This window comes from Microvirga sp. Mcv34 (assembly GCF_024519725.1).
In the GTDB taxonomy this organism is placed as follows: Bacteria; Pseudomonadota; Alphaproteobacteria; order Rhizobiales; family Beijerinckiaceae; genus Microvirga.
Map to the genome: position 1 here is coordinate 1 of NZ_JALJRK010000004.1, position 41,467 is coordinate 41,467.

Sequence of the window (41,467 nt, forward strand, 5' to 3'; positions counted from 1 at the left end):
CAGGGGCAAACTTCCAGGCCCGGACCTCATTGTCGAGAAGAGCGCTCATCGCCATATGGGGTGAGTAGGCCTGAAGAGGAATGACCCATGCGTTTCATGGTGGCCGTTGCCATCGTCTCGAGCCTTTCCCTGCCTCTGGCCATGCCGGTCGGGGCGCAGACCCGCCTGCCGCGCACGAGCCCGGCGGAGCAAAGCACGGACCAGATCAACCGACGGATCCAGCAGGATCAGCAGATCCTCGGGGTCGAGCAGGACGTTCAGAGCAAAAGCAACCAGATCCGGCAGAATATCGACCGGGACCGTCTTTTCACGCCCCGGTACGTTCCGCCGATGCCGCGCACCGGCTGCGGGCCCGGCAGAGGCTGCTAATGGCGCGTGCCGGACGCCGATAGGGCGTCTTGGAACTCGGCCTTGTGCGGGATGCCGATGATGCGGCCCAGGGCCTGAGGCCGCGAGAGCCGGGCATGCGTCGTCTTCATGACCGCGAGATTGGCCAGGACATCGTCCGGGAAGGGGCAGACCTTCCGTGTTTCCATGTCCACATGGAGTGACAGGCCTTCCATGGTGGCTGCAACCCAGCCCTCGTTGGCATGGCGGATTTCCAGGTAGTAGTGGATCCGCTTCTCGTCGAAATCGACGAGCTGGAGCGTGACGCGGACCCGGTCGCGCATCGTCAGCTCGCGCTTGTAGATGGTGTGAACCTCGGCCGCGAAGAAGGACGCCTTGCGCTTCTCCATGTAATCGTGACCCAGGCCAACTAGGCTGAAGCCTTCCTCCACGGCCCGGTCGAAGAGCACATGGTAATAGGCCATGTTCATGTGGCCGTTATAGTCGATCCATGCGGGCTCGACCCGCATCGTGGAGGACACGAAGGGTGCGAAGAAAAAGACGGGCGTCCGCTTCTCCATGGTCAGGCTCGTCCCTCAATGCCGCTCAGATGACTGTCCCTTCCTCGGAAAGGAATAAATGTTAGCACGTTCGTTTCGTTTGTGCAGCAGGGGGGCGGCATCTTTCTCATCCGGAGTGTTGCCTTTGCAACGGTTCTGGTAGCTATGGGTGGAACGAGCATCACAACCGGATCTGAAGCCTCCATGAATGCCCCCCACGCGAATGCCCGCCTGAAAACGACGGATGCCTCCATTGCCGCCCTGACGAACGAGCTCTCGCAGCGGTTCGGCGACCGGGTCGCGACCTCGGCTGCCGTGCGTGAGCAGCATGGGCATACCCTGACCTGGGTGAAGAACCAGCCGCCGGACATCGTGGTCTATCCGCGGACCACGGAAGAGGTGTCGGAGATCGTCAAACTCTGCGCCACCCATGGGGTTCCGGTCATTCCCTATGGAACCGGCACATCGCTGGAAGGACATGTCAACGCGCCGTATGGCGGGGCTACCATCGATCTTAGCCTGATGAAGCGCATCATCGCCGTCCATGACGAGGATCTGGACTGCGTGGTCGAGGCCGGGGTGACCCGCAAGGAGCTGAATGAGTATCTGCGGGACAAGGGCCTGTTCTTCCCCATCGATCCGGGTGCGGACGCCTCCCTCGGCGGCATGGTCGCGACCCGAGCCTCCGGCACCAATGCGGTGCGCTACGGGACCATGAAGGACGTTGTCCTGGCACTGACCGTCGTGCTGCCCGATGGCGAGATCGTGAAGACGGCGAGCCGGGCCAAGAAGAGTTCGGCGGGTTACGACCTGACCCGGCTGATGATCGGCTCGGAGGGAACTCTCGGCATCGTCACGGAGATCACCTTGAAACTTCACGGTATCCCGGAGGCGATCTCCGCCGGCATCTGCCCGTTCCCCTCCGTGAAGGCCGCCTGCGACGCGGTGATCATGACGATCCAGACCGGCATCCCGGTCGCGCGTATCGAGCTGCTTGACGAGGTCCAGGTGCGGGCGGTCAACCTTCACTCCAAGCTGACCCTGCCTGAGAGCCCCTTGCTGCTGCTGGAATTCCACGGTTCCGAGGGCGGCGTACATGAGCAGGCAGAGCGCTTCGGCGAGATTGCGACCGAGTTCGGCGGCGGACCGTTCGAGTGGGCGACGAAGCCTGAGGACCGCTCGCGCCTCTGGCAGGCCCGTCACGACGCCTATTGGGCCGCCAAGGGCCTGCGGCCGGGCGCCCAGTCGGTGGCCACGGACGTGTGCGTGCCGATCTCCCGCCTAGCCGAATGCGTCGACGCGACCAAGCAGGACATCCTGGAGAGCGGCCTCGTGGCGCCTATCGTGGGCCATGTGGGCGACGGCAATTTCCACGTCCAGCTGCTGGTGAACGCGGATGATCCGGCGGAAGTCGAGGCTTGCGAGGCCTTCGTCGACCGGCTGGTGCGCCGGGCGGTTGCCATGGAGGGGACCTGTACGGGCGAACACGGCGTAGGCCAGAAGAAGATGAAGTACCTGGAAGTCGAGCATGGTCCGGCCGCACTCGCCCTCATGCGCGTCTTGAAACAGGCCATCGATCCCCACAACATCATGAACCCGGGCAAGATCGTCGCTCTGTGACGGCGGAACACTTTGCCGGTGGAACATCTGGATGGGCGCTCCCGGTTCTCGCCATCATGGGATAAGGACGTGTCACTGTAACGGAGAGAAGGCGGCCTTTTGCGCGATATCCTGACGATCATCGCCTCCATCGTGATCCTGATCCTGGCGGTCGCCGTGGCGGCGCCTCCCTTTGTGCATTGGGAGGCCCACCGCGACACGATCGACGGGATGATCTCGCGCGCTTCCGGTACGGAGGCCAGGACCGAGGGCGATATCGGCATCCGCCTCCTGCCTTCGCCGAAGGTCACTCTCGGACGCCTGAGGCTCGGCGGCAAGACGCCGGATTCGCCGGTCCTGACAGCTGATGGCGTCCGTGCCGAGGTGGCCCTGACGCCGCTTCTGAAAGGCGATGTGCGCTTCACGGAAGCGCGGGTCGCCCGGGCCGATATCCGCATCCCTGTCGCCGGCGACGGCGAGTGGCGGCTGCCGCCGGACCTGGTGTCGGGCAGCGGCCGGGCCCGTGAATGGGCCATCGAGAATCTCAGCGTGGCCCAGCTCCTCGTCACGACCCAGAGCGCGAGCACGGGTCGCACGAACCAGGCCTTCGCCGAGAATGTCTCCATCGAAGGGCAGAAGCTGATCGGCCCCTGGCGGGTCGAAGGTACGACCTCCGGCGTTCCATTCCGCTTGGTCACGGGAGAGATCGCCGAGGACAAGAGCGTCCAGGTCAAGCTTTCGGGCGGGGGCGATATCTATCCCCGCTTCGATCTCGATGCCCGGCTTGGGCTTGCGGAGGGAACCGGCGAGGCCACGACACCCCAGGTTTCGGGCAAGGCCAAGGTCCTGTTCGGTCCGCCGGCGCAGATCGCGGCGGCCGGCATCCCGATCCCCATCGCGGTCGAAACCGAGTTCAAGACGGTGCCGGGCGCCGTGGAACTCGGCCCAGTGAGCCTTGAGGCCGGGGAGGGCGGGGCGAGCCTGCGCATGACCGGCGAGGGCCGGGTCGGGCTCGACGATCCGCGCATCTCCCTGAAGCTCGAAGGCCGCCGGCTCGATGCGGACAGCTTCATCCTGTCCGGAAACGGGCAGGATTTTAAGAGCCGGCTCGCTCAATGGTCGCTCCCCCTGGTCCGGGTGCCGATCGACCTCGACCTCAAGATCGACAGTATCGGCCTCGGTCAGGAGGACCTGTCGAATGCCGCCCTGCGCCTGTCGCTCAGCACCGGGCGGGCCGTTCTCGACCGGATCGAGTTCAACGCCCCGGGCGAAACCCGGGTCGCCCTCGAGGGGGAGCTCGGGCTGACTGCCCAAGGCGGCATCAACGGCAAGGTGGCTCTGGCTTCCAACGCGTCGGATCGGCTGGCGCGCTATCTCGACCGTATCGGCATCAAGTCGCCCCTGCTCAGGGCTCTCGACGGGCGCCCGCTCGAGGCGTCGTCGGAAGTCGCCTTCTCGAACCCGGTGCTCTCCTTCAATCGCCTGCGGCTCAAGACGGGCAACTCGACCCTGACCGGAAACGCCCGCTACACCGCCCCCGAGGCCAACGAGCGCGGCAAGCTGGAGGCCCAGGTGGCGATCCAGAGCCTGAACCTCGACGACCTGCCGCAGGTGTCCAGCGTCTTCCAGGCCACGGAGAACCTCGATATCGGCTTCATTCTCGATGCACGCGGCGTCAGCGCCGGGAAGAGCGCTCCCACTGGCCGCATCTCGGCGCGGATCCTGTCCGACGGGCCGGCGCTTCTCGTGGAGACCCTCGATATCGTCGATCTCGCCGGAGCCAATGCCCGGGTGCGGGGCCGCATCGCGCCGGACGGCTCGGGTCAGATCACCGGCAAGGTCACCGCTCCCCGCGCCAGTCCTCTGGTCGACCTGTTGGGAAGCGTGTGGATCGGCGGGATCTCCAAGCTCGTGCCCACCTTCGTGCGGGAAGGCGCGCTCGATCTCGACGTCACGTCGGAGCGGGTCGTGCCGCCACCGGGCTCGACCGAGCTGCGGCTGCGCACGACCGCCAAGGGACGCGTGGCCGGCGGGCCGTTCGAAGGCCAGGTGGAATCCGTCGACGGGCGGACCCAGAGTCTCACCATGGCCCTGTCCGCCGACAATACGGGTCGATGGGTCAACCGGGCGAACATGGCGGGCCTCAACCGGCCGTCCAGGGTTGATCTGCGCGGGGTCCGCGTCGGGTCGGGCCTGTTCAACGTCACGCTTGCGGGCGACATCGCCGGCGCCAGAGTGGCGACCACGCGCCCCTTCGCCCTGAGCGAGGCGGACGATGTGGTGGACAGCGGTGAGGTCGAGGTTTCGACGCCCGATTTCACCCCCTTCCTGCTCCTCTTAGGGGACGGCGCGGGCGTCGCCCCGCCGGTCCCGGTGACCGGACGGGTTACCCTCGGCCGTGAGCGCGGCGCGACCCTGCTCGACGTCAATGCCAAGGTCTCGAACGACAACGTGCAGGCGCGCCTCGTGATGGCGTCCCGGACCGATATCAGCGGCGAGGTGTCTCTCGGGCGGTTGTCCCTGCCGTGGCTCGTGGCGGCTTTGTCGCTGAACGTGCCGGGCGACGCCAATGCTACGACCATCTGGTCCACGGCCCGGTTCGGCCAGAGCGGGCGCCTCGTCACGGGCGGGCAGGTTAATTTCCGGGTCGGAACGCTCGACCTCGGGCGCGGTCTCCAGGCCAGCCGCGCATCCTTCATGGTCGGTGCGCAGGCGGACGGCATCTCGATCCGCAATCTCGATGCCGTTATCGGCTCCGGCCGGATCTCGGGCTCGGCCACCGTCACCCGGCAGGAGGGGACGGCAACCATCGTGGGCGACGGCGCCCTGGAGAAGGTACCCCTGTGGGCACTCACGGGGGCCTCCCCCTTCGAGGCGGTTCTGTCCGGCCCGCTCCGGTTCGGGGCCGCGGGCACGAGCCTGTCCGAACTCGTGGCCAATCTCGGCGGCGCGGGTGAGTGGCAGGTCACGAATCTGCGCCTTCCGGCGGCCGACCCGACCGTCTTCGACCGGGCGCTCAAGCGGGCGCTGGCCGAGAGCGATCCCCTGGCCGAGGGCAAGGCCGAGACGATCTTCGGGATTGAGCTCGGACGAGGACCGCTCAACGCCGCCCCGATCAAGACCTCGGCGGCGCTCGTCGGCGGCCTGCTGCGTCTCTCGCCCTTCGTGGCCGAGACCGGATCGGCCAGCTGGCAGGGCGCCGTTACCTATGACCTGAAGACCCTGCAGCTCGACGCGCGTGGCGTCCTCGTGGCCAAGGCCTCGCCGCCCGAATGGGTCGGCGCGCCACCCTCGGTCGGCCTCAACTGGCAGGGCTCCCTGTCGGCGCCCGTCCGACAGATCGACGCCGGTCCGTTCCGCAACGGCCTCGCGGCCATCGTGCTCAAGCGCGAGCTGGAGAAGATTGAGGCCTTCGAGCGCGCCGCCGCCGAGCGTCAGCGCCAGCTCAATGCGCAGCGGGAGGCCGAGAGGCAGAGGGCCAAGGCGGCCGAAGAGGAGGCGCTGCGCCAGGCGCGGGCCAAGGCAGAAGCCGAACGCGCCCGCCGGGATGCGGAACGCTTGCAATCCGAGCAGCAGAACCAGCCGGAGGAGACCGCGCCGGCCCCGTCGTCGACCTCCGCGCCGCCTCTGACTCCACCAGTCCAAATCGGGCCGCCACCCTCGGTCTATGGGGCTCCGCCGGTACGGTGAAAGGCGCGAGTTCATCCCCGGATGCCGGAGGCCGGGAATGACAGCTCGCACGTCGTCAGCGGGCTTGTGCCGGTGATCTCGAGTGAAGAGGCGCGGAGCTTTTCAGCATCGGAATGGCGGAACCAAGCCGTCCATGACGGGGAGAATTTCGTTCCATTAGGGCCTATTCAGGCGGCCGACCTAGTCCGATGCAGTGCTGTCCGGAACGGGTGTGCCCACCCTTCGGCGCAGATCGGTCAGGACGAAGACGCGGATCGCGGAGGAGAGGTTCTGGTCGCCGCGCTCCGCGTCGATGCGTCCGATCAGCGCCTGGACGGACACCCTGTCCCGCTCGGCGATTTCCCGCAGCGATGTCCAGAAGGGCTCCTCGAGGGAGATGCTCGTCCGGTGACCGGCGATAGAGACGGAGCGCTTGACGATGGCGAAGCCCATTCAAGGCTTCTCGTTGTCGTCGCGCTTGTGCTGGTCCAGGCGGCTTTGCGCCAGATCCCGCTCGGCCCGGCTCAGGTTCTTCTCGGCCTTGGTGCGGCCGAACGCGATGCGGTTTTCTTGGGCGCGGACCTCTTTCTCGGCCCGCGCCTTGTGCTTGCGCGCCTGGCGCAGATTGATGATCTCAGCCATGGCGCTCGTTATAGCTTATTCGCCAGGCTGAAGCATCGTCTCGGGGCGAACGACGGCGTGGAAATGATCTTCCGCGACGCCCGCCTTGAGGGCCTCTTCCTTCAGGGTCGTGCCGTTCTTGTGAGCCGACTTGGCGATGGCGGCCGCCTTGTCGTAGCCGATGGACGGGGCCAGCGCGGTTACGAGCATCAGCGAGCGCTGCATCAGCTCGCTGAGGCGTTCGCGGTTCGGCTCGATGCCGACGACGCAGTTGTCGGTGAAGCTGATCGCGCCGTCCGCCAGCAGGCGGATCGACTGCAGCACCGCGTTGACGATCACCGGCTTGAACACGTTGAGCTCGAAATGGCCCTGGCTACCCGCGAAGGTCACGGTGGTCTGGTTGCCGGCCACCTGGCAGCACAGCATCGTCATGGCCTCGGCCTGGGTCGGGTTGACCTTGCCGGGCATGATCGACGAGCCGGGCTCGTTCTCAGGCAGCGAAATCTCGCCGATGCCCGAACGCGGGCCCGAGCCCATCAGGCGGATGTCGTTGGCGATCTTGAACAGGCCGGCCGCCAAGCTCGCCAGCGCGCCGTGCGTGTAGACGAGGGCGTCGTTGGAGGCGAGAGCCTCGAACTTGTTGTTCGCCGAGGTGAAGGGCAGGGCGGTCAGCTCCACCACCTTCGACGCGAAGCGGTCCGCGAATTCCGGATGGGCGTTGAGGCCCGTGCCGACGGCGGTGCCTCCCTGGGCGAGCGCATAGATGCCGGGGAGCGTCTGCTCGATGCGGGCGATGCCGAGCTGCACCTGGGCGGCGTAGCCGGAGAATTCCTGGCCGAGGGTGACCGGGGTTGCGTCCTGCAGGTGCGTGCGTCCGATCTTCACGATGTCCTTGTAGGCCTCCGCTTTCTCGTTCAGCGCCTTGTGCAGGTGCTTGAGGGCGGGGACCAGCCGGTCGTGGATCTCGCGGGCGACCGCGATGTGCATGGCGGTGGGGAACGAGTCGTTCGACGACTGGCCCATGTTCACGTGGTCGTTCGGGTGAACCGGCTTCTTGCTGCCGCGCTCGCCGCCGAGGCGCTCGATGGCGAGGTTCGATAGAACCTCGTTCATGTTCATGTTGGACTGGGTGCCCGAGCCGGTCTGATAGACCACGAGCGGGAATTCGTCGTCGTACTTGCCCTGCACCACGTCGGCGGCGGCACTCGCGATCGCATCAGCGAGGCGCGGCTCCAGCTTGCCCAGATCCTTGTTCACCAGGGCGGCAGCCTGCTTCACGATGGCCAGTGCATGAACGAGCGGAAGCGGCATCCGGTCCGTCCCGATGCGGAAGTTCTGAAGCGAACGCTGCGTCTGAGCGCCCCAGAGCTTGTCGGCGGGAACGTCGATGGGGCCGAAGGTATCTGTTTCGATGCGGGTTGAGGGCGACATCCTGACCTCTTTCGATGGAGTTGCGTGTTCTTATCTCAAATGGTGGCGCTCGCAACTGCGAACGCGCACGGAGGCCTTGTAAAATCGCATGAGCGACACCCTGGAAGCCCCCTCGTTCCGACCGCCGCACCCGAAGCCCCGCACCGAGCCGCTCGGCACGCTGGCGTTCCTGCGCGCGGTGCGCGAGAACCCCCTGAACACCTGGATGGAGGCTCATTTCGAGGAGCCCATCATCACGGGCGACGGAGCGCTCGGCCGCATGACCGTGGTGAGCGATCCCGCGGCCATCCGCCATATCCTGGTGGACAACGCCGCCAACTACCGAAAGGACGATCTTCAGCTCCGGATCCTGGCGCCCGGTCTGGGGCGCGGTCTCGTCACCGCCGAGGGCGACGAATGGCGGCTCCAGCGCCGTACCATCGCGCCGCTCTTCACCCCGCGCCATGTGGGCAGCTTCTTCCCGGCCATGGTCGAGGCGGCGGAGCGCCTCACGCGGCGCTGGCAGCGCCGCCCGGCCGGCCGGGTGGTCGATGCCTCGCTCGAAATGACCCGGGTGACCCTCGACGTGCTGGAGCGGACGATCTTCACGCAAGGGGTGCCGAAGGATCCCGATGCCCTCGGCCGCGCCATCACCCGCTACTTCAACAGCCTGGGGAGGGTCGATCCGCTCGACATCTTCGGCTTTCCCGATTGGATCCCGAGAATCGGGCGCCTGCGCGCTAGGCCGTCGATCCGGTTCTTCGAGGAGACGGTCAACGAACTGATCGATGCCCGCAAGCAATTGCTCGCCCGGGGCGAGCCCGCGCCCCGCGACCTGCTGACTCTTCTGCTGGAAGCCGCCGATCCCGAGACCGGCAAGGGGCTGAGCGACATCGATGTCCGCACCAACATCGTCACCTTCATCGGGGCCGGACACGAGACCACGGCCAATGCGCTGTCCTGGTCGCTCTACCTTCTGTCCCAGGATGAGCGGGCCCGCGCCGAGGTGGAGCGGGAGGTGGACGAGGTGTGGGGCGAGGGGCCGCTCGAGCCGCATCACCTGGAACGGCTCGTCTATACCCGCGCGGTGATCGACGAGGCGATCCGGCTCTATCCGCCGGCGCCCTATATGAGCCGAGCGGCGATCGGCGACGATCGGATTGGGGATCTGGAGATTCCGGCGGGCTCCATGGTGGCGATCGTGCCCTACCTGCTTCACCGGCACCGCAGGCTTTGGGACGAGCCGGACGCTTTCCGACCGGAGCGCTTCATGCCCGAGAACCGCGGCCGGATCGACCGCTTCGCCTATCTGCCGTTCGGTGCCGGGCCGCGGGTCTGCATCGGGGCGAGCTTCTCCCTGCAGGAGGCCGTGATCGTCCTGGCGACCGTCGCCCGGTCCGTGCGGCTCGATCTCGTGGAAGGGCACACGGTCACGCCCGTGCAGCGGATCACGCTGCGGCCGCAGGGCGGACTGCCCATGCGGCTGACGCAGCGCATCAGGAGAGAGGGTGCGGGAGCCGCCTAGTTCTTCTTGCGGAAGGCGTCGAGGCTGACGACCTCGGCGCTGCCGGCGCCGCCCTCAGCCGCATCGGCCTTGTCCTCCTCCGCCGGCTCCTCGGTCTCGGCCTTGGCCGCAGGGGCCTTCTCGGGAGCGGGCTTCCGCTCCGGGGCTGGCTGGGGCTTGCGGGGCTGCTTCAGCTCGACGGGCTCAGAGGCATTGCCGCGGATCGGCTGAGGCGCGGCAGGAGCTTCCTCGTCCTCATCCTCATCACCCTCGTCCTGGCTGTCGAACTTGAGACCGAACTGGACGGAGGGATCGAAGAAGCCGGTCAGCGCGTCGAAGGGGATGAGCAGCCGCTCCGGGATCCCGGAGAAGGACAGGCCCACCTCGAAGGTATGCTCGGTGACGTTGAGATCCCAGAACTGGTGCTGGAGAACGATGGTCATCTCCTGGGGATACTTTTCGCGCAGGCGGTTCGACAGGCGAACGCCGGGAAAGTCCGTCTGGAAGGAGATGTAGAAATGGTGCTCGCCCGGTAGCCCGTCCTTGCAATCGATCAGCACCTTGCGCACGACGCCCTTGAGCGCATCCTGCACCAGAAGATCGTAACGGATCAGGTCTTTACCACCGGCCATAAGCGAGCCCTTGCAGAAACAAAAGTGGAGGCTTCTGTTGCCAGGTGCCTCCGGACCCCGCCTTACGGTGCTACCCGCAAGGGCTTTGATTCGGCTTTAGGGACCGCTTACGCAGCCACTGCAACCGGAGCATAGTTGTCGTTGGCAACTATAGATTCGGCCCGATAACGGCGGAACCATGCCGAGCGAAAGTCCACCCTTTACGCCCTCGTCGATCCTATTTCGCCCCCGCCGAAACTCAAGCGTAGCCTGGGTTTTGGTGGAGGCGCCGGGTACCGCCCCCGGGTCCGATGGGTTTATTCCGATAGCCGTTTATCGCCATAGTCGATCTCGCGACCGACATGGCCAATATAGGTGGCGCGAATGGATTTTGGAAGGGTGGCAGCCAGCCGGATTCCGACGAAAATGCCCCGGCCTCCGGCTTGCCGCCCTGTTTCGATGTCACTTTTGGGCGGTTAACCGATTCACAGGAATGGGTCAGCGACGACTCGGCTCGCCGCGCCGGCTGCCCTATGATGAGGGCAGGAGCACCGCATGCAAGCTTACCTCGATCTGATCCGCCGCATCATGGATGAGGGCGTCCGCAAGGACGACCGGACGGGAACCGGGACGATCTCCGTCTTCGGCCACCAGATGCGCTTCGATCTCAGCCAGGGCTTCCCGATCGTCACCACGAAGAAGCTGCACCTGCGCTCCATCGTGCACGAGCTTCTGTGGTTCCTGAAGGGCGACACCAATATCCGCTATCTCAAGGAGAACGGCGTCTCGATCTGGGACGAGTGGGCCGACGAGAACGGCGATCTCGGCCCCGTCTACGGCAAGCAGTGGCGGTCCTGGGACAAGCCCGACGGCGGCACCGTGGACCAGATCCACTGGGTGCTCGATGAGATCCGCCGCAACCCCGACAGCCGCCGCCTGATCGTCTCCGCCTGGAACCCGGCCGACCTCGACAAGATGGCGCTCGCGCCCTGTCACTGCCTGTTCCAGTTCTACGTGGCGGAGGGGCGGCTCTCCTGCCAGCTCTACCAGCGCTCGGCGGACGTTTTTCTCGGTGTCCCGTTCAACATCGCGTCCTATGCGCTGCTCACCCACATGATGGCGCAGGCGACCGGGCTGCAGCCGGGCGATTTCGTCCATTCCTTCGGTGATGCGCATCTCTACCTCAACCACCTGGAGCAGGCGCGCCTTCAACTGTCGCGCGAGCCGCGTTCGTTGCCGAAGCTGCGGCTCAATCCGGCCGTGCGCTCGCTGTTCGACTTCACCTATGACGACATCGCCATCGAGGATTATGATCCACATCCGGCCATCAAGGCGCCCGTCGCGGTCTGACGTGAGATGAACCGGCGCGAAGCCATCGAAAGTGCCGTCCGCGTTCTGGCGCCGCGCATTCCGAGGCACGAATTCGAGGCGGTGACCGACCATGCCCTGGGCAGCCGGGGCTTGCACGCAGCCTCGCCCGAGACGGCCGCGTGGCTGTCCCTCACGGCCTATATCCGGCACCGGCTGACCGATTACGACGATCTGCTCAATGACGGTTACGACATGGAGAGCGCCCGTTTCTTCGTCCTTGACGACATGAACGGGATTCTCGAGGGCTGGGGCTCGCCGCGACGGGTCCTAGCCGAGGACGAGCCTGAATAGCCTCCACAGCGAAGTTGGCGTCCGACACAACGGACCCATGTGCCTCCGAATGGGATCGAAGTGCCTGCCGTGCACAGCCACGTGCTTACCGACGAGCCGCACCTGTTCTTCATGCACTTCTAGGCCAACGACAACATCTAGGCCAACGACAACACCGCGAAGATTGCCGAGGGAATTCGTGTCGCGCGCGGCCCTGACCGGTCATAGGCTCGTAAAGCGCGCGACCGTCAAAGTTTTCAAGCGGGCAGACTCCACCTCCAATTCAGGGCTTGCTCCAATTCAGCGCTTGGCCAAAACGTCGCTGGCGGGATGGGTTGCCGTAGGGAGATAGATTGCACCAACCGTTGGATGCTCTCTGCGCCGGCTCGCTGGTCTTCGGCGGCGGCAACGTGGTCCTGCCGCTGCTCCAGGCCTCGGTCGTGCAGCCGGACTGGGATTTTTCGAACGAGGCCTTCCTCGCGGGCTATGGTGCGGCCCAAGCGGTGCCGGGGGCGCTCTTCACCTTCTCGGCCTATCTCCTCTCCCTTCATGGGGTCGGAGCCGAACGCCTGGACCGGTGCGGCCTATATTGGGATTGGGTATCACCTGAACCGCTGCTTTCCTGCCGAGAGAGCGCCGGTGAGGTGTTTATCGCAGTTCATACCGCTCGCTGTCCGAACAAACGAGGCGGAGGGAGAACGACTCCCTCCGCCTTGGAGCCTTAATCGATGACTTCGATGATGCGGCGGGTTTCGGGCTCGACCACGGCGATCTCATCGCCGACCACCACATAGCGATAGGTGCGAAGCTCCGGCACTTCCGTGATGATGGTCTGCGGCACCTCCATGATCTCGACCTCCTGCGGCAGCGTCACGCCTTCGCGGATCTCGATCTTGGACGTGGTGGACGGGCGCGTCGATCCGGTGGTCTCGACCGTGGTCTTGAACTTCTTGCGCTGCTCGCTGCTCAGGCTCACGGACGCCGACTTGCGCGAGCCGCCCGACTTGTGGATCACCTCGACGATCTTCTTCGTCTTGGGCTCCACGATCACGATCTCATCGCGCACCACCACATACTGATAGTTCCGGTACTGCGGCACGATGCGAACGACTTCCGCGGGCAGGGGAGCCAGACGTACCTCCTCGGTGATGGTCGTCCCCACCGACACGTTGAAGTTCACGTTCGACACCGTGTTCACGCTGGTGCTGCTGAACGCCTGCGTCACTTCGGTGCGCTTCTCGGTGTTCAGGTTCGCCACCGCGTTCGTCGAGGTAACGGAGGAGGTGTTCGACGATGCGGACGTGGAGGACACGCTGTTCTGCTGAGTCGCAGAGCCCGATGGCTGCGCAGTCGCATTGGAACCGGACTGGGTGTTCTGCCGCTGCGCGGCGCCCGTGGTCGAGCGCTGCTGGCTGTCAGCGGCCGTGGCGTTCGAGCCGGAACCCGTCTTCTGGTTCTCCTTTGAGTCAGCGGTTGACTGTGACGAGCCCTGCTGTGGGCGCTTCTGGCTGTCGGAGGCCTGGGCCGGGTTCTGGGAGCCGGTGGCGGCACCGGCCGCGGCCGGGCGCTGGCTCTGATCGGCCGAATTGCTGGACGACGTGCTCGACGCGCCCTGCGCGGACGAGCCCTGTCGCTGGGCTTGTCCTGGCTGCTCCGATCCCGAACCGGACGAGGCGGTCGAGCTCTGGCTCCGGCCCGGCGCGGTCTCGGACTTGCCGGGCGCATCGGACGAAGCGCTGGGTCGGTTCTGGCTCTGCCCAGGGGCGGTCTCGGACTTGCCCGGCACGTCCGACGACGCAGCGGGCGGCTTGATCTGTCCGGGCGCGGTGTCCGACGAACCCGACGTCTGTGCTTGCGCGAGGACGGGGGCTGTTCCGAGGACCAGGGCGATGGCGGCAGTCGAAAGCAGTGTTGAACGCACTGAGCAGGCTCCTTTAGATCTCTTCCAATCTGGAAGGGTCTAACGAAGCGTGGCGGCTTCCGTTCCCGCAAAGACCCGCGGCGGACGATGTCCATGCATCACGTCACGTCGGCCGGTCGACGATGAAATTCATCAATCACACAAGTCGAAAGGCGTCCCCGCGGGCCTGAGGCAAAGTATCGTCGATCTCGACCCGTGGAGCCCTGGAGCCGACGCAATAATGCATTCCGGCCTTCCTGGATAGCATGCTGTCAACTGTCCCTAGACGAAACCCGAGCTCCTCCGGGCCGCCACCATCGCGCTTGCAGATTGGGGAGCCACGACAACTCGCGAAGGAGTTCAAGGCTTTGATCATCGCGGGTCAAGCGATCACCCTCTCGCACGTCGAAGCAGAACCGTGGCACCGACAATCCTTACCTCAAGCCGCATGTTATCCCGAGGCACTCGATCAGTGCGTAACCTAATCATTGCCGTGACGCCCACTAAATTTCGCTTTCAACGGAATAAACTAACCGGCACTTTCGTTCAGCCCACATGCAGGCGTGGTTCAGGCAGGAGAGGTCGTGGAAAATGTTCAAAGCGTAGAGGATACCCGGGGTGTTGAATCGCGCACATCATGACTACACACAATCGTGACTCACGCTTATCCGCTACTTTTCATGGCATCTTTCTCGCTCTTGATCGGAAAGAAGTTCTTCTAATCATCATCGTGCCTTGGACCAAGTCTCGGCATCGCGCGAAGTGTCTTTCGGATTGGCGAAAACCGGATGCGAGCCAGTGTTTTCAAGTCCAGCAAACGATACGGCGGCGAAACATTCCAAGGGGTCTATGGGATGGTGAACCCTTGCAAAATATGGTGAACGCGCTGCGGTTTCTGGATGCGCTTTGAAAAATAAAGGAAGTTATCTCATTTTCGACGACATTCGAGCTAGAATCGCCGATTAAATTCTACATTCTGTGAGTATTTATTCCATTTTATTTTTCCTATGTCGACCTGAAACATTCCGAAAGCTCTAGTGTTATTGAACGGAGCGCCATTGTGCGGCGCAACATAAATAACAGCGAGACGCCAAGCTGCTAGCCCAGGCCGGCAGGTCGCATAAGCCAAAACAGCAAACGGACCAGTCATTACACGAGCCGACCATTCTGCGGTCTGCTTGCAAGGGGTATTGTCATGCCACAAGAAAACTTGCCTGCCGCGAAGGCGCGGTCGAACTCAACTCCTGGCCAGCGCGGCTCACATCGATTCAAAGGGATCGTCCGGTTATCGAGCGTCAGCGTTGCGTCGGTTCTCGCACTTCTCGTGGCTACTTCGGTCCTGCCGCCGCTCGTCGCGGACCAGTCCGACCGAGCCCTCATGAATGCTCCTGTCACCCTCCTGACAGCTCCCATCTCGGGAGATGTGCTGTCGATGCAGGTGAACCCGGGCACGCCTGTGACCCGTGGAACGAAACTCGTCGAAATCGGCAATTCCCGCGTCGACCGGAGCACTGCCATTCAGCTTGATGGGAACGTCGCCGAAATGCGCGAGCGAGCCGTTGGCGTGCTGCGCAAACGCGAGTCCAATCAGGCCTATCTCGCGAACCTCGACCAGTCGATCCATGAGAAGGCAACCCAACTGGAACAGATCCTCAAAGCGCAGATCAGCGAGCTCAAGGCCAATGTGGCGGAAGCGGATGCTGTTATTGAGCAGCGCAGGCTCTCTTATGATCAGGCAGCCCAGCTCGCCTCGCGTAACGTCACGAACGCCAACACGCTGAAGCCCGCCAAACAGCAGCTCGAGGCTGCTCAATCAGCGAAGGACGCAGCAAACGCCAAACTGACCCAGAAGGTGTCTCAGTTGGAGGGGCTCTCAAAGGGAATCTACGTCGGAGAAGACCTCCTCGCGCTTGCTGAAATTTCCCAGAAACGCCGTGAGATCGAGTTCGACACCCAACGCTTGACGATTGAGGAGGGGGAGCTGCACGCCCGGATCCGTGATCAGGGGCGACTTCTCGACATCGAAAACCAGCGCCTCGACAGCTTGGCTCACACGACGATCTCTGCACCGCTGACCGGAGAGGTCTTTGGAATCAGCGCCACCAAGGGCCGCCGTGTCAATGCGGGCGACACGCTCGCAACCTTCGTCGATTGCGAGCGCCGCTTCGTGGTCGCGATCTTCTCATACCGAAAGGCACCCGATCTTGCGGTCGGAACCCGCGTTGAGATCGAGGGCATTGATGCTGCCGGAAGCCGAGGCGGGACGGTTACAGAGATTCTTCCGAAGACCAACGACCGGTTCGATGATTTGTACGCAGTACCGTTTCCTCAAACAGAAAGGCGTGAGCTCTATGTCCTCGTCCGGCCTGACCCGGAAACACCGAAGGTGGCCGCCAATGGCGATGAGGTATCGACCTGCGGAGTTGGCCGATGGGTGACGGTCACGAGAACCAACGGCTGGGTTCCGTCGATCTCGACTGTGTGGCGGCGGGGTGCGCAGGTGCTCGCTGAGGTGTTCGATGTCCGGCCAGCGGCCGCGACAGACAGTCTCCGTGAGGTCCACAGGGAGCCGCAACTCTGATGCGATGGTTGATCAGCATCCTCTTGTTGGGCGTGAGCTTGCTGCCGTCCAAGGCATCGGCAGCGGCTGGGGATCGGCTCGGTCGCGGGCTCTGCACCTCGCTCGCCACCGCCGTTGGCCAAGCCGCGCCCGATGGCAGCCCTGGCTTCGTAGCCAGCTACCGCGCCGGTCCAGGAGAGGCTGAGGCTCCTATCGCGATCCGTAACGCGGCGTTCTCATACGACAATGCGCTGGCCATCATCGCGCTCCTGTCCTGCGGCGAGACGCGACCGGCGAAACAGATCGCCGACGCGTTCGTCCTGGCCCTTGAGGCGGACAGGAGCTTTCATGACGGTCGGTTCCGAAACGCTTACCGTGCAGGGCCGGTCAAGGAAAAGCCCGTCCTCCTTCCCGGATGGTGGGACGCGGCATCCAATCATTGGGCCGAGGATCGATATCAGGTCGGGTCCGCCACCGGCAATGTCGCCTGGGTCGCACTCGCACTTCTTGCATTCTATGATCAGAGTGGCGACGAACGCTACATGATTGGAGCGAGACGGGCTTCGGACTGGATCAGGGCGACGGTCTCCGAGGTGGGCAGCGTCGGGTTCACGGGCGGCCGCGAGGGCTTCGATCAGGAGCAGGTATCGCTGCCTTGGGCTTCGACGGAGCACAACACCGACGTCATGGCACTGGCCAATGCGCTGGCATCGCATGGGGACGACGACGGTGTCTACGCCGGAATGGCGAGGTCGGCCAGAGCTTTCCTCGATAAGGCATTCGACAAGCAGGCAGGATGCTTCAGGATGGGCACGAACGCGCAGGGAGCGATGCGTGGGCTCGATGCCATCGCGCTCGATACGCAGCTCTGGCCGTTGATCGCGCTCGCGGAGCCGCCGCAACAGTGGACTCGGGCCGTGGCTTGCGCGGAGGGTCGGCTGAAGGTGAAAGGCGGATTCGATTTCAATGACGACCGTGACGGGCTTTGGGTTGAAGGCACGGCCCAGGCAGCCCTGGTCTATCGTCTGCTCGGACAATCCGCCGAGGGAGAGCGCCTGCTCGAGGTCATCTCGACTCAAACCTCGCCTTTGGGCTGGCTTTTCGCAACCCGCAACGAACAGCTCAGCACAGGCCTCCGGATCGGACCGTGGAGCACGAGCGACGACTTCTTCTATTTTCGCCGTCCTCATCTCGGTGCGACGGCGTGGGCGGTTCTGGCGGCCAACGGCCGCAATCCCTTTCTTTCTAACCTCGGCGGGAGGTGAGCATGTTCCCATCATCCGGCGATGCGGTCTCGGTCCTGGCACTGGACGTGACCGTGCTGCTTGTCCTTTATGTGCTCTGCCGTCTTCTCGACCCTCGGGAGACGTTCGATCGCATTCTCTTCGGCAGTCTGACGGGTGTGCTGCTCCTGACCTATGCCGGGTGGAGATGGCACGAAACGTTGCCGCCCTTCGAACTGCGACTGGGGGCGCTCTGGTCCTACCTGTTCTTCACGTTCGAGGCTGTGGCCATCCTGTATACGTTCATGTCGATCGTCATTCTCTTTCGGGCAAAAGATCGCTCGGAGCAGGCGAGCGTGGCCGAGGCACGGCTCATGCAGTCCGGTGACTGGCCGCCTGTCGATATCTTCATCTGCACGTACAACGAGCCGCTGGATGTCCTCGAGAAGTCGATCATCGCGGCGTTGGCGATCGACTATCCCCAGAAGACGGTATGGGTTCTCGACGACACGCGGCGGCCGTGGCTGCGCGAGTATTGCGATGAAGTGGGAGCCTCCTACCTCACGCGACCGGACAACGAGGGAGCCAAGGGCGGCAATCTGAACAACGGCCTTCGGGTTACTGCGTCGTTTACGAACGCGCCCCTGATCCTCGTGCTCGATGCCGACTTCGCGCCGCAGCCGAACATCCTGCGCCGGATGGTTGGCTTGTTTGACGACCCGAAGGCCGCCCTGGTGCAGTCACCGCAATTTTTCTTCAATGCCGATCCGATCCAGCACAACCTCGGCATCGCTCAGAGCTGGGTAGACGATCAGCGCATCTTCTTCGACATCTTTCAGCCCGCGAAGGATGCCTGGGGCAGCGCTTTCTGCGTCGGGACTTCCTTTATCGTGCGTCGCGACCGCCTGACGGAGATCGGCGGCTTCCCGGACGACGCGATCTGCGAGGACCTCAACCTGTCCTGCGCCCTGATGCGTGAGGGATACGAGACACATTGGCTGAACGAGCGTCTGAGTGCCGGCCTCTCCGCCGAAGGATTGCCCGAGTACATCACGCAGCGCACCCGCTGGTGTCTCGGAACGGTTCAGGTCGCCCTGCTGAAATCCGGTCCCTTCCGCGGCCCGGGCTACAGCCTAGTGCAGCGCATGCACTTCCTGCACGGCATCCTGAACTGGCTGTGCAAGCCGTTCATCGTGCTGATGCTGATCGCCCCGGCGATCTACTGGTTCGCCGATCTGCCTGCCTTCGAGGCCGATTACCTCGACTTCCTCCACTACGGCCTGCCCATGCTCCTGGCGACATGGGCCTACAATGGCTGGGTGTCCCGCTCCCGCACCCTGCCGGTATTCATGGAGATCACTCATGCGATGACGGCTCTCGCCATCACGGCGACCCTGGTGTTGGCAGCGATCAAACCCTTCGGGCGTCCCTTCAAGGTAACCGAAAAGGGAGGCGATCGCTCCGTCATGCGTGTGCGCTGGCGGCTTGCGGCGCTGTTTGGTGGCATGTCGTTGCTTTCGGTTGCAAGCATCGCGTGGGCTTTCATCTCGCCCGAAGCGAGTGCCGAAGTCTCCCCGATGGACTACTTCAACCTCGTCTGGGCCGGGGTGTCCCTGGCTCTCACCTTCATTGCGTTTCTCGTCTGCTTCGAGTTCCCGCGGGAGGAGGAGATGTTCGACGTGGGGCTACCCACCACCGTCGTCTCTGGAGACACCCGTCATTCGGCCATTGTCGAGATGGCTTCACTCTCCCGCGTGGTTCTCAGGTTCGACGGCGAAGCACATATGATCGGGGAGCGGATCGCCCTGGCGCTGCCAGGTGCAGGATGGACGGACGCATATGTCACACGATCGACCGACGGGTGGGCCTCAGCGGAAATCCAGACCGCTCCCCATCAACACAGGGCGCTGGTGGCGTGGCTCTTTACTGCGCCCCGGGACAGCATTGCTCGGCATGCGAGCATGACTGGCGCACTGGCCGGTCTCTTCCGTAGAGGATTGGGGCTTCCCTGAGTCTTCCGATCTAGCAATACGTGCGACGCTACGGCCGGTAGGGCGATCCTGTTAGGTTGTGCAGCGCTGAGAACAGGAACTCGGTTTCAGATATATCTGATCCGAGGACCGACTTGGCTTGAACTTGCCGCGTGAGCGAACAGCGCCAGTCTGCCAAAACCCGGTACGTCGCCTTCTGGCATTGGCCTGACGTTAGCCGTATTTCCGCAATGGGATTGCGAAGCGACCTTCATGCGATCTCACTTGACGGCTCAGGTTGACCCGGAGTGGACCATTACGGCCAACGGGCACACTTCTCTAGGATTGGTAGCGCCCCGGGGCGCGGTGTAGGAGCGGGCCCCGACGAGTTGGTCATCGCCAGTCTCCGATCAGAGTTCGGGTTGTGACACCTGACCCTAACCCGGCGATGATGACTGAGGGGAGAATGGTCCTGATCGAGCGGATCTAAGGGGGCAACGCTGGTCTAATCCCCGACATGCTCGCCTCTGAGGCCGTGCGCCTGATGAACCTGGAGGTCAAGGCGCTAACTGGTGCACCAGCCGGGGTGCGCAGCCCGGATCCCCTCACGCGCCGGAAGGGCTATCGGGAATGTGCCTGCGACACCCGCGCCGGCCGGAGCGCTCTTGCCACCCTCAAGCTGCGCAAGGGCTCCTTCTTCCTGGCCTACCTTGAGCCGCACCGCACCGCCGAGAAGGCACTCACCGCCGTCATCCAGGAGGCCGCTGTCCACGGCGTCTCCATCAGTTCCGTCGACGATCTCGCCAGAGCCATGGGCGCTTCCGGCATCTCAATGAGCTAGGTCCCGCACCAGTGCGAGCAGATCGACGAGCGGATGAACGTCTTCATCGCTCCGCCGGATCGTCTCTATGGCCGTGGGCGTCAATCTGGCCTCTCGCGCTGCTAAAGCGGGAGGAATGATGCCCGGCTCTTGGTCTGTGGCAATTCTTCAGCGGTTCATCTCGGTCCTTTCGGCTGCCTGAGATCTGTTCGTTCCGCCTTGCTCGCACTCGTCTGCCCTCGCCACCCATGTCCACCGTTTATACGCCATGGCGGCTTGGATGTGCGCGGCGGGCGTGGTAGCCTGAATTCCGCAAAGCAGGGCTCCTCGCGTTGCCCTCAGGTTATTGTGACCTCACCCGCCGGGGCTGTTGCTTTCTTCGCGGAAGAAAGACGCTTCTTCAGCAGATCGTGTGTAACTTCGAGAGCGTGCGCTAATCTCTCGACCTGACCAACTCCACTCGCAGCGAGATCTGCGCTGGTGATCCTTCTCCAGCTGACACAGATATCATGCACGGTTCTTGCTCCGACATTTGCGGAGGCGCTCTGTAGGCCATGAGCCTCGAGGCGGAACCTATGCGCGTCACCCGCGACAGCGGCGCTCTGCAATTCGGCTATAAGACGTTCCACGTCCGAGAAGAATTCCTCCACGAGGTTGGAGACGAATTCTCTCCCTCCTAGTTGTTCCAGCTCCGCGAGAAGAGCGTCATCGATGACGGAAGAATGAGCATCCGGCGGAGCAACGACAACAGGGACAGTCTCGGCCGGCGCCGGGGCGAGGAATGAACCCGCGTGCTCGTTGATCGCTTTGAGCAACACGGCAGGCTGAACCGGCTTCGTCAGGCATAAATCCATCCCCGCGGCATGGGTTTCAGCGACGATCTCCGGCGTCGCGTCGGCCGTGAGGGCTATGATCGGGACGCGAGTGCCCTGGGGCTCTGTAAACCGGAGCAGCTTGGTAGCCTCGATACCCGTCATTACGGGCATGTTGATGTCCATGATAACGAGGTCGAATCTCTCCGCCTCCAGGATATCGAGAGCTTCCTCACCGTTTTCGACACATCGGGCGGCATGTCCACCGCGCTCCAGGATCTTCGAGATCACGAGACGGTTCGTGGCGTTGTCGTCCGCCACCAGGATCGAGAGGGGCCGGGACGCGACCTGAGGCTCAATCCTGTCCGGCTCGCTCCCCCTCGATGCGGCCCAGGACGTCTGAGCAGCCGTCGCGGACACGGCGGTTCCAGCCTCATCCGCCGTGAAATCGAGCGGGAGAACGCTGCTCGATACATGGGTTAGGCCTGGCTCCACCAAGCTCCGGGGAGCGTTCGGGCGGATCAGAACCGGAGGGACGGGAAGGGCGGCGTCCTCGATCTCGGCGGCCAGGGCCTCGACGGGCAGGTCGCTGCAGCAGAACAGGACGACCAGATCGCCCCCGGCCCGCAGGATCCATTCCCTCGCCTCGAGAAGATTCCGAGCGACGGGGCAGCTGCCCCTGCCGCCAAGCCGCGGCGCGAGCGATTGTGCAAGGCCCTGATCGGCGCAAACCAGGAGCGGTTGGAACTGAGGAGGCTGCTGCTCGCCGGGAGCGTTGCCGCCCAAGGCTTCCATCGGCAGGATGAACCAGAAGGAACTGCCATGACCTTCCTGACTGTTCACGCCAATACGCCCACCCATGGCCTCGACCAGTTGCCGGCAGATAGCGAGGCCGAGCCCGGTTCCACCGAAGCGGTTGATGATGGTCTCGTCGGCCTGGGTGAAGCTGTCGAAAATTCGGCCCATGGCCTGCGGGGCAATGCCTATGCCCGTGTCAGACACAACAAAGCGGATGAAGCTTCTGCCGTTCTCGGTCACAGGATGGACTGCCACAGTGACATGGCCCCGTTCCGTGAATTTGACGGCGTTGCTGAGCAGGTTGAGCAAGATCTCCGTGAGATGGTGTTTCGGCGCATGGAGTTGAAGGGGTGTTTGTGGAGCGATATGGATCGTTGCCCGAAGCCCTTTCTGCTGAGCTTGTGTGAGAATCATAGCGCGAGCGGTGGACAACACTTCCAGCAGATCGAAGTCGCTCCGTTCGATCGGCATCTTTCCCGCTTCGATGCGCGACAGGCTCAGGATGCTATTGATCTGCCGCAGCAGGGATTCTCCGGCGGAACCGATCGTGCGGACGATACCGCGTTGCTCCGCGTCGAGGTTCGTACCAGCCATCAGGTCCGACAGGCCAATGATCGCGTTCAGCGGCGTTCTCAGCTCGTGGCTGACGCTGGCGAGGAACAGGGTCTTTGCCCGATTTGCCGCTTCCGCCTGGGCCTTGGCGTTGGAGAGCTTCCGGATTAGCGTGCTGGAATAGAGAGGGAGCACGATGAGACTCAGCAGTAGGGTCGCTGAGAGATAAATGTCGTCGCGCCATCGGGGTGTCGTGTAGATGACCAAGGTGAAGCAGATCACCGAGACGGCCACCGCAATATAGAGAAAGCGGATGCCAAAGCGGAATCCGTTGCCAAATGTGATCCAGAGATAGAGCAGAAAAAGAACCGACGAGGTTTCTCCGACATAGTGGAGCTGCACGGAAGCCGTCGCAAGGTCGCTGACGATGGCGATGATTCGTCGAGTTGTCGATCGGTGCGGCCTGAAGAAAATGTGAACAGCAATGCCCGCCGAGATGAGGGCGAAGATCATTGCGGCGATCAGCGCCTCGTGTGGGACGGAGGGGTTGATCCAAAACGTGTAGGCCGCAATTAGGCTCAAGAAGATGAGCCTGTTGAGGCTCATCTCGTGCTCGCGATCGGGGCTGTTCTTCAGCCGCGACAGGGCATCGGTGATCACGAAGCCTGGGCCTTCTTAGGGGGGGCGCCTTGGTTCCGCAGCAGGTAGCGAGGATCGTCTACTAGCAGAGATTCGAAGACACCGGACGGAACGGGACGGCTGAACAGATAGCCCTGGGCCTCGTTGCAGGCATGGCTGAGCAGGCAGGCGAGTTGGGGATTGGTCTCGACGCCTTCGGCAACCACTTTCAGCTCGAGGCTCCGGGCCAACGAGATGATGGCCCTGACGATGGCCTCGTCGCGGCTTCCGGCGAGAAGATTCGAGATGAACGAGCGGTCGATCTTCAAGGTGTCGACCTCGAAGTTCTTGAGATAGCTGAGGGAGGAGAAGCCTACGCCGAAATCGTCGATGGCGACCCTTACTCCGAGCCTCTTTAGGCCGCGCAGAACCTGCTTGGTGCGCTCAACGTCTTTGAGAAGGCTTCCCTCGGTCAGCTCGAGTTCGAGGGAGCCAGGATCCAAGCCGGTTTTCTCGAGGGTGTTCTCGACAAGTTGGACGATGTCCTGTCGTAGAAACTGCAGAGGCGATAAGTTGACCGAGATCCTGAGTGGAGCGTACCCGAGGCTCTGCCACGCAGCGGCCTGCTTACAGGCCTTTGCAAGAACCCAGGCGCCGATCTCGTTGATCAGTCCTGTTTCCTCCGCAATGTCGATGAACACGTTAGGCGACGTGAGCCCGAATTCGGGCCTTTGCCAGCGCAGGAGAGCCTCGGCTCCCGCAATGGCTCCCGTCGCGAGATCGATCTGAGGCTGGTAGTAGAGTTCGAATTGCTCCTGAGCGATCGCTTTGCGGAGGTCTGTCTCCAAGCTGATATTGTTCCACGAGATGCTGTCCATCTCCGGCGAATAGAAGCGCAGTGTGTTTCTTCCCTCGGCCTTCGCCTGGTACATGGCGAGGTCCGCGTATCGGAGCAGCTTGTCAGCTTCCCTGCCGTCCTGCGGCACCAGGGTGATACCGATCGTGCAGCCTATCCTGAGTTCGGTCTCCTCAAGGAGGAAAGGCGCAGAGAGGGAATCGATGATCCTGCGCGCCAAGCTCTCCGAATCCTCTGACGCTGCGATATTTGCCTGCACGACGACGAACTCGTCGCCGGACACCCGTGCAACGAGATCGGTGCTCGAAACCACCCCGAGGAGGCGACCGGTCACCAACTGAAGCATGCGGTCACCTCCGGCATGGCCGAGCGCGTCGTTGACCGCCTTGAACCGGTCTAGATCGATCAGGAGGATCGCAAACCGTGCGCCCTCGCTCGACAGCTCCTGCTGAATGCGCTCGTTGAGCATTCTTCGATTGGGAAGGTCGGTCAGCGTGTCATGCAGCGCGATGTGCCGCATCGTGCTTTCCGCCTGCTTACGTTCTGTGATGTCGATCGACGTGGTCAGGACGCTCGTCTCCGCACCGGCAAAGGCGGGCATGGAAGTCTTGGTTGTCAGGAAGGCCCTTTCGGCGCCGGAGATGTCGACAATGCTCTCCTCAAAACTCACGGCGGCTCGCTGGTTCTTCAGAATGGATCTGTGCATCTGGTGACTAAAATCCAGATCGTTGCTGCGCAGCACGTCGCTGAGCAGCCTTCCCGTCAGAGCCTCTGGCGTGGAGCTGACGAAATCAGCGAAATGGGCGTTCACGAAGACGATGCGGCTGTTCTTGTCGGTCGCACTGATGAGGGCAGGGACGGTGTCGATCACCTGGGCCAAAGCTTCCCGGCTGCTGCGAACGAGCTCCTCCTGCGAGCGCTCGCTGATCCGCAGCTGCTGCTCGAGGGCCTGGGCGCGGCCTTTGATCTGCTGCTGCTGGCGCTGCAACTTGAGGAGATTGCGTGCGCGGGTGACGAACTCATAATGATCGACTGGCGACCGGAGAAAGTCGGTTGCCCCCGCCTCCAGGGCACTAAGCCGGAAGGCCCTGTCGTCGTAGGCAGTGATGACGATGATCGGAACATCGACTCCGTTGGCACTCCCTCTCACATGCCTGGTGAACTCAGCTCCGTCCATGCCGGGCATTCGAAAGTCGGTGACGATCAGGTCGGCGGCGTTGCCTTCGAGCCATTCAAGAGCTTCGATCGGTGCGGCGAAGGCGTGCACTGCTGCGCCATCCTCGATCGTCTGAGCGAGCCGGGAATAAATGTTGCGGTTGGTGCTTTTGTCGTCGAGGATCAGAATGACTGCCATATGTTGCCCCCGGCATCCCTCGGATTACTCGTGCAGTCGCTCCTCCGAATCTGCTGAACCTGCTCAGTCATCCCGGGCTGCCGACCTTACTCTTCGATGCCATTTCGCCGATCGCGGTATGTCCTAGCGAGTGTCCTTTATATTTCTCGATAATCCGTCCGTACCTGCTGCCCGATCGCCATTTTGCATTTCAAAATATCTGAAATGTGCGCGGGATCAGGATACTATTCATACCGCAATAACGTAGAGAATGTATGCTGCTTTGGTTGGAGTTGATGCCAGTGTGGTTAATTTATTTTCGTTTAATTCAATCCGATGACTTTGACATTGCAATAATGAAACTTTTTATCCTGACCACTACATGCTGATGTTAACCACGCGTGAAGACAAATCTTCCTAGGGGCTATCAACGCCGCTGTTAGGACATCATTATCCTTAAGGAATGTCGCCTCCTCAAGGGGTGCCGCTCGGCAGCGGGATGAAGCTCGCTGCGTTAAAATTCTCTATGATGGAGAACAGGATGTCATCCCCGCTGGCCAAAATCGACGGCCGTTCCTTTAACGACGAGCAGTTCTTTATAGATCGGGATATCCCGACGCCTTCCGATCCCGCACCGAAGCCCGTGGTCGAGCTGAACCAGTCCAGCCCGACCAACCTCCTGCTGCCGCATATCGACGTGAGACTTGACTTCGATCAGAAGATCTACTGGGCCGCCATGCGTCCGAGCCGGCAACCGGTGATCACGATGGAGCTTCTGCAGGACATGATGTGCGTGCAGGAATCCGTGCGGGCAATCATGGAGGAGGGAAACCGCGAGCAGCATCAACACCTCGAATACTTTGTTGGCGGCTCCCAGACGCCAGGCGTGTACAACTTCGGCGGAAACTTGGCGTATTTCGCGGATTGCATTCAGCGCAGGGATTCTGAAGGCTTGCGGGAATACGCCTATGCCTGCATTGATGTGGTGTACGGAAATTCGGTGGCGTTCCGTACGCCCCTTATCACGATCGCACTCGTACAGGGCGATGCGTTGGGTGGTGGGTTCGAATGCGCCCTGTCCTTTGATGTGCTCGTCGCAGAGAAAAGTGCGAAGATGGGCCTGCCCGAGGTGCTGTTCAACCTGTTCCCAGGCATGGGCGCCTACAGCTTCCTCTCGCGGAAGATTGGAAGGACAGCGGCCGAGAGGATGATCATGAGCGGGAAGGTCTATACCGCCGAGGAATTGCATCAGCTTGGCGTCGTCGATGTGCTTGCCGAGGATGGCCAGGGGGAGAATGCAGTCAGAGACTACATCGCCCGCAATCGGCGCAAGCAAAATGCGCACAGGGCGATCTACCGCTCGAGGAGGCGGATCGACCCGGTCACTTATGAAGAACTGAGGGACATTGTTGACATCTGGATCGAGGCCGCCATGAATCTCGACGAGCAGGATCTACGCAAGATGATGCGGCTTGTGACCGCGCAAGAGCGACGTCTAGACAAACCTGAATAGACGGCAGCTTGGACGTCATGGCGATCAGCGGTCCGTCTATGGCAGGACATGCGCGGGCAGCGGCCGACATTACTTGAGCAGGGGGGGCATCCCCAGAGTAAGGGCTCTCGGCCAGGGGGAACTCCACGCGCTCAGGCTATGGAGATTGGTAGGGCTGATACACAACGCGCCCGTTCCAGGCACCTTTGAACGGCCAAGCTTAACGATTCGTACGCAGGCACGACGTCTGGCCTGCCATACTCCTCAGGACAGATGCTGCGCGAAGTGCTTGTTCATCTCGAACATGCTGACCTTGTTCTTGCCGCCGAAGACCGGCCGGAGCTTGTCATCGGCCAGGATCTCGCGCTTGTTCGTAGGGCTCTGAAGGTTGTTCGCTTTGATGTACTCCCACACCTTGCCCACTACTTCCGTGCGGGGCACGGGAGATGAGCCGACAACGGCCGCAAGCTCACTGAACGGTCGTAGCGGCTTCGCCAAAGCGGGGTTCGGCTTCTTGGCTGCTTTGGCTTCGGTCGTTGAAGATTCTAAACTGTGCCTCGCTGGCACGTATAGCAGCCAAGGGCGGGACAATCACCAGAAGGGCCTGAACACTTCCTCAACTCCGCTCTAAGCGTCCAAATGAGAGAATGAAAATTTCCATTGAAACGTTTGATCGTCACCAGCCACGACGTTTGCCTGTTGGCTTGGCCATCATCTGTCGCATCGCTTCCTCGGCGCGGGCTCTGGCTTCTGCGTCGTCACTGAGATTACGGACGTCAGACGATGCTTCCTGTTGATCAATGCCGTTCTTGCGGGAGCGCCATTGCTTCGCCTGGGCCGCGGTCGCAGCAGCGTTGGCCAGCTTCTCCAGTCGATCGAGCTGCGGCGTGCTGGGTTTAGCATTGGGTTCAGGCTGATCGTCCTCTCGGTCGGGGCTCTCTGTCATCAATCCACTTCCTTAAAGCGCGGCACAGCCAGCTATGCTACGCCGCGACACGGTTCAATTTCATAGGAACAGGTTAACCCCGTCTTAACCATAAAGGTCCGACCTAAGCTGATGCGAGATGACGACGCTGCTACCAGATTGGCAGCTTCCAGATGCCGATTTGGTAGTACTGTTCGGTGCTCGAAGCGGACGGGTAGTTCGAATGGCTGGCTTCCTGGAGAGCCCCTGCGGCAAATGCTTCAACCTGTGCCCTGGCGCGTGTATCGGCACCGCTAGGTCATATTTCATCGGAGATGAGGGCGTCTGACAAGGCGAACACGTAGTTGAGATTCCCTGAGGCGGGTCAGGAAGGTCCGAAACTGGCACGTTCCGGACTTAACTCTCAGGACTGCTCACCTCGTCAAAGCGGACTTTTGATAGCGGTTGAGAGCCCAGCTGCCGCACTCACCTAGTGGCACCAATAGAATTCGATCGCTGGCCAAAGATGGTTCTCGACGGTTCGGTGCAGACATTGATTCAACTGGAAAATCTTTCGATGATCAGTTCTGTAGCATCACCAGCTCCACCCGATCCGCCAGAAATTTGGTTCTAATGAACTGCACAGGCTTGCCTTCCAAGTCCAGCTCGATTGCCTTGCTGATCAGGACGACGGCATCCGTTGCGCAACTCATGAGTTCGGCGTCCTTAGCGGAAATGCGCTCTGGTGCCGACGCGACAATCAAGGACAGCAGCCGGGACAGAATCTGCCGATCCGTGCCTTCTGCGCTTTCGCGGACTTCCTTTCGGATCCGGACGATGGTGCGATGCCATTCGGGGACTACACGAGACGGGGGCCTCGGACCACAACGGCAGCTCCCGCAATTTCTACACCTTGAGATGGCTCTAGAGGTCGCATAGAGCAGGAGCGTGTTCCAGGGCGCAGTGATCGCGGACAGGCCGATCATGAGGCCACTTGCTGTCCCGCATTGTCGAGCAGGCTCTCGATGAGGAAATCGATAAGCACGGCTTCAACGCCAGCCGTGAGACAGTCTTGTTGAGGGCGTCCGAAGCTGCTGGCCACAGCAGCCTCCCGATTCTGAGGTATTATCTGAACCTCCACCTAAAGCGTCGGCTGAGGCAGACTGGTCCCGGACGTTTACATGATCTACGCGAGAAAGAAATCGCCGTGCGCCGCGCCCTCGACCATAGTGAGCTCCGCTTGACGTGGCAATGAGTTGATGCAGGAGCTGGCTCGTGCCGGGCGGACACAGGATCATAGTGACACTTACGGCAATCAGCCGGCACTTGCAACCTGTAGTAGATTAATTCGGGGAGTTGCCCAAACATAATGGAGGAAGAGGTCCGGGGACGAGCCTGAACAGGCTCGACAGCAAAGCTGACATCCGACACAACAGTCCCATGAGCCTCGTCATCCGCAAAGCCGAAGAACGCGACGCTTCGGTCGTCTTCACCTTCATCCGCGAACTCGCCGAGTACGAACGGCTGGCCCATGAGGTCGATGCCACCGAGGGCGATATCGCGAAGGCGCTTTTCGGCGAGAACCCGCGGGTCTTCGCCGATATTGCCGAATGGAACGGTGAACCCGTCGGCTTTGCCCTGTGGTTCTACAACTTCTCGACCTTTTGCGGGCGCCATGGGATCTACCTGGAGGATCTCTTCGTCACGCCTGCCTTCCGCTCCAGGGGGATCGGCAAGGCCCTGCTGAAGCATCTCGCCCGCCGCTGTGTCGACGAGGGTCTGACTCGTTTCGAATGGTGGGTCCTTGACTGGAACGAGCCGGCCCTGGGTGTCTACCGCTCCATCGGAGCCATCCCGATGGACGAATGGACGGTGCAGCGGATGACCGGGGACGCCCTGAGGCGCTTGGCGGAGGAAACATGACCCTACCTCTCATCCTCGTCGTCGCGGTTGCCGAGAACGGCGTCATCGGGCGTGACAACCAACTGCTCTGGCGCATCAAGACCGATCTCGGGCGCTTCCGCAGGCTGACCATGGGCAAGCCGATGATCATGGGCCGAAAGACCTTCCAGTCCATTGGCAAGCCCCTGCCGGGCCGGGAGACGATCGTGCTGACCCGCGATGCCGGCTTCGCGGCCGAGGGCGTGCATGTGGTCCATACCTGGGACGAGGCGGTCGCCAAGGGCGAGGAACTCGCTGGCCGGATGGGGACCGATTCCGTGGCCGTAGCAGGGGGGGCGGAAATCTATGCCCTGGCGCTGCCGCATGTCCAAAGCATCTTTATGACGAAGGTTCAGGTTGCCCCCGAGGGGGATGCCGTCTTTCCTGATTTCGACCGGTCACGGTTTCGTGAAACGAAGCGCGAGGATCATCCCAAAGGGCCCGATGACGAGCATCCGTTTACCTTTATTGACCTCGAAAGGCACCCCTGACCTTGTCCAAGGTTGACGAAGGCTCGCACAATCCCCAAGTCGCAGGCTTGACAGGCGGAAGAGGCAGCACCCACAACCGTCTGATCTCTCAACGGCCTTCCAGGCCGATCATGAAAAAGCGAGGAACGGCGTCTAATGCCTTGGAGTAACCAAAGCGGCGGCGGTGGCCCCTGGGGTCAGCGTGGCGGATCGGGAGGCGGCAAGAGCCCTTGGGGCTCCGGCGGCCCGCAGGGCAACGGAAATCCCCCCGACCTTGAAGATATCCTGCGCCGCAGCCAGGATCGCCTGAAGGATTTCATTCCAGGCGGCTCCATGGGAGGCAGAGGGCTCATCATCCTCGTCCTCGGCGTCATCGCCGTCTGGCTTCTGACCGGATTCTATACGGTGCGGCCCAATGAGGTCGGCATCAACATGATCTTCGGTAAATACACCGGGACCTCCGGCGAGGGTCTTCGCTATAACCTGCCTTACCCCATCGGCCGGGTGATGAAGCCCAACGTCACGGCTCAGCAACGGGTCGAGGTCGGCTATCGTTCCACCCCGACGGGGCAGGGGCGCGCCCGCGACGTGCTCGAGGAAAGCCTCATGCTGACCGCCGACGAGAACATCGTCGACATCGACTTCGATGCGGTCTGGCAGATCAATCCCGCCCGTCCGCAGGATTACGTCTTTAATCTCCAGAACCCCGAGGGCACCATCAAGTCCGTGGCCGAAAGCGCCATGCGCGAGGTGATCGGCCGCCGCAACATCCAGGCCATCCTGACCACCGAACAGGCCAGCATCGCCCAGGAAGTGCGCCAGATCATGCAGCAGGCCCTGGACGCCTACGGCGCCGGCGTCCTGATCAACGTGGTCCAGCTCCAGGCGGCCCAGCCACCGGCGGATGTCCGCCAAGCCTTCTTCGACGTGAACGCCGCCCAGCAGGATGCGGTCCGCGTCCAGAATGAGGCCGGCGCCTTCGCCAGCCGCGTGGTTCCCGAAGCCCGAGGCGAGGCGGCCCGCACGGTGCAGCAGGCCGAGGCCTATCGGGAGCAGTCGGTCGCCGACGCCACCGGTCAGGCGGCCCGCTTCCGCCAGGTTTATGAGGAGTACCGCAAGGCTCCGGCCATCAGCCGCGAGCGCATCTTCCTCGAGACCATGGAGCGCGTCTACGGCGGTGTCGACAAGATCATCGTCGACCAGAACGGCCAGGGCGTCGTGCCCTTCCTGCCTCTCACCCAGCAGACCCAGCGCCCGCAGCCGCAGGGCAATGCCGCGAACCCGCAGGGAGCTACACGATGAACGGTTCGACTCTTCGCACGGGCCTCCTGGTCCTCGTGGCCCTGGTCGCGATCGTGCTCTACAGCTCGGTCTTCATCGTCCAGCAGACCCAGTATGCCCTGGTGCTTCGCTTCGGTGCCGTGCAATCCGCCATCTCGGAGCCCGGCCTGAAGTTCAAGATGCCGCTGGTCGACGCCGTGACCTATTTCGAGAAGCGCGTGCTTGACCTCGACCTGCCGGTCCAGACCCTTCTGTCGGCCGACCGGCAGAACCTGGAGGTCGATGCCTTCACCCGCTATCGGATCGTCGATCCGCTGCGCTTCTACCAGGCGGTCGGCAACATCGCTTTGGCAAACCAGCGCCTGCAGAGCTTCACCAACTCGGTCATGCGTAACACGCTGGCGAGCGCCTCCCGCGATGCCATCGTCCGTACCGAGCGTGCGGACCTGATGAACCGCATCCAGGCCGACGTGAACCGGCAGGCGGCGAGCCTGGGCATCGAGATGATCGACGTGCGCCTCACCCGGGTCGACCTGCCTGCGGCAAACAGCCAGGCGGTCTACCAACGCATGCGAACCGAGCGTGAGCGCGAGGCGGCGGATCTGCGCGCCAACGGCCAGCAGCAGGCCCAGACCATCCGGGCCCGCGCCGAGCGCGAGGCCACGATCATCCGGGCCGAGGCCAATCAGCGGGCCGAGGAACTGCGCGGTCAGGGCGATGCGGACCGGAACCGCATTCTGGCCGAGGCCTTCGGGCAGGATCCGGAATTCTTCGCCTTCTATCGCTCGATGCAGGCTTACGAGGCCGGTCTCAAAGGAAGCGAAACCCGCCTCGTGTTGAGCCCGGATTCGGATTTCTTCCGCTATTTCAACGACCCGACCGGGCGTGGGAATGGCAGAGGCGCCACCTCCCAACCAGCTCCAGCGCCGGCCCAACCGGCCCCAGCCCAATAAGCGCCTGATGTTGGATTTGATTGCAGCCCTCGGCCTCGCTCTCGCGGTCGAGGGCATTTTGTTTGCCGCCTTCCCAGACGGCATGCGCCGGGCCATGTACGAGGCGGCCCACAGCCCGAGCGACCAGATGCGGATCGTCGGGATCATCTCCGCGTTGATCGGCGTCGGCGTGATCTGGCTGGTACGGCACTTCAGTTGAAAACGCATTCTGCGGACCTCAGGGCCCGCCCGAATGAGACGCTCTTCAAGGCGTGGGGTATCGACTTGGATACCGAAAGCGCGCGACCGCTTTTGGGCCCGGTACGCTCCGCCAAGCTTCCGCCGCAATATCCGCTTGAATGGCGGGGCCAGATACCAATCTATATGCGTATTCTCCGAGAGAGGTTTTCGATGAACACAGCCACGAATGCGCTGGAGCCTTCCAAGACGGCGCTGCCCCAGCGTCCCCTGCGCCGCCGGCTGGCCGCGTCATGCTTCGCGGTCTTCACAATCGTCGCAACGGCCGCCGTGCCGCTGCCCGTCCTTGCCCGTTCCACGCCCGAGTCCTTTGCCGATCTGGCCGCGGAGGTCACGCCGGCCGTGGTCAATATCTCGGCCTCGACCACCGTCGAGACCCGCAACCGAACCTTGCCACAGCTGCCGCCGGGCACTCCGTTCGAGGATCTCTTCGAGGAATTCTTCAACCGTCGCGGCCAAGGCGGCGGTGGAGGCGGCGACAGCGCGCCCTCGCGGCCGCGCAGCTCCAACTCTCTCGGCTCCGGCTTCGTGATCGATCCCTCGGGCATCGTGGTAACGAACAACCACGTGATCGGCGACGCCAACGACATTAGCGTGATCTTCCCGGACGGCACGCGCCTGAAGGCCGAGATCGTCGGCAAGGATTCCAAGGTGGACTTGGCCGTCCTGAAGGTGAAGTCCGACAAGCCGCTCAAGGCGGTGAAGTTCGGCGATTCCGAGTCCATCCGCCCCGGTGACTGGGTGATGGCGATCGGTAATCCCTTCGGCCTCGGCGGCTCGGTGACGGCCGGTATTGTCTCGGCCCGCGGCCGCAACATCGAGTCCGGTCCCTACGACAACTACATCCAGACCGACGCCTCCATCAACAAGGGTAATTCCGGCGGTCCCCTGTTCAACATGAACGGCGAGGTCATCGGCATCAACACGGCCATCCTGTCGCCCACGGGCGGCTCGGTCGGCATCGGCTTCGCGGTTCCCGCCTCCACGGCCGTTCCGGTCATCGATCAGCTGCGCCAGTTCGGCGAAACCCGCCGCGGCTGGCTCGGCGTGCGCATCCAGAACGTGGATGACGCCACCGCCGAGGCTCTGAGCCTCGGCGCCGCGCGCGGCGCCTTGATCGCCGGCATCGACGACAAGGGCCCCGCCAAGCCAGCCGGTCTCGAAGTCGGCGACGTGATCGTTCGCTTCGACGGCAAGGAGGTCAAGGATTCCCGCGACCTGCCGCGCATCGTGGCCTCGACCCCGGTCGGGAAGGCCGTCGACGTGGCCATCGTCCGCAAGGGTCAGGAGATGACCAAGCAGGTCACTCTGGGCCGCCTTGAGGACACCGAGAAACAGGCGAGCCTACAGCAGCCTTCGACCGAGCCGCCGACTGCGACCCGCCAGGCCCTCGGCCTGAACATGTCCGGAATGACGGACGAGCTGCGCCGGCGCTTCAGTCTCAAGGACGACCTGAAGGGCGTGGTCATTACCCGGGTCGATCCGAACTCGAACGCCTCGGATAAGCGGATCCAGGCCGGCGAGGTGATCGTCGAGGTCAACCAGGAGCCGGTGACGAGCCCGGCCGACGTGACCAAGAAGATCGACGACTTGAAAGCGCAGGGCCGCAAGTCCGCCCTGCTCCTGGTGGCGAATGCCCAGGGCGAGGTCCGGTTCGTCGCCCTTTCGATCGAATAAGCCTCTCGTACGATCCAGCAGAGGGCGGTCCCTTCGGGCCGTCCTTTTTCATTTATCCGTCGCGTTCTTTATTACGAACAAAACGATTGACATAAAAGCCTGATCCGGGGGATTGATGACCTGCATCCTCCATGAACCGAGGCTCCGGCGGGCCTCGTCCGTAAGATCAGAGCATCATGACCCAGCACATTTTCCCCGTTCCGGCGGCCCTGGCATCGACAGCCCATGTGGATCGGCAGGCCTATCAAAATCTGTACCGGCGCTCCATCGATGATCCGGAAGGTTTTTGGCGCGAGCAGGCCGGGATCCTCGATTGGGTGAAGCCCTCCACTACGGTTAAGAACACCCGCTATTCACCCGATGACGTGACCATCGAGTGGTTCTCCGACGGCACCTTGAACGCATCCTTCAACTGCCTGGACCGCCATGCCCGCGACCGGGGCGATGATGCAGCAATCCTGTGGGAGGGCGACACGCCGGGCGAGACGCGAAGGGTGACCTGGAAGGACCTTCAGCAGGAGGTCTCTCGCCTCGCCAATACCCTGACGAAGCTTGGGGTCAAGAAGGGTGACTTCGTCAGCGTCTACCTTCCCGTGGTGCCGGAGGCCATCGCGGCCATGCTGGCCTGTGCCCGGATCGGCGCCGTGCACTCCGTGGTCTTCAGCGGCTTTTCGGCTGAGGCCCTGGCCGGGCGGATCGAGGATTGCCGGTCGCGGGTGCTGATCACGGCCGACGAGGGCCTGCGCGCGGGCAAGCCTGTGCCGCTCAAGAAGAACGCAGATGCGGCCCTCCAAAGCCTGCCCTTCGTCGAGCATGTGCTCGTGGTGCGCCGCACAGGCCGGGACGTCCCCATGACGGCAGGCCGCGACCGCTGGTACGACGAGGCCCTGGCCGAGGTGTCGGACGTAAGTGCTCCCGTCACGGTTGGCGCCGAGGATCCGCTCTTCGTGCTCTACACCTCGGGCTCGACCGGCAAGCCGAAGGGCATGCTCCACACCACCGGCGGCTATCTCGTCCATGCGGCCGCGAGCTTTCGGGCGATGTTCGATTATCACCCGGGCGACATCCATTTCTGCACGGCGGATGTGGGCTGGGTGACGGCGCATACCTACCTGATCTATGGCCCTCTCGCGAACGGGGCCACCATCGTGCTGTTTGAGGGCGTTCCCACTTGGCCGGATTCCTCGCGCTGGTGGCAGATCGTCGAAACCTACAAGGTCAATATCTTCTACACCGCGCCGACCGCCATCCGCTCGCTAATGCGCGACGGCGAGGGGCCGGTGCGCCGGCACGACCTGTCGTCCCTGCGCGTTCTGGGCTCCGTGGGCGAACCGATCAACCCGGAGGCTTGGCTCTGGTACCACGAGGTCGTCGGAGGAGGGCGTTGCCCGATCGTCGATACCTATTGGCAGACGGAGACCGGAGCCGTTCTCCTGTGCCCGCTGCCCGGCGCCACGGACCTGAAGCCGGGCTCGGCCACAAAGCCCTTCTTCGGCGTGCGCCCCGCGTTGCTCAGCCGCGACGGCACCGTCGTCGATGGCGAGGGAGCGGGCAACCTGTGCTTCGCCGATTCCTGGCCGGGACAGGCCCGCACCATCCTCGGCGATCGGGAGCGTTTCCTGAAAACCTATTTCAGCACTTTCCCGGGCTATTATTTCACCGGCGACGGTGCCCAGCGGGATGCGGATGGGGATTACTGGATCACCGGGCGCCTGGACGACGTGATCAATGTGTCGGGCCACCGGCTCGGCACCGTGGAGGTCGAGTCCGCCCTGGCCTCGCACCCCTCGGTGGCAGAGGCCGCCGTGGTGGGCATGCCGCATGAGATCAAAGGGCAGGGCATCTTCGCTTTTGTGACGCTCAAGGAGGGCATCGCGGAGAGCGACGATCTGCGCCGCGACCTGATCCAGGCGGTGCGCACCCGGATCGGGCCGATCGCGACGCCGGACCGGATCGAATGGGCGCCGCAACTGCCCAAGAACCGCTCAGGCAAGATCCTGCGCCGCATCCTCACCCGCATCGCCGCCGGCGACTACGAGAACCACGGCGATACCTCAACGGTCGCCGATCCGACGGTGGTGGCCGAGATCGTCCGCCGGGTACAACTGCAAAATAAATAATAAGCGCATCCTATGGATCTAGAGGCTGGCGAAAAGAGCCTGCAGATGCGTGTACCGAGATTTTCTACTAAGGCTTGGGTTCAGGGTAGGCCCATCCTATTTCCGCACAGATAACACCCGAATACCGATATTTGGAGCATCCACGATGTTGTGGGATTTGATCGGGGATGGCCGGCGCATTACACACGGATGCAGGCCTCGAACCTCCGAAGAGTCGCAGGCGACGGGAAGAAGCCACTCACATGCACAACGCGATGGGTGCCTTCCGCTTCGCTGACTCTGCGGATCAGACGGGATAAAACAATGAGAGAGCCTGCGGGCTCTCTCTTGTCCGGATAAAAGTTCCCATCAGACGATCAGAAAGTCCCGATTGGTCAGGTTGAGGTTGGTTCCAATGGTTGCGATGTGCACCGCTCCCTTCACCCCGGTCCCATCGGCATCGTAGAAGATCTTTCCGTTCGCCCTGTTGTAGATAATGCGGTCCTCCGCATCTTGCGCCTGGTCAGCAATGACAAAGGCGTCGGCTTTTAGAACGCCGAGCTTGCCCGCTTTCTTGAAGATCGTCTTCGACAGATGGATCGTATCGTCGCGCACCGAGAAGTCGGTGATGCGATCGACCTGACCGTTGCCGATCGTCGTCGAGAAAACGAAGGCGTCCTTGCCGGCGCCGCCCGTGAGCGTGTCCTTGCCAGCGCCGCCGATTAGAACATCGTTCCCCGAGCCGCCGAAAAGGCGGTCATTGCCGGTGCCTCCATCGAGCGTGTCGTGGCCTGTTCCTCCTGCGACCTGGTCGTTGCCGCCAAGGCCGGACAGGTAATCGTTCCCTGTGCCGCCCGTAAGGGTATCGTTCTCATCGGAGCCGGGCAGGGTCTCGTCAACCTCGTCCTCGATCCTAATCGTGACAGCCTGATCTATGAAAGCACCGTGTGAGTCCGTGGCACGGATCACGAGAGTATGGAACGCAGTGGTTTCATAATCGAGCGCGCCTGCATCCGCCACGATCAGCTCATCGCCGTCGATCGCGAAGGCCGTGCTCGGCGTCACGAGGCTGTAAGTTAGGACATCGCCATCCGGGTCATGCCCGCGCAGGAGCGAAACGACGGTTCCGGCTTCGGTATTCTCCGGAACACTGTAATCGGTTAGCTCGATATGCGTCGGCGCATGGTTCGCCGGTGGAGGCGGATCCTCGGACTCGTCCACATCCGTCACATGGATCTGGAAAGTCTTATCCGTGATACCGCCGTGGCCATCCTTGGCACGGATGGTGATCGCCTGGACAGGGTTTGTCTCGAAATCGAGTAGGCCTGCATTGTCGACCACGAGATCGTTGGCGACGATGCGGAACGCTCCGCTATGTGGCCCGACTATTTCGTAGGTCAGTTGATCGCCGTCAGGATCGACAGCGCCGATCCGTGCAAAATGGCTACCGGAAACCGTGTTCTCCGCAATGCTCGTGTTCGAGAGCGTAATGTCGCGTGGGGAATGGTTGGTTGGCGGGGGCGGGTTCTCTGGAGGTTGCTCAGTGTCATCCCGCTCCAGCACTTGGATTGTGAAGGTTCGCTCGACAACTCCGCCATGCTGATCCTTCACGCGCATTCGGATTTCGTGGGACTGAGCTGTGTCGAAATCAATTCGCGATGAGTCAGCGACGTAGAGAGTAGCGCTTCCATTGCTTGTAACAAGACCGAAACGGCCATCGGCCCCATCGATCAATTCGTAAGTCAGCATCTCCCCTTCCGGGTCAATCGCCGTGAAATATCCAACAGGTGCCCCTTGCGATGCATGCTCGAAGACTGATCCGTTGTGAAGGGTGAAATCATATGGCAATTCGTTGGTGGCGCGCCGGAGATCCTCATAGCCCCAGACGGTTCCGTCTGAGAAGATGATCTGCTCAATATGGCCATTTGCAGTGCCGTTCTGGAAGTAGTTGCTGATGTCGAGCAATGCTCCCGTGGCTATTGTACCCTTGGAGATCCGAAGGTTGCCATCATGATGATTTCGCTGGAAGCTAAACTCGCCGGCTGCACCATCGACCTTCAAGGTGTCAATGCCGCCGTCATCAAGGATCCAATCATAGGTGCCTAGCTCAGCATCCCAGATGTACGTGTCGTTGCCGGAGCCACCCCAAAGGACGTCACTGCCAGCGCCGCCCTCGAGCGTATCGTGTCCATTGCCGCCTTCGAGATAATCATCTCCGGCGCCGCCATCGAGCGAGTTGTTGCCATTCAAGGCGACTATGTGGTCAACATCACCAAGGCCATAAACCTTGACGTTGGCCTGCTCTACGATGATCTCGTCACTGTCCTCTGTGCCGTATATGATGTTGGACGGAGCTGGCGGCTCTTCCGTATTCCCTCCAGTGACCAAGATCGAGAAGCTCTTGATGAGTGACAGGCCGGTGGAATCAGTAGTCCTTACACGAATCCAGTGATAGCCAGCGGTCTCGTAATCGATCAGTGATCCGTTCGCGACAATAAGCTGGTCGCCTTGTATGGCGAAGCGGCCATCGGCATCGTCGATCAGCTGATAGATGAATCTGCCGTTCCCTTGCGGATCGAGCGTACTGAGAGTTCCAACGAGGGCGCCCGTTGCCGGATCGTTCTCCACGCCATTGTGGCTGAGCACGATGTCCGTGGGGCGGTCTGTGCTTGGCGGCATGGGCGTCAGTCGCGCGACGACCTGATCGAACGACAGGCTCCCATCCGCGAAGGTCAATTGCTCGATGTGGCCATGGATCTGACCGCCGCGGCTCGACGTATTGAAGTATTGCTCGATATCGAGAATGGCGCCTGTCGGGCGATGGAGGATGCGCAGATCGCCACTGCTTGCGCTACGATGGAAGTCGAAATCTGTGAGTTGCCCGCCGACATAAACCACGTCGGCTAATCCGCCGCCATCGCCGATATAGTCGTAATCGCGTCCGAAGGGTTGCCATACATAGGTATCGTCAGACGTTCCACCGATTGCGGCGTCGTTACCTGCACCACCATCGAATAGGTCGTTTCCGCCTTTGCCGACGAGAACGTCGTCACCACCCAAGCCTTGGAAAGATTCGCTTGCTGCGGTTCCAAGGAAGATGTCGCTCGCTAGGTCATTGCCGGTATAACTGCCAGGAGGCGGGGGAGGCGGTGTCGGCACCGGGGCAGGATCGTCCGACACGTCGTTGTCGACGAAGATCGTCATGTCCGCTTCCCTGTGGCCGCCACGCCCGTCCGAGGCGAGCACCCGGATGGTGTGGCTCTGCCATTGCTCGAAATCCAGTTGTGCGCTGGGAGCGACGCGAACGATATCGCCGTCGAGATAGAAGCGCCCGCCTGCATCATTAACGAGCGTGAAGGTGACAACGTCGCCATCCGGATCGATACCGCGCAGCATACCGGCGATGTCACCCTGATGGGCGTTTTCCCGGATGCGTGGGTTGTCGAGAATGATCGTCGAGGGATCCTGGTTCGGCGCCGGCGGTGGTGGAGCTGGTGGCGTGGGCTCGATCACGCGGTCGAGGACTTCGAGAGTGAAGGTCTCCTCGGCCGTAGCACCCGAGGAATCCGTTACGAGGACGCGGATATCGTGAAAGCGCTGGTCTTCGTAGTCGATGAGGCCCCAATCGTCGACGCGGATGGTGTAGCCGTCCAGACGGAAGCGACCCCCAGCGTCGTCGATTAGCGTATAGGTCAGCGGATCGCCATTCTCGTCATGGGCACGGATCCAGCCGACAACAGGATCAACGCTCCCGCTCCCCTCCATGACGCGGTTTCCGTCCAGTCGCAGGATTTCGGGAGCCATGTTCGCGGCTGGGATCAGTGGAGAGGTCAGAGCAGCCCGAACCTGCTCGCGAGTCCATGTGGTGCCATCGGCGAAGACGATACTTTCGATGTGTCCACTACCGCTTTCGGCGGTGTTGAGATACCCGCGGACATCGATGTGGGCCGTGTGCCCGAACTGAATCCTAAGGCCGGACCCATTCTGAATCGACGAAAATGTCAATTCTGAAGCGAGCGCATTGATATGGAGGGTGTCGTTCCCCTCAGGATCTTCCATCTCATCTCGGCCTCCGGTCACTGGGTCCCAAAGATAGGTGTCGTTACCGTTGCCGCCGTTAAGACGATCGGAGCCGCCTCCCCCATCGAGGGTATCGTCTCCATCGTAACCGACGATTCTGTCGACGCCGCTCGTTCCTACGAGTTCATCGTTCCCATCAGTGCCGTAGATACCGTTTGTCGTTGTCATGGTGCAGCTTCCATGAGGAATTTGCACCTATATTCATGTTATTACATTTTATAATCAATAGCTTTTTTAACGCCTCGCTGGAAAAAATTTAGTTCTCATAAGAACTTACGAAGGGTGACCTGTCCTAATGTCAGCCTCGCCGTAGCCCTGCACGTAGAGCAGGGCCGACAGGTCCGCGTGGTCGATGCGGGCATGGGCGGCTGCCGCGACGGCGGGCTTGGCGTGGAAGGCGACGCCGAGCCCGGCTTCCTCGAGCATGGCGAGGTCGTTGGCCCCATCACCCACCGCCATAGTGTCGTGCGGTGAGAGGCCGAAGCGTGCCCGCAGCTCGACCAGGGTCGCGAGCTTCGCCTCGCGGCCGAGGATCGGCTCCTCGACTTCGCCCGCCAGCTTCTCCCCATCCAGGATCAGGTGATTGGAGCGATGCTCGTCGAAGCCTATCTTGGCCGCCACGGGGCCGGTGAACAGGGTGAAGCCGCCCGAGACGAGACAGGCGTAGCCGCCGTTGGCCCGCATGGTGCGGACCAGGGCTCGGCCTCCGGGCGTCAGGGTGATGCGCTTCTCGATGATTTCGTCGACGACGTTGACCGGCAGGTTCTTGAGCAGCGCTACGCGCTCGCGCAGGGCAGGCTCGAAGGCGATCTCGCCGCGCATGGCCCTCTCGGTGATCTCGGAGACTTCCCGCTTCAGGCCGACGTAATCGGCGAGCTCGTCGATACATTCCTGGCCGATCATGGTGGAGTCCATATCAGCCAGGAACAGGCGCTTGCGGCGGGGGGGC

The 41,467-nt window shown here is 62.4% G+C and carries 32 protein-coding genes, 1 other RNA gene and 1 pseudogene; 20 read left to right on the plus strand and 14 right to left on the minus strand.

The features are described from left to right. The first annotated feature begins 87 nt into the window (after positions 1 to 87). On the plus strand, positions 88 to 369 hold the full coding sequence (locus OC446_RS03545) for a hypothetical protein (protein ID WP_262027668.1): 282 nt from the start codon (positions 88 to 90) through the stop codon (positions 367 to 369). On the opposite strand, the gene OC446_RS03550 is transcribed toward OC446_RS03545, so the two are convergent. Then, positions 366 to 908: a thioesterase family protein gene (locus OC446_RS03550; RefSeq protein WP_262027669.1), complete on the minus strand. Its 543-nt coding sequence runs from the start codon at positions 906 to 908 to the stop codon at positions 366 to 368. The genes OC446_RS03545 and OC446_RS03550 overlap by 4 nt on opposite strands. 183 nt (positions 909 to 1,091) lie before the next feature. On the opposite strand from OC446_RS03550, the gene OC446_RS03555 reads away from it, so the two are divergent. After that, positions 1,092 to 2,507 carry an FAD-binding oxidoreductase gene (locus tag OC446_RS03555; RefSeq protein ID WP_262027670.1) on the plus strand — a complete coding sequence of 472 codons (1,416 nt, stop codon included), beginning with the start codon at positions 1,092 to 1,094 and terminating at the stop codon, positions 2,505 to 2,507. A 99-nt stretch (positions 2,508 to 2,606) separates the two neighbouring features. Then, positions 2,607 to 6,176, plus strand: a complete 3,570-nt coding sequence (locus tag OC446_RS03560; RefSeq protein WP_262027671.1) for an AsmA family protein — start codon at positions 2,607 to 2,609, stop codon at positions 6,174 to 6,176. 180 nt (positions 6,177 to 6,356) lie between these two features. Here OC446_RS03560 and OC446_RS03565 read toward each other — a convergent pair whose 3' ends face one another. Genes OC446_RS03565 through fumC form a run of 3 tightly spaced genes read right to left on the minus strand, consistent with a single transcriptional unit; the run spans position 6,357 to position 8,207 of the window. After that, positions 6,357 to 6,608 carry a ribbon-helix-helix domain-containing protein gene (locus OC446_RS03565; protein WP_262027672.1) on the minus strand — a complete coding sequence of 84 codons (252 nt, stop codon included), beginning with the start codon at positions 6,606 to 6,608 and terminating at the stop codon, positions 6,357 to 6,359. Beyond that, positions 6,609 to 6,797, minus strand: coding sequence for a DUF4169 family protein (locus OC446_RS03570; protein WP_262027673.1), 189 nt, complete (start codon positions 6,795 to 6,797; stop codon positions 6,609 to 6,611). A 15-nt stretch (positions 6,798 to 6,812) separates the two neighbouring features. Continuing rightward, positions 6,813 to 8,207 (minus strand): class II fumarate hydratase, encoded by a 1,395-nt coding sequence (gene fumC / locus OC446_RS03575; RefSeq protein ID WP_262027674.1) that lies wholly within the window; start codon positions 8,205 to 8,207, stop codon positions 6,813 to 6,815. Positions 8,208 to 8,295: 88 nt separating this feature from the next. Here fumC and OC446_RS03580 point away from each other — a divergent pair, with 88 nt between their 5' ends. Continuing rightward, positions 8,296 to 9,711, plus strand: coding sequence for a cytochrome P450 (locus OC446_RS03580; protein ID WP_262027675.1), 1,416 nt, complete (start codon positions 8,296 to 8,298; stop codon positions 9,709 to 9,711). Here OC446_RS03580 and OC446_RS03585 read toward each other — a convergent pair. Further along, positions 9,708 to 10,322 (minus strand): SspB family protein, encoded by a 615-nt coding sequence (locus OC446_RS03585; protein WP_262027676.1) that lies wholly within the window; start codon positions 10,320 to 10,322, stop codon positions 9,708 to 9,710. The genes OC446_RS03580 and OC446_RS03585 overlap by 4 nt on opposite strands. Before the next feature lie 23 nt (positions 10,323 to 10,345). Next, positions 10,346 to 10,702: a transfer-messenger RNA gene (gene ssrA, locus OC446_RS03590) on the minus strand. A 154-nt stretch (positions 10,703 to 10,856) separates the two neighbouring features. Here ssrA and OC446_RS03595 point away from each other — a divergent pair. The 4 genes from OC446_RS03595 to OC446_RS30980 all read left to right on the plus strand — a co-directional run bounded on the left by OC446_RS03595 (position 10,857) and on the right by OC446_RS30980 (position 12,667). Further along, on the plus strand, positions 10,857 to 11,651 hold the full coding sequence (locus OC446_RS03595) for a thymidylate synthase (RefSeq protein ID WP_262027677.1): 795 nt from the start codon (positions 10,857 to 10,859) through the stop codon (positions 11,649 to 11,651). Between the two features lie 6 nt (positions 11,652 to 11,657). Continuing rightward, positions 11,658 to 11,963, plus strand: a complete 306-nt coding sequence (locus tag OC446_RS03600) for a DUF2293 domain-containing protein (RefSeq protein WP_262027678.1) — start codon at positions 11,658 to 11,660, stop codon at positions 11,961 to 11,963. A 39-nt stretch (positions 11,964 to 12,002) separates the two neighbouring features. Next, positions 12,003 to 12,086 carry a DUF1259 domain-containing protein gene (locus OC446_RS03605; protein WP_262027818.1) on the plus strand — a complete coding sequence of 28 codons (84 nt, stop codon included), beginning with the start codon at positions 12,003 to 12,005 and terminating at the stop codon, positions 12,084 to 12,086. 209 nt (positions 12,087 to 12,295) lie between these two features. Beyond that, positions 12,296 to 12,667 carry a chromate transporter gene (locus tag OC446_RS30980; RefSeq protein WP_410054995.1) on the plus strand — a complete coding sequence of 124 codons (372 nt, stop codon included), beginning with the start codon at positions 12,296 to 12,298 and terminating at the stop codon, positions 12,665 to 12,667. On the opposite strand, the gene OC446_RS03615 is transcribed toward OC446_RS30980, so the two are convergent. Further along, positions 12,664 to 13,863, minus strand: a complete 1,200-nt coding sequence (locus tag OC446_RS03615; RefSeq protein WP_262027679.1) for a DUF1236 domain-containing protein — start codon at positions 13,861 to 13,863, stop codon at positions 12,664 to 12,666. The genes OC446_RS30980 and OC446_RS03615 overlap by 4 nt on opposite strands. 1,357 nt (positions 13,864 to 15,220) lie before the next feature. Here OC446_RS03615 and OC446_RS03620 point away from each other — a divergent pair. From OC446_RS03620 to OC446_RS03635, 4 genes are all read left to right on the plus strand, one after another. Further along, positions 15,221 to 16,423 carry an HlyD family secretion protein gene (locus tag OC446_RS03620; RefSeq protein WP_262027680.1) on the plus strand — a complete coding sequence of 401 codons (1,203 nt, stop codon included), beginning with the start codon at positions 15,221 to 15,223 and terminating at the stop codon, positions 16,421 to 16,423. Beyond that, positions 16,423 to 17,667 carry a hypothetical protein gene (locus OC446_RS03625; protein ID WP_262027681.1) on the plus strand — a complete coding sequence of 415 codons (1,245 nt, stop codon included), beginning with the start codon at positions 16,423 to 16,425 and terminating at the stop codon, positions 17,665 to 17,667. The genes OC446_RS03620 and OC446_RS03625 overlap by 1 nt, the downstream gene beginning before the upstream one ends. Positions 17,668 to 17,669: 2 nt before the next feature. Then, the gene (locus OC446_RS03630; protein WP_262027682.1) at positions 17,670 to 19,637 is read left to right on the plus strand and encodes a cellulose synthase catalytic subunit; all 1,968 of its coding nucleotides are present in this window, start codon (positions 17,670 to 17,672) and stop codon (positions 19,635 to 19,637) included. Positions 19,638 to 20,103: 466 nt separating this feature from the next. Beyond that, positions 20,104 to 20,436 carry a transposase gene (locus OC446_RS03635; RefSeq protein ID WP_410054999.1) on the plus strand — a complete coding sequence of 111 codons (333 nt, stop codon included), beginning with the start codon at positions 20,104 to 20,106 and terminating at the stop codon, positions 20,434 to 20,436. 317 nt (positions 20,437 to 20,753) lie between these two features. Here the strand turns inward: OC446_RS03635 and OC446_RS03645 are convergent, their stop codons facing one another. Both OC446_RS03645 and OC446_RS03650 read right to left on the minus strand, forming a co-directional pair. Further along, positions 20,754 to 23,237 carry a hybrid sensor histidine kinase/response regulator gene (locus OC446_RS03645; protein ID WP_262027684.1) on the minus strand — a complete coding sequence of 828 codons (2,484 nt, stop codon included), beginning with the start codon at positions 23,235 to 23,237 and terminating at the stop codon, positions 20,754 to 20,756. Further along, positions 23,234 to 25,405, minus strand: a complete 2,172-nt coding sequence (locus OC446_RS03650; RefSeq protein ID WP_262027685.1) for a putative bifunctional diguanylate cyclase/phosphodiesterase — start codon at positions 25,403 to 25,405, stop codon at positions 23,234 to 23,236. The genes OC446_RS03645 and OC446_RS03650 overlap by 4 nt, the downstream gene beginning before the upstream one ends. A 520-nt stretch (positions 25,406 to 25,925) precedes the next feature. Here OC446_RS03650 and OC446_RS03655 point away from each other — a divergent pair. After that, positions 25,926 to 26,897: a crotonase/enoyl-CoA hydratase family protein gene (locus tag OC446_RS03655; protein WP_262027686.1), complete on the plus strand. Its 972-nt coding sequence runs from the start codon at positions 25,926 to 25,928 to the stop codon at positions 26,895 to 26,897. A gap of 243 nt (positions 26,898 to 27,140) precedes the next feature. Here OC446_RS03655 and OC446_RS03660 read toward each other — a convergent pair whose 3' ends face one another. The 3 genes from OC446_RS03660 to OC446_RS03670 form a co-directional block, all read right to left on the minus strand. Next, complete coding sequence (locus OC446_RS03660) at positions 27,141 to 27,452, minus strand: SWIB/MDM2 domain-containing protein (protein WP_410055000.1); 312 nt, start codon at positions 27,450 to 27,452, stop codon at positions 27,141 to 27,143. A gap of 100 nt (positions 27,453 to 27,552) precedes the next feature. After that, positions 27,553 to 27,822, minus strand: coding sequence for a hypothetical protein (locus tag OC446_RS03665; protein ID WP_262027687.1), 270 nt, complete (start codon positions 27,820 to 27,822; stop codon positions 27,553 to 27,555). A gap of 539 nt (positions 27,823 to 28,361) precedes the next feature. Next, positions 28,362 to 28,766, minus strand: coding sequence for a hypothetical protein (locus tag OC446_RS03670; RefSeq protein ID WP_262027688.1), 405 nt, complete (start codon positions 28,764 to 28,766; stop codon positions 28,362 to 28,364). Between the two features lie 454 nt (positions 28,767 to 29,220). Here OC446_RS03670 and OC446_RS03675 point away from each other — a divergent pair, with 454 nt between their 5' ends. The 7 genes from OC446_RS03675 to acs all read left to right on the plus strand — a co-directional run bounded on the left by OC446_RS03675 (position 29,221) and on the right by acs (position 36,459). Further along, positions 29,221 to 29,703 carry a GNAT family N-acetyltransferase gene (locus OC446_RS03675; RefSeq protein ID WP_262027689.1) on the plus strand — a complete coding sequence of 161 codons (483 nt, stop codon included), beginning with the start codon at positions 29,221 to 29,223 and terminating at the stop codon, positions 29,701 to 29,703. After that, on the plus strand, positions 29,700 to 30,212 hold the full coding sequence (locus tag OC446_RS03680) for a dihydrofolate reductase (RefSeq protein WP_262027690.1): 513 nt from the start codon (positions 29,700 to 29,702) through the stop codon (positions 30,210 to 30,212). The genes OC446_RS03675 and OC446_RS03680 overlap by 4 nt, the downstream gene beginning before the upstream one ends. 135 nt (positions 30,213 to 30,347) lie before the next feature. After that, complete coding sequence (gene hflK, locus OC446_RS03685; protein WP_262027691.1) at positions 30,348 to 31,493, plus strand: FtsH protease activity modulator HflK; 1,146 nt, start codon at positions 30,348 to 30,350, stop codon at positions 31,491 to 31,493. Further along, entirely contained in the window at positions 31,490 to 32,425 is a 936-nt protein-coding gene (gene hflC, locus OC446_RS03690) for a protease modulator HflC (RefSeq protein WP_262027692.1), read from the plus strand. Before hflK ends, hflC begins: the two co-directional genes overlap by 4 nt. A 7-nt stretch (positions 32,426 to 32,432) precedes the next feature. Next, positions 32,433 to 32,624, plus strand: a complete 192-nt coding sequence (locus OC446_RS03695; protein WP_009764092.1) for a DUF2065 domain-containing protein — start codon at positions 32,433 to 32,435, stop codon at positions 32,622 to 32,624. A gap of 191 nt (positions 32,625 to 32,815) precedes the next feature. Beyond that, positions 32,816 to 34,339, plus strand: a complete 1,524-nt coding sequence (locus tag OC446_RS03700; RefSeq protein ID WP_262027693.1) for a DegQ family serine endoprotease — start codon at positions 32,816 to 32,818, stop codon at positions 34,337 to 34,339. Between the two features lie 176 nt (positions 34,340 to 34,515). Continuing rightward, a complete protein-coding gene (acs, locus tag OC446_RS03705) occupies positions 34,516 to 36,459 on the plus strand; it encodes an acetate--CoA ligase (protein WP_262027694.1) in 1,944 nt (647 codons plus the stop codon). Between the two features lie 348 nt (positions 36,460 to 36,807). On the opposite strand, the gene OC446_RS03710 is transcribed toward acs, so the two are convergent. Together OC446_RS03710 and serB are read right to left on the minus strand one after the other, a co-directional pair. Beyond that, positions 36,808 to 40,686 carry a cadherin domain-containing protein gene (locus tag OC446_RS03710; RefSeq protein WP_262027695.1) on the minus strand — a complete coding sequence of 1,293 codons (3,879 nt, stop codon included), beginning with the start codon at positions 40,684 to 40,686 and terminating at the stop codon, positions 36,808 to 36,810. A 105-nt stretch (positions 40,687 to 40,791) separates the two neighbouring features. Further along, a pseudogene (serB, locus tag OC446_RS03715) lies at positions 40,792 to 41,460 on the minus strand (phosphoserine phosphatase SerB); the annotation flags it as partial. Positions 41,461 to 41,467: the final 7 nt, after the last annotated feature.

Bases quoted from the DNA above. Each gene is read 5' to 3' on its own strand.
- OC446_RS03545 (WP_262027668.1), top strand. From the start codon at position 88: ATGCGTTTCATGGTGGCCGTTGCCATCGTCTCGAGCCTTTCCCTGCCT.
- OC446_RS03550 (WP_262027669.1), bottom strand. From the start codon at position 908: ATGGAGAAGCGGACGCCCGTCTTTTTCTTCGCACCCTTCGTGTCCTCC.
- OC446_RS03555 (WP_262027670.1), top strand. From the start codon at position 1,092: ATGAATGCCCCCCACGCGAATGCCCGCCTGAAAACGACGGATGCCTCC.
- OC446_RS03565 (WP_262027672.1), bottom strand. From the start codon at position 6,608: ATGGGCTTCGCCATCGTCAAGCGCTCCGTCTCTATCGCCGGTCACCGG.
- OC446_RS03570 (WP_262027673.1), bottom strand. From the start codon at position 6,797: ATGGCTGAGATCATCAATCTGCGCCAGGCGCGCAAGCACAAGGCGCGG.
- fumC (WP_262027674.1), bottom strand. From the start codon at position 8,207: ATGTCGCCCTCAACCCGCATCGAAACAGATACCTTCGGCCCCATCGAC.
- OC446_RS03580 (WP_262027675.1), top strand. From the start codon at position 8,296: ATGAGCGACACCCTGGAAGCCCCCTCGTTCCGACCGCCGCACCCGAAG.
- OC446_RS03585 (WP_262027676.1), bottom strand. From the start codon at position 10,322: ATGGCCGGTGGTAAAGACCTGATCCGTTACGATCTTCTGGTGCAGGAT.
- OC446_RS03595 (WP_262027677.1), top strand. From the start codon at position 10,857: ATGCAAGCTTACCTCGATCTGATCCGCCGCATCATGGATGAGGGCGTC.
- OC446_RS03600 (WP_262027678.1), top strand. From the start codon at position 11,658: ATGAACCGGCGCGAAGCCATCGAAAGTGCCGTCCGCGTTCTGGCGCCG.
- OC446_RS03620 (WP_262027680.1), top strand. From the start codon at position 15,221: ATGAATGCTCCTGTCACCCTCCTGACAGCTCCCATCTCGGGAGATGTG.
- OC446_RS03625 (WP_262027681.1), top strand. From the start codon at position 16,423: ATGCGATGGTTGATCAGCATCCTCTTGTTGGGCGTGAGCTTGCTGCCG.
- OC446_RS03630 (WP_262027682.1), top strand. From the start codon at position 17,670: ATGTTCCCATCATCCGGCGATGCGGTCTCGGTCCTGGCACTGGACGTG.
- OC446_RS03650 (WP_262027685.1), bottom strand. From the start codon at position 25,405: ATGGCAGTCATTCTGATCCTCGACGACAAAAGCACCAACCGCAACATT.
- OC446_RS03655 (WP_262027686.1), top strand. From the start codon at position 25,926: ATGTCATCCCCGCTGGCCAAAATCGACGGCCGTTCCTTTAACGACGAG.
- OC446_RS03665 (WP_262027687.1), bottom strand. From the start codon at position 27,822: ATGACAGAGAGCCCCGACCGAGAGGACGATCAGCCTGAACCCAATGCT.
- OC446_RS03670 (WP_262027688.1), bottom strand. From the start codon at position 28,766: ATGATCGGCCTGTCCGCGATCACTGCGCCCTGGAACACGCTCCTGCTC.
- OC446_RS03675 (WP_262027689.1), top strand. From the start codon at position 29,221: ATGAGCCTCGTCATCCGCAAAGCCGAAGAACGCGACGCTTCGGTCGTC.
- OC446_RS03680 (WP_262027690.1), top strand. From the start codon at position 29,700: ATGACCCTACCTCTCATCCTCGTCGTCGCGGTTGCCGAGAACGGCGTC.
- hflK (WP_262027691.1), top strand. From the start codon at position 30,348: ATGCCTTGGAGTAACCAAAGCGGCGGCGGTGGCCCCTGGGGTCAGCGT.
- hflC (WP_262027692.1), top strand. From the start codon at position 31,490: ATGAACGGTTCGACTCTTCGCACGGGCCTCCTGGTCCTCGTGGCCCTG.
- OC446_RS03695 (WP_009764092.1), top strand. From the start codon at position 32,433: ATGTTGGATTTGATTGCAGCCCTCGGCCTCGCTCTCGCGGTCGAGGGC.
- OC446_RS03700 (WP_262027693.1), top strand. From the start codon at position 32,816: ATGAACACAGCCACGAATGCGCTGGAGCCTTCCAAGACGGCGCTGCCC.
- acs (WP_262027694.1), top strand. From the start codon at position 34,516: ATGACCCAGCACATTTTCCCCGTTCCGGCGGCCCTGGCATCGACAGCC.
- OC446_RS03710 (WP_262027695.1), bottom strand. From the start codon at position 40,686: ATGACAACGACAAACGGTATCTACGGCACTGATGGGAACGATGAACTC.